We start from the raw sequence: 49870 nt of genomic DNA, 5'->3' as shown, positions 1-49870 counted from the left end.
TGGCGCGCGCCCTGCGGGCCCTGAATGGGACGGATGGACCCGCGCTTTACTGCAGCCGGGTCGAGATCCGGGACGAGGCGCTGCGCCCCCTGGGCCTGTCGCGCCTGCCGGTCAGCCCGCCCTCGTTCCGGCATGCGCTGGTCCAGAACCTCGTGCCCGGCAACACGGCGGTGCTGAACCCCGCCGCAGCTGGGCTAGTCCGCAGGGCGGCGGCCGGCGCTGACGGGGTGGTGATGCATGACTGGTGGCTTTACCAGCTGGTGACCGGCGTCGGCGGCCGGGTCATTCACGATCCCGCGCCCTCGCTGATGTATCGCCAGCATGGCAGGAACGTCGTGGGCGCCAATGACGGCGCGGTCGCACGGCTGGCCAGCCTGGCGCGGATGCTGCGGGGCCTGCACCGGGACTGGAGCCATGAGAACCTGCGCGAGATGCAGCGGCTGCGGGACTGGCTGACGCCCGAGAACCGCTGTGTGCTGGACCGCTTCGCGGCGCTGAACGGCCCTGGACCCTTGCGCCGCCTGCGGGCGATGCGGCAGGGGGGCTTCTACCGGCAGGGACGGCTTTCGCAGGCCACGCTCTGGGCGGCGGCGGCGCTGGGGCGGGTCTGATCCCTTGCAACCGCCGCCCGCCTGCCGCAGCCTCGCCGCCGTCCAACCGGAGTCCCCATGCGCCTGATCCTGAACGCCGGCCTGATCGCGCTGACGCTCGGCTATACGCTCAGCCAGTTCTACCGCGCCTTCCTTGCGGTGCTCAGCTCGACCCTGCAGGCGGAACTGGGGGCCAGCCCCGGCGATCTGGCGCTGTCCTCGGGGATGTGGTTCCTGGGCTTCGCGCTGATGCAGGTGCCGGTCGGCTGGGCGCTGGACCACCTGGGCCCGCGCCGCACCTCGGCCGCCTTCCTGGCGCTGGGAGGCGGCGGGGGCGCCGCGGTCTTCGCGCTTGCCGGCGAGGTCTGGCACCTGCATCTGGCGATGGGACTGATCGGGATGGGCTGCGCCCCGGCGCTGATGGCGGCTTACTACATCATCGCCCATGAATATCCCCGCGCGGCCTTTGCGGGCCTGACGGGGATGATCGTGGGCCTCGGCTCGGCGGGCAACATCCTGGGCGCCGCGCCACTGGTGTCGCTGATCCATGCCATCGGCTGGCGCGAGTCGCTGTGGCTGCTGACCGCCGTGACGCTGGGGGTGGCGGTTCTGCAATGGCTGGTGGTGCGCGACCCGCATCACGCGGACGGCGCGCCGAAGGGCAGCGTCCTGCAGATCCTGGGGCTGCGGGTGCTGTGGCTGATGCTGCCGCTGTTTGCCGTCAGCTATGCCTCGTCGGCGGCGATCCGGGGCTTGTGGGCCGCGCCCTACCTGCGCGACGTCTTCGGCGCGGATGACATGATGATCGGGCGGGCCACGCTGGTCATGGGGATCGCCATGGTGGTGGGCAACCTCATGGCGGGGTCCTTCGTGCGGCTCTGCCGGTCGCTGCGCGGCGCGGTCATGGCGGGACACGCGCTGTCCATCGCGGCGCTGGCGGGGCTGGTGCTGCTGCCGGGGGAAAGCCTGCTTCTGTCGGTGGCGCTGCTGGGGCTGGTCGGGCTGACCGGGACCAACTACGCGCTGATCATGGCCCATGCGCGGGGGTTCCTGCCGGTGCATCTGCTGGGCCGGGGCGTCACCTTCCTCAACATGATCTCGATCGGGGGCGTGGGAATCATGCAATTCGCCTCGCGCCCGCTGCACCAGTCGGCCTCGGGGGCCTTTGCGGCGCCGGGGGCCTATGCGATGCTGTTCCTGTTCTTCCTGGCGCCGCTGGTCGTCGGAACCCTGCTTTACCGCTTGGCGCCCGAGGCCGCCGATGACTGAGCCGCGCGACATCGAGGTGGTGGCGCCGAACCTCAAGCGGCGCCTGTCCGGCGTCACGGCGACCGTGGTGCGGCTGATCCCGGTGCAGGCGCGCATGATCGGGATCGTGGCGACCGGGCCGGGGCTGCCGCCGAACCTGCCGCACATTCCCCTGGCGCGGGCGGCCAGCCTGCCGCGGGACCGCTGGCGGGTCTGGCACGCGCGGCGGAACACGGAAATGGCGCTGGGGCTGGTCCTGCGCCACCTGCTGCGCCGCCGCTACCGCCTGCTGTTCACCAGCGCGGCGCAGCGGCGGCACACCGGCTTCACCCGCTGGCTGATCCGGCAACAGGATGCGCTGATCGCCACATCGCCGCAGGCGGCGTCATATCTGGAACGCCCGGCAGAGGTGATCCTGCACGGGGTCGATACAGGGGTCTTCCATCCGGCAACCGACCGGGCGGCCCTGCGGCGCGAGATGGGGCTTGACCCCCATGCGCTGCTGATCGGCTGCTTCGGCCGGGTCAGGGCGCAGAAGGGCGTCGATCTGCTGGTTGAGGCCGCGCTGCGGGTCTTTCCCCGCCATCCGAGGGCGCAGCTTGTCTTCAGCGGCCGCATCACCTCCGACAACCGCGCTTTTGTCGATGAACTGATGGCCAGGGCGCAGGCGGCTGGCATCGCTGACCGCATCCGCTTTCTGGGCGAGATCCCCTGGGACGACGTGGTGCGGCTTTACCGGGCGCTCGACCTCTTTGCCGCCCCTGCGCGGTGGGAAGGCTTCGGCCTGACCCCGCTGGAGGCGATGGCCAGCGGCGTGCCGGTGATCGCGGCCCGCGTGGGCGCCTATGAGACGCTGATCCGGGATGGCGAGACCGGCACGCTGGTCCCGCGCGAGGACATGGAGGCACTGGCCGCCGCGCTGGACCGCTGGCTGTCCGACGATGCGGAACGCGAGGCCGCGGGCCGCGCCGCCCGCGCCCATGTCGAGGCCAACCACGCCATCGAGGGCGAGGCCCGCGCCATTGTCTCCGTGTATCGCCGCCTGCTGGAAGCGCCCCGATGAACCGGCTGCGATTCCATCCTGCCCGGATGCCGGGGGATATGGCGAGTGCCGCATTGCCGCTGCCGCAGGGCCGATCCGGGCGGGCGCGATGACCCCATTGCGCTTCTATCTTGCCCGGACGCTGCGGGACGAGGACACCATGGCCCGGCTGTCGGTGCCGCAGGCCGAACTGCTGGCGGCGGCCGGGGGCCGGCATGTCGCGCTGGTCGGCAATGCCCGCGCCCTTTCGGCGCAGAGCCATGGCGCCGCCATCGACGCGGCGGGGCTGGTGGTCAGGATCAACCGGGCGCCGATGACCGCGGCCGAAAGCCACGGAACCCGCACCGACTGGCTGGCGCTGGCCGTGCGCTTGACCGAGGCGGACCGCAAGCGGCTGGACCCTGCGCGCATCCTGTGGATGTCGCCCAAGCGCAAGCGGCTGGATTGGGCAAGCGCCAGCAGCCCCGGCTTCTATCTGCATCCGCTAGCGGATTTCCATGCGCTTGCCCGCCGGCTCGGGGCGCCGCCCAGCACCGGGATCATGGCGATCGACCTGCTGCTGCGGGCGCCGCTGAAAAGCCTTGGCCTTTACGGCTTCGACTTCTTTGCCTCGGAATCGCTGTCGGGGTCGCGCAGCGCGGCGCAGGTGCCCCATGACTTCGCGGCCGAGGCCGCATGGGTCCGCGCCCGCGCCGCGGTTGATCTGCGCCTGCGGCTCAACTGAGATCCCGCCCCTCGTCCCAGATCTCGGTCAGCGACCGGTTGCCGATCCGCATCAGCCGCGCCAGCGTGGCGGAAAGCCCGATTCCGTCCCGCCGTTCCGCGCAGGCCGCCACGTCGGCGCCAACCGCCGCCAGCGAGGTCAGCCCCACCTGCCAGGCCAGCCGCGACAGCATCCCGGACCGTTCCGCAAGCCCGGCCATGTCGCCGGACAACGCCGCATGGCGGGTATCCGACAGCCCTTGCGCCAACTGTTCCAGCGCCACGCAGATGACATTATGGGCCGCCGTCTCGCCCAGCTCGTCCACGATCTCGGCCAGCCGGCGCGCATCCACCTGCACCGCTTCCTGCATGCTGAGAACCATCAGATCCGCCATCGTCCCGCCTTGTCCCGTCCTGCCCCGTGTCCCGCACGTTTCGGGCAGATTGCGGATGGGCGGCTAAGAAATCCTTGAGGCAGATGGCAGAAAAGTCTCGAACTTTAGGCATTCGCGGACTATCCACGCGGCCGAGACCCGCATGAGGCCCCCATGACCGCCGTCCGTCCGCTGCCCAGTTACCTCGTCCACCGCTTTCATGGCTGGCACGCCACGTCCTATGCCGAGAACCGCACCTGGTATCGACGATTGGCCGACGATGGCCAGCGCCCCCGGGCGATGGTGATCTCGTGCTGCGATTCCCGCGTCCATGTCACCTCGATCTTCGGGGCCGACAGCGGCGAGTTCTTCATCCACCGCAACATCGCCAACCTGGTGCCGCCCTATGCGCCCGACGGCGAGCAGCACGGCACCTCGGCCGCCGTCGAATACGCCGTGCGCTCGCTTCGGGTCGCGCATCTGATCGTGATGGGCCACAGCCAGTGCGGGGGCGTCGCGGGCTGCCACGCCATGTGCTCGGGCCGCGCCCCCGAACTTGAGGAAGCGACCAGCTTCGTCGGCCGCTGGATGGACATCCTGCGCCCGGGCTATGAGCGCGTGACAGGGCTTCCCGCCGAGGAACAGGTCGATGCGCTGGAAAAGATGGCCGTGCAGGTGTCGCTGGACAACCTGATGACCTTCCCCTTCGTCGCCAATGCCGTCCAGTCGGGCGAGCTGTCGATGCACGGGCTGTGGCACGACATCCGCGATGGCGAGCTGATGATGCTGACCGACGACGACCGCTGGACCCGGGTCTGAAGAACAAAAAAGGCGGCGCCCGCTGGGACGCCGCCTGATCATTTCCTGGAAAAAAGGTCAGGCGGCGCCCAGCCCCTCGCTCGATGCGAAGAACATCGCCTGGCTGACGGCCGAGCGGACCTGCTCTTCCGAATAGGGCTTGGAGATCAGGAACGCGGGCTCGGGACGGTCGCCGGTCAGCAGCCGTTCCGGGAAGGCGGTGATGAAGATCACCGGCAGGTCGCCCAAGGATCCCAGCAGCTCGTTCACCGCATCGATGCCCGACGAGCCGTCGGCCAACTGGATGTCGGCAAGGATCAGGTCGGGGCGGCGGTTCGAGGCGAGTTCCACGGCGGCGGTATGGGTGCGGGCGACGCCCGTGACCTCGTGCCCCATCGCCTGAACGATGCCCTTGAGATCCATGGCGATGATGGTCTCGTCCTCGATGATCATCACGCGGCCGCGAATGGCGCGGCCCATCTCGTTCAGCGCGATCTGGACCAGTTCCTCGGCCTCTTCCTGGTCGATCTGCATGATCTTGGCGATCTGGTCGTAGCGCAGTTCCTCGATCGTGCGCAGCAGCAGCGCCTCGCGCGAGTTGGCAGTCAGGCCGCGCAGGTGCGACTGGGCCACGGCCTCGCGCGAGTTCTGGTCGTCGCTGGCCACCGGCTGGCCCGAGCTTTGCCAGATGGCGTGAAAGGTGCGGAACAGCCCGATGCGGGTTTCCTCGCCCGTCATCAGGCTGCGGTCGCTGAGAATGGCTTCCAGCGTGGCCGCGGCATAGTTGTCACCCGCCGTCTGACTGCCGGTCAGGGCGCGGGCATAGCGACGCAGATAGGGCAGCTCGCGGCCGATGGATTGGGCAAGATCAGCAGCGGACATGGCGTAACCTCAAAATTATCCCCGTGGGAACCTTGACGTCCTGTAGCCGTTGGGCAACGTGCACACAAGATTTCCGGGACTGACAAATATATGAATACGAGGCGGGAAGAACGAAAACGCGCCGCCCTTGAGAAGCAGATTGATGAAAATCTGCGGCGCGTCTATGAGCAGGAAACCCAGCAGGAGGTCCCCGACCGCTTTCTGATCCTTCTCGAGCGCCTGCGCGAGCAGGAGTGATGCGGATGTCCAGAGCGGCCGATAGCAGGGCCCAGTCCGGTCCCGACCCCCGCAGCGAGCTGGTGGATCATCTGCCCGCGTTAAGGGCCTTTGCCCTGTCGCTGACCCGCGAAAGCGCCTCCGCCGACGACCTCGTGCAGGATACCATCGTCAAGGCCTGGACCAACATCGAGAAGTTTCAGGCCGGCACCAACCTGCGCGCCTGGCTGTTCACGATCCTGCGCAACACCTTCTATTCCGCCCGCCGCAAGACCCGGCGCGAGGTCAGCGACACCGATGGCATCCATGCCGCCCGGCAGGCGACCCGCCCCGAACATGACGGACGGCTGGCGATGAACGACTTCAAGGTGGCCTTTGCCCAGCTTCCCGACGAGCAGCGCGAGGCGCTGATCCTTGTCGGCGGATCGGGCTTTTCCTATGAGGAAGCCGCCAACATGACCGGCGTGGCCGTGGGCACCGTCAAGTCGCGCGCCAATCGCGGCCGCCGGCGTCTGGCCGAACTGCTGCAGATGGCCGAGGGCGAGGAACTTGACATGACCGACCGCGCGACCCTGGCCGTGATGGCGGTGAACCACCCCGTTTCCCGCTGAAGGCGCGGGGCCATGCTGGGAAAGGGCGCGTCCTTCACCCGGACACTGGGGTTCCGGCTGGGGATGCTGCTGAGCATCGCGATCCTGCCCATCGGGATGATCTCGATCCTGCAGACGCTGCATCTGTCGCGCGAAGCCGAGCGGTCGTCCGAGATCGCCATCCAGGGACGCACCGCCGCCGCCGCCGCGGGTGAACGGGCGCTGCTGCAGGGCGCGATCGGGACGGCGGATGCGCTTGGCAGTTCGGTGCTGACGCTTCTGGGCGATCCGGCCGCCTGTTCCGAGATGATGCGCGATTTCGTCCAGCGCAGCGCGACCTTTGTTTATGCCGGCTTCACCGACACCACGGGCCGCAACGCCTGTTCCTCTGCGGACGGGGTCGTGGACCTTGGCAACTCGCCGCATTTCCTGCAGTTCATGCGCGAACCGGGAACGCTGATCACTGCCTCGGCGAATGGGCGGGCTTCGGGGCAGTCGGTGGTGATCGTGTCGCAGCCGCTTTACCGCGAACAGGACCTGCTGGGCTATGTCGCAGTGTCCCTGTCGCATGACCTGCTGCGTTCGACCCATGCGACGGCCTACTGGTCGGACGGCGCCCGCATCCTGACCTTCAACAGCGCGGGCCAGTCGCTTGTGGGCGATTTCGAAAGCGACAACGATCCCGCCGCGATCCTGCCGAAAGGCATGACGCTGGATGCGCTGATCCCGCTGACGGACACGACCTTCAGCGGCATCTCGAACTCGGGCGAGCAGCGGGTGTTCTCGGTCGTCGCGGTGGTGCCCGACCTGGTCTACGCACTGGGCAGCTGGAGCCCGCAGCTGACCGGCATTGCCGGGCTGACGGTATCGCGGCTGGCTGCCGTGCTGTTCCCCGTTGCCCTATGGGCGGTATCGCTCGCCGTAGCCTATTTCGCGGTCTATCGGCTGGTGCTGCGCCATGTGCGCGAATTGCGAAGCCAGATGCGCCGCTTTGCCCTGGGCAACCGCGACGCCCCGCCCCCGATCCTGGAAGGCGCGCCGGGCGAGATCCGCGACGTCAGCGAGACATTTCACAACATGGCCCGCATCCTGATCCGCGACGAGGCGGCGATGGAGGAAGTCGTCGCCGAAAAGACGGTGCTGCTGAAAGAGGTCCATCACCGGGTCAAGAACAACCTGCAACTGATCGCCTCGATCATCAACATGCAGGGGCGGATGATCGACGACACCGACGCCAAGCGGGTCCTGCGGTCGGTGCAGGACCGGGTGGCGTCGCTGGCGACGATCTACAAGAACCTCTACCAGGCCGAGCATCTGGATTCGGTCGAGGCCGACCGCCTGATCCGCGACATCATCGGGCAGATGTCCACGGCAACCGTCGTCAACGACCAGTCGATCCAGATCGACACCCAGCTTGACCCGCTGGTGCTGCTGCCCGACCAGGCGGTGCCGCTGACCTTGCTGACCACCGAGGCCTTCACCAACGCGCTCAAATACGCCGGAAAGGCTGAAGGACAGGAACGGGCCTGGGTCCGGGTGCAGTTGCGGGTGGATGACGAAGGCAACGCGGTGCTGACGATCGAGAATTCGCTGGGCCAGCCGCTGAACAGCCTGGAGGGCACCGGCCTTGGCAGCCAGTTGATCGAAGCCTTCGCGATGCAGCTTGACACCGAGACCGAGGTGACGGCAACCGACGACGTCTTCACGCTGCACATGCGCTTCACGCCCGATACGCATCATTCGCTGCGCGAGCCGGAGGAGCGCAGGGTAGTGCTGACATCGGCCGCGCGCGAAGGGGCGCAGCACTGACCGCCGTCAGCCCGCGTCCTGCTTGCGCTTTTCAGCCATCCGGCGCGCCAGCGTGCGGGCCTTGCGCGCCTGCACCAGCCGCTTGTGGCGGTCCATCTCGACATTGATGAGCGCGCCCATCATCACCGAGAAACCGGCCAGATAGAACCACATCAGCAGCGCCACAACCGCACCGATGGACCCGTAGATGCGGTTGTAGCTGTCGAACCGCGCCAGATAGAGCGAAAAGGCCACCGAGGCCGCGGCCCAGGCAAGGGCCGCGAACAGCGCCCCCCAGGTGAAGATGCGGGTGCGCGGTCTCTTCACGTTCGGGCCGTAGCGGTAAAGGATGCCGATGCCGATGATCACGATCAGGAACATGGCGACCCAAGGCGTCACGCCGATCAGCCAGCTTCGCAGCGGCCCATGTTCCATGAAATTGAAGGCCAGCGGCACGATCACGATGGTGGCAAGCCCGAGGATCACCACCCCCACGATGGCCAGCGTCAGCGCATAGGCCAGCACGAAGCCCACGATCGTGGAATGCGAGCGCACCCCGTAAGCCGCGTTCAGCCCGCGCACCAGCGCATCCACCCCAGCCCGCGCCGCGACGGTGGCGATCACGAAAGAGATCGCCGAGGCCCAGCCAAGCTGCGTGCGCCCGCCCGAGGTCAGGGCGTCGATCTGGGCGTGCAGGATCTCCGCGGCCTGGCCGGGCACGAATTCGTCCACGTAGCGGTCGTATTCCTGGATGATCGCCGGATCGAACCAGAGGCCCCAGAGGGCGATCAGGGCGGCAAGGCCGGGAAAGACGGCGAACATGGCGTAAAAGGCCACCCCGGCGGCGATCAGACCCATGTGGATCTTGTCCATACGCTCGAACAGGGCGGCGACGAAGGACCAGGATTCGCGCAGGTAGCCGATCATGGGAAAGGCCCGGGGCGGGGATCAGCCCGCCGGCGCATGGCGCGACCACAGGGCCTTGGCGCCGATCCGTTCGACAAAGGCGGCATGGGCCTGTCGCTCGGCGGCGGTGATGCGGGGGGGCAGCGCCGCCGGACGCGGGGCGCGCGGGCGGACAGGATCCGAGGCGGCGCCGTCGGCCGCGCGGGCCTCGGCCTGCGGCACCAGCACCAAGTCGGGCTGGCGGCCGCCGATCAGTTCCAGATAAACCTCGGCCAGAAGCTGGCTGTCCAGAAGCGCGCCGTGCAGGGTGCGGTTGGAATTGTCGATCCCCCAGCGCCGGCAAAGCGCGTCCAGCGACACCGGCGCGCCCGGAAACTTCCCCCGCGCCATCGCCACGGTGTCGAGTGCCCGGGACATCGGCATCGTGGGATGGCCGGCGCGGCGCAGTTCCGCGTTCAGGAACTTCATGTCGAAGGCCGCATTGTGGATGACCAGCGGGGCATCCTGGACGAAGGCGATGAAATCGCCGGCCACTTCCGCGAAGCGTGGCTTGTCGGACAGGAACTCGGTCGAAAGCCCGTGGACGGCAAAGGCATCGGCCGGCATGTCGCGTTCGGGATTGATGTAGACGTGGAAATGCTGGCTGGTGGGCAGGTGGTTCATCAGCTCGACAGCGCCGATCTCGACGATGCGGTCGCCAGTGTCGGGATCGAAGCCGGTGGTTTCGGTGTCGAGGACGATCTCACGCATGGGTCCTGGTCTTTCGGGCGGCGATTTCGGCAAGGATGGCGTCCACGGCGGCTTCCGCCTCGGCCAATGTCGCGGTGGGGATGATCCAGGTCGCGCGGGCACGGCGGTCGGCGTCCACCATCTGGCGCGACAGGATCAGGTCAAGCGTCGCTTCATCCATGCCGGAACGGGACAGGACACGGGCGCGCTGAACCTCGGTCGGGGCAGAGACGACGGCGACGCCGTCCATCTGCGCCTCTGCCCCCGTTTCGAACAGCAGCGGGATATCGAGCAGCACGACCGGCTCATCGGCATTTGCCGCGATGAAGGCCTGCCGATCGGCCGCGACAAGGGGGTGGACGATGGCTTCGAGTTGCGCGAGGCGCGACGGGTCCTCGGCGAGCAGGCGTTTCAGCACGGTGCGGTCGATGCCATCGGGGCCGAGCGCCGAGGGGAAGGCTGCCCCGACAGGTTCGACCGCGGCACCGCCTGCCGCGTAAAGCCGGTGAACGGCGGCGTCGGCATCCCAGATCGGGACGCCGCGGCTTGCGAACATCGCGGCGGTGGTGGTCTTGCCCATGCCGATGCCGCCGGTGAGGCCGAGCCGGAAGCTCATCCCGACACCGCCGCGCGCAGGGCGTCATCGACCTGGGGTCTGACGCCGAACCAGCGCTCGAACCCCGGTGCCGCCTGGTGCAGCAGCATCCCGAGGCCGTCCACCGTGACGCAGCCGCGCGCGCGGGCGGCGCGGAGGAAATCCGTGTCCAAGGGCGTATAGACAAGGTCCGTCACCAATGCATCGGGCGACAGCCGGTCCAAGGGAACCTGCAGGGGGGGCTGGCCCTCCATGCCCATGGAGGTGGTGTTCACGACGGTTCCGGCACCCTCCAGCATCCCGCCCGCGTCCGACCAGTCATGGACGGTGACGCGCGCGCCGAAATCCTCGCGGATACGCTCGGCACGCTCGCGGGAACGGTTGGCGATCCGCAGTTCGGGCACACCCTGGTCCAGAAGCGCCGCAACCACGGCCCGCGCGGCGCCCCCCGCGCCGATGATGGCGGCCGAACCGGAGGAGGGCTGCCAGTGCGGCGCCTGCTGCATCAGGTTGGCGATGAAGCCCTCGCCGTCGGTGTTGTCGGCGTGGATGCGGCCGTCGGTACGAAAGATCAGCGTGTTGGCCGCCCCGATCAGGGCCGCGCGGTCGGTGACGACATCAGCCAGCGCCAGCACGGCCTCCTTGTGCGGGATGGTGACGTTTGCGCCGACGAAGCCCATGCACGGCAGGGACCGCAGGACTTGCGCAAGATGTTCGGGTTTAACGGCAAGCGGCACGTAATGGCCGCGCAGCCCGTGCCGCTGCAGCCAGTGCCCATGCAGTACGGGCGAGCGCGAATGGGCCACGGGCCAGCCGATCACCCCGGCCAGCGGCACCTGCGCTGCCCCGTGATCCTGCCGATCCGCCATCATCGACGCTGTGCCGTGGTTCATTCCGCATCCTCGCCGCCCTGCCACATCTGTCTAGCCCGCGTACAATTCAAGGGGAAGGACCACGGCTGTGGATAACCGCGGTGCAAAACCGGGGCGGGAGGAAGGCGATGACAGGGGACAATTGCTGACCGCTTGAGGGTTGTGGATCAGGACATGAGACAGAAGGCGAACATGAGGGATTCATCCACAGGAAGACAAGTTGTCCCGAAGTCATCCCGGCCTTGTGGATTAACAGGGTTATCCACAGGGTGGATTTGTATTTCAAAATATTGAATATATTAAGTTATATTGAGGTAAAGGGAGATGCTCCCACAGGATTTTCCCACAGGCGGATTCGGTGGATTGAATCGCGTGAAAAGCGTGTCTTCCGAAGTCCACAGCCCCTACCACCACATCTACCTTTCTTATCTTTCCTTTCTTAAGGATAAGATGGCAAAGGAGATGGCGCATGATCACCGATTGGCTTGGCACTGCTTACCCATGGATCAAGGCGTTCCATGTCATGGCGGTGATTTCCTGGATGGCAGGCCTGTTCTATCTGCCGAGGCTGTTCGTTTATCATGCCGAGCGCGGGACCACGGCCGGAGAGCCGCGCGACAGCCTTCAGATCATGGAATACAAGCTGCTGCGGTTCATCATGGGCCCCGCATCCATCGCGACATGGCTTGCGGGGCTTGCGCTGGTGTTCACGCCGGGCATCGTGGACTGGTCGATGGCCTGGCCATGGACCAAGGCTCTTGCCGTGATCGGCATGACCGTCTTCCATCACTGGCTGATGGTCGAGCGGAAGAAGCTGTCGCGCAGCGAAGGATCGCCAGGCCGGCACTATCGGCTGATGAACGAAGTGCCCACCTTGCTGATGGTGGTCATCGTGTTGTCGGTGATCGTGAAGTTCTGAAGATTTGACTCAAGCGCAGTTAAGGCCTATGTGCCGTGGCGTGCCCCGTCCGGGGCGAATCCATCCGACATGAGCATGCCGCAGCGCCCGGCCCGGGCCGATCCGGCGCATGGTGACATGATGACCGAAGAACGCCTCAACCTCGCCGACCTGAAGGCCAAGAGCCCCGCCGACCTGCTGTCTATCGCCGAGGAATGGGAGATCGAGAACGCTTCCACCATGCGGAAGGGCGAGATGATGTTCTCGCTGCTGAAGGAGCATGCCGAGGAAGGCTTCGAGATTGGCGGCGATGGCGTGCTGGAGGTCGTGCAGGACGGCTTCGGCTTCCTGCGCTCGCCCGAGGCGAATTATCTACCCGGCCCTGATGACATCTATGTCAGCCCTGACATGATCCGTCAGCACAGCCTGCGCACCGGTGACACGGTCGAGGGCGTGATTCGGGCACCGGGCGAGAACGAGCGTTACTTTGCGCTGACAAAGGCCGAGAAGATCAACTTCGAGAGTCCAGAGAAGGCCCGCCACAAGGTGGCCTTCGACAACCTGACTCCGCTTTATCCCAACGAGCGGTTGCGGATGGAACTGGAGGATCCGACGGTCAAGGATCGCTCGGCCCGCATCATCGATCTGGTGGCGCCGATCGGGAAAGGGCAGCGGTCATTGATCGTGGCGCCGCCGCGGACCGGGAAAACGGTGCTGTTGCAGAATATAGCGCATTCGATTGAGAAAAATCATCCGGAATGCTATCTCATCGTGCTGCTGATCGACGAGCGGCCCGAGGAAGTCACGGACATGCAGCGCTCGGTCAAGGGCGAGGTGATTTCCTCGACTTTCGACGAACCGGCCACCCGGCATGTTGCTGTCAGCGAGATGGTGATCGAGAAGGCAAAACGGCTGGTGGAACACAAGCGGGATGTGGTGATCCTGCTGGATTCGATCACGCGCTTGGGACGGGCGTTCAACACGGTCGTGCCCTCCTCGGGCAAGGTGCTGACCGGCGGTGTCGATGCAAATGCGTTGCAGCGGCCCAAGCGGTTCTTTGGCGCTGCGCGGAATATCGAGGAAGGCGGCTCGCTGACGATCATTGCGACGGCCCTGATCGACACCGGCAGCCGCATGGACGAAGTGATCTTCGAGGAGTTCAAGGGCACCGGCAACAGCGAGATCGTGCTGGATCGGAAGGTCGCCGACAAGCGGGTGTTCCCGGCCATGGACATTCTCAAGTCGGGTACCCGCAAGGAGGAGCTGCTCGTGGATCAGAAGGATCTGCAGAAGACCTATCTGCTGCGTCGCATCCTGAACCCGATGGGCACGACGGATGCGATCGAGTTCCTGATCTCGAAGCTGAAGCAGACCAAGACCAATGCCGACTTCTTCGAATCGATGAACGCCTGAGCATGGGATGTCCACGATCTACGCCGAAGCGACGCCTCCCGGCCGGGGCGGAATCTCTGTCGTTCGCCTGAGCGGACCCGAGGCGCGCCGGATTGGGGAGGCCCTTGCCGGACCACTGCCCGAGGCTCGGCGGGCCGAACTGAGATCATTGCGGGACGGCGAGTTGATCGACCGGGGCTTGGTGATCCGCTTCGACCAAGGATCGAGCTTCACCGGCGAGGATGTCATCGAGTTCCAGATTCACGGTGCCCGTGTGGTGGTGCGTCGGCTTGAAGCCGCATTGCGGCGGCATGGCGCGCGCTTGGCAGAACCAGGCGAGTTCACGCGCCGGGGGCTGATGAACGGTGCAATTGCCCTGAGCGAGGTCGAAGCACTGTCTGATCTTTTGGTCGCGGAAAGCGAAGCCCAACGGAAGCAGGCGATGCGGGTCGTGTCGGGCGAACTTCTTCGATGGACCGATAGCCTGCGCGAACGGCTCGTCCGGGCCGGAGCGTTGATCGAGGTTTCAGTGGATTTCGCGGACGAAGAGGTCCCTGATGAGGTCCCGGCGGAGGTATTCGAACTGCTGGAAGGCGTGCGACGGGACATTCAGGTTGCACTTGCCGGCTATCCGGCAGCTGAGCGGATACGGGCCGGTTTCCAAGTGGCGATCGTCGGACCCCCGAATGCGGGGAAGTCATCGCTGCTGAACCGGATCGCAAAGCGGGAATTGGCGTTGGTCAGTGATGTGGCGGGCACGACCCGCGATGTGATCGAGCTTCATACCGACCTTGGTGGTCTAGCGGTCACGTTTCTTGACACTGCGGGTCTTCGCAACACACAGGATCATGTCGAGTCATTGGGAGTTGAGCGTGCGCTGGATCGTGCGCGCAATGCAGACCTGAGAATACACCTGTCTGATGATAGCCAGCCTGTCCAGAGTCTTCTGATGAATGATGATCTGGTTCTTCGTACCAAGGCTGACTTGGGCGGAACCGGCATCTCGGCTGTGTCCGGGGTCGGTATAGCTGAGATGTTGGAAGAGGTAAGGGATCGGCTGAGTCAGCGGGTGGCCGGGGCCGGCGTCATCACGCGGCGCCGGCAAGCCGAGTGTCTGGAGAGTGCAGCAGAGGCGCTTGACATAGGAACCAACCAGCCGGCCGAAGTTCTGGCAGAGACGGTGCGGCATGCTTCACAGCGGTTGAGCGAGGTTGTTGGACGCATCGCTGTGGATGACTATCTTGACGAGATCTTCTCGCGCTTCTGCATAGGCAAGTAGGTGCTTCACGTGAAACATTTCGATGTCATTGTGATCGGAGCTGGTCATGCGGGGCTTGAAGCCGCGGCAGCTGCGGCCCGCTTGGGTGTGACGGTTGGTCTGGTAACGATGCGTGCTGACGACCTAGGAACCATGTCGTGCAATCCAGCGATCGGTGGTCTTGGGAAGGGGCATCTGGTCCGGGAAGTAGATGCACTTGACGGGCTCATGGGTCGCGCTGCAGATGCTGCAGGGATTCAGTTTCGTCTTTTGAACAGGCGTAAGGGGCCGGCGGTTCAAGGACCACGTGTGCAGGCTGATCGGGCATTATATCGGACGGCGACAAGAGAACTTGCCAAGGTCTCAGGGCTGCGACTTTTAATCGGTGAAGTGTCGTCTCTTGTTGTCGAGGACCAACGTGTTCAAGGTATAATCCTCAACACAGGTGATGAGATCAAATGCACCACCGTGATTGTGGCCGCAGGCACCTTCCTGAACGGCCTGATTCATGTAGGAGATGTAGCTCGCCCTTCGGGGAGGTGGGGCAATGATCGTTCTGCAGGATTGGCAGCGGCATTGCTTAAGATAGAACTTCCTCTTGGCCGGTTAAAAACCGGAACACCACCGAGGTTGTCGCGTGGCTCCATAGAGTGGGACAGTCTTCAGCAGCAGCCGGGAGATCCCGATCCGGTCATGATGTCTTTCATGAGCGTGAAACCGCAAGCACCTCAGGTTGCATGTGCGATCACTCATACGAACGAGCGAACCCATCAGATCATCCTTGATAATCTGAATCAGTCTGCGATGTATGGTGGAAGGATTGACAGCAAGGGTCCTCGCTACTGTCCATCAATAGAAGACAAAGTGGTCCGCTTCTCTGAAAAGACTAGCCACCAGATCTTCCTTGAGCCTGAAGGCCACGATAGCGATCTTGTCTATCCGAATGGGATTTCAACCTCTCTGCCAGAGAAGGTTCAGCTAGAATATGTCAGATCCATCCGCGGGCTTGAAGCGGCTGAGATTGTCCAACCAGGCTATGCGGTCGAATACGACTATATCGACCCTCGCGCATTGAAGCCGACCCTGGAATTAAAGTCGATCCAAGGTCTTTATCTCGCCGGTCAGATCAACGGGACGACCGGCTATGAAGAAGCGGCGGCCCAAGGCTTGGTAGCCGGCTTGAATGCGGCGCTTTTCGTTCAGGACAGAGCGCCTGCTGTGTTCAGCAGGACGGAAAGCTATATTGGCGTAATGATCGACGATCTGGTCACTCGTGGCGTAACTGAACCATACCGCATGTTCACCTCTCGGGCCGAGTTCCGTCTTTCGCTCCGCGTCGACAATGCAGACCGTCGCCTGACTCCGAAAGGGATTGAATGGGACCTTGTGGGAGAAGAGCGTAGAACACGATTCCAGGAAAAGCTGCAGCGGTTCGAGCATGTCCAGAGAACCTGTCAGAACATCAGCTTTACGCCACAGGAACTCGGTCGCCGGGGCATAATTGTCCGGCAGGATGGAAACCACCGGACAGCTTTCAGTCTTTTGGGTCAGAGCGATGTGGATACTTCCAGTATCCTGGCTTTGTTGCCGCCTGACATCGCCGATGACAAAGAGGGGCTGGATCTTGTCTGTAATGAGGCAATGTATGCCCAGTTCACAGAGCGCCAGCAGCGGGATGCTGCTGACATACGCCGGTATGAGAGCCTCATCATCCCGACCGAGCTCAACTACGATAACGTGGCAGGATTGTCCAAAGAGTTACAGCTAAAACTGGCGCGTCATCGACCTGCGAATATCGCCCAAGCTGCTGCCGTCGAAGGGATGACACCTGCAGCCCTGAGCCTTCTGATCGCACGCCTGCGTACGCGGTCCGGAACAGCAGCATGAATGCTTCACGTGAAGCGAAGCTGGTGCAATATGCAGAACTCGTCAGAAGATGGAACCCGAGGATCAATCTCGTAGCGCGGACTACAATCGAGGACATTGAAACGCGCCATATCCGAGACAGCTTGCAACTGAATGATCTTGTATCACCTAGCGCAGGCACCTGGATGGACATCGGCAGTGGTGGAGGTCTGCCAGGCCTGGTCTTGGCGATCTGTCGGCCTCAAACCTCTTTCCGGCTTGTGGACTCGGACAGTCGAAAGGTTGTTTTCCTGCAGACGGTCATCCGCGAACTGTCGCTTCCGAACTGCACAGCACAGGCAGCGCGCATCGAAAACCTTTCCCCGGCTAAGGCTCTTACCCTCAGCGCCCGTGCGCTTGCACCTCTTGAGCGCCTCATGCCATATCTCGCCAGGCATCTGGCGCCAGAAGGAACCGCTTGGCTGATGAAGGGTCGAAATTGGCAAACCGAACTCGCCCCCACGCAAGAGTCGTGGAACTTCGAGCTGAAGATCCATCCCAGCAAGACCGACGAGGACGCGGCCATCCTCCAGATCTGGAATGTTAAGCATGTATGACCGCACCATCATCGCCATCACCAATCAGAAGGGTGGCGTTGGCAAGACGACCACGGCTATCAACCTGGGTGCTGCTTTGGCGGAGAATGGTGTCGAGGTCACCATCATCGACCTTGATCCTCAAGGAAACGCTTCCACCGGCTTGGGTGTAGATCCTGAGGATCGGGAAACCACCAGCTACGATCTCCTGACCGGCGATGTCGACTGGACGAAGGCGCGCCATCGGACCGGCTTGGCGAACCTCACCATCGTTCCGGCAACGCCTGACTTGGCCTCAGCCGAACTCGACATCGCCTCGCGTACGCGGCGGACGCATCTTCTGTCCGATGCATTGCAGCAGGCAACGGGTACGGTTCTGATCGACTGCCCCCCCGCCCTTGGCCTGCTTACCCTCAACGCGATGGTTGCCGCCGACAGCGTAATCGTGCCTCTGCAAGCCGAATTCTATGCGCTGGAAGGACTTTCGCAACTCATGCTGACCATTCGAGAGGTCAGGAACTCGGCAAATCCACACCTCCGGATCGAGGGGGTTCTCCTGACAATGGCGGACTCCCGGAACAACCTGTCCCAGCATGTCGAAGCAGATGCCCGCAAAACTCTGGGTCCGCTTGTCTTCAGGACTGTCGTGCCCCGAAATGTCCGGGTGTCGGAATCGCCCTCTCACGCTTTGCCGGTGATCCACTACGACCCTTCTTCCAAGGGCAGCGCTGCTTACCGTGCCCTGGCAATCGAACTGATCGATCGTAACCGCGATCAGGGAAAGGCAGCACATGGCTGATCCGAAACCCCGCAAGGGAGGCCTTGGGCGTGGCCTCTCCGCGCTCATGGCCGATGTCGAACTGTCGCCGGGAACTCAGACGCGCAGCACCCTGAATGTTCCTGTCGAACAAATCATCCCGAACCCTGACCAGCCACGGCGCCAGTTTGATCCTGAGGCGCTGGCCGAACTTGCAGCCTCCCTGCGCAACCGGGGTGTGTTGCAACCGCTGATCGTCCGTCCTCACCCGAATGAGCCGGATCTCTACCAGATCGTTGCCGGGGAACGCCGATGGCGTGCGGCCCAGATCGCGCAATTGCACGAACTTCCGGTTCTGGTCCGAGAATTGGACGACACCGAAGTGCTCGAAGTGGCGCTGATCGAAAACATCCAGCGCGCCAATCTCAATCCGATCGAAGAGGCGGCTTCCTTCCGTCAGCTCATGGATCGTTTCGGCCATACCCAGGAAAGGCTCGCCGAGGCTCTGGACAAGAGCCGCAGCCACATCTCGAACCTCCTGCGGCTGCTGAATCTTCCCGATCAGGTTCAGGGTTTTGTGCGGGATGGAAAAATCAGCGCCGGCCATGCCCGGGCTCTCATCACCGCTCCTGATCCCATCGCCATGGCGCGCAAGGTCATCGACCGCAATCTTTCCGTCCGTGAGACAGAAGCTCTCGCCCGCCAGGTGGCGGAACGCCCCGCATCTGTGCCAAAACAGGTGAAAGACGACAAGGACGCAGATACCCGCGCGTTGGAGGCGGATCTTTCCGCGCATCTCAAGATGCGCGTCAAAATCGAACACGCAGGTCAGGATGGTGGACGCGTCACGGTCACATACCGCGACCTGGAACAGTTGGATCGTCTTTGCCAACTTCTGGGCGCTGGCGCCTGATATTCAGGCCAGTGCCCGCAGGATCGCATTCAACACTGGCCGTCCTTTTGCGGTGGCCTGCAGTCGACCGGAGGACACTCCGACCAACCCCATTTCGTCCAGTTCTGCGATGACATTGTCTGAGATCGGCTCTCCCGCGAGGCGGGTATAACGCCCTAGGTCCATGCCTTCGGCCAGCCGCATCGACATCAGCAGGTATTCGGTCGCCTGTTCATCCCGCGGCACTGGCACACGCGGAATTTCACCTGCACCTTTCCTGACAGCTTCAAGCCAAGCGCCGGGTGCGCGGGGGGCCTCGGTCGCCCAGCGGCAACCTTCCAGCGTCAGCCGTCCATGCGCCCCGGGACCGATGCCGGCCCAATCGCCCTGTCGCCAGTAAACGAGATTGTGCCGGCTCTCGGACCCTTCCCGCGCATGATTCGACACCTCATAAGCCGGAAGCCCGTAGGACAGGCAGATTTCCTGCGTATCCAGATACATATCGGCAGCAAGGTCGTCATCCGGCAGCCCCTTCAAGCCGCCCGCTGCGGCGCGGGCGCCAAAGGCTGTGCCGTCCTCGATGGTCAGTTGATAAAGCGACAGGTGATCGACCGCCATCTCCAGCGCTTCGCGCAACTCGGCTTTCCATGCAGCCCGGGTCTGGTCCTGCCGCGCATAGATCAAGTCGAAACTGACCCGAGGGAAGCAGCCCCGCGCAACCTCGAAGGCCGCGCGCGCCTCGGAAACACTGTGCAATCGCCCAAGCCGCCGCAGGTCGGCGTCGTTCAATGCCTGCACCCCCATGGACAGGCGATTGACCCCAGCCTCTGCATAGCCTTGGAAGCGACCGCGTTCGACGCTGCCCGGATTGGCTTCAAGGGTGATCTCGATGTCATTGGCGAGGCCCCAAGCCGACCGGGCCGCATCGATCACCGCCCCGACCACCTCCGGCTCCATCAGCGACGGCGTGCCCCCGCCAAAGAAGATGCTGCGAAGAATGCGCCCTCTTGTTTCCTCGGCGACCCTAGCGATTTCGGACCGGTAAGCTTCCAGCCACCTGCGCTGGTCGATCACCGCCGCAACATGACTGTTGAAATCGCAGTAAGGGCACTTGGACGCGCAGAAGGGCCAGTGAACATAAAGCCCAAAGCCGCCATCCAGCCAATCCTGATCTGCACCCTCGTTCACGCGCCCAGTATCGCCCTGAGCTTGCGGAACGCTTCGGCCCGATGGCTGATCGCGTTCTTTTCCTCTGCCGTCATCTCGGCATAGGTCCTGTCGTGACCTTGGGGCAGGAAGATCGGGTCATAGCCATGCCCCAACTGCCCCCGCGGCGGCCAGACCAGCCGCCCCGGTGCAACGCCCTCGAACACCTCCTCATGCCCGTCCGGCCACAGCATCAGCAATGTCGCCCGGAACTGGGCAGTCCGGGGCTCCGGCACGCGGCGAGCCTCTAGCTCGTCCCATGTCCGCTGCATGGCCTGCATGAAATCCCGTCCGTCCGCTGTCCCCGCCCAGTCGGCGGTGTGTACCCCCGGCGCGCCGTCAAGCCCGTCCACGGTGATCCCGCTGTCATCGGCCAGCGCCGGCAACCCGGTGGCAGCCATCGCTGCCCGCGCCTTGATCCGCGCGTTTCCGATAAAGCTTGTCTCGGTCTCGGCAGGTTCGTCCAAGCCCATTTCGGCTGCACCGAGAACCTCGATCCCGTGCGGAGCGAAAAGCGCCCGCATCTCCTCCAGCTTGCCGGCATTATGGGTTGCGACCAGCAGCTTCCCTTCCAGAAACCGCCTCATGACACGGCAGCTTTCTGCGCCACAACCAGTTCGGCCACGCCCTTCTCGGACAGGTCGAGCAGCGTGTTCATCTGATCGCGGGAAAAGGCCGAGCCTTCCGCCGACATCTGCACCTCGATCAGGCGCATGCCTCCGGTCAGCACGAAGTTCCCGTCTGTGCCCGCCTCGCTGTCTTCTGCATAATCCAAGTCCAGCACCGGCTGGCCTGCATAGATGCCGCAACTCACCGCCGCGACATGGTCCAGGATGGGGTCGCTGGCAATCAGCTTCGCATCCAGCAGCCGGTTCACCGCCAGACGCAGCGCCACCCAGCCACCGGTGATCGCCGCGCAGCGGGTTCCGCCGTCGGCCTGGATCACATCGCAGTCGATCACGATCTGCCGCTCTCCAAGTGCCAGCCGGTCCACACCCGCCCGCAGCGCCCGTCCGATCAGGCGCTGGATTTCCTGCGTGCGGCCGGATTGCTTTCCCGCCGCAGCCTCGCGGCGGTTGCGGCTGTGGGTCGCCCGCGGCAGCATGCCGTATTCCGCCGTCACCCAGCCCTGCCCGGTTCCGCGCAGGAATGCCGGCGGCTTCTCCTCGATCGAGGCCGAACACAGCACATGTGTATCCCCCATGCGGATCAGGCAGGACCCTTCGGCATGGCTCATCACCCCGGTTTCGATTGAAATCGGGCGCAGTTCCACTAACTTCCGGCCAGAGGGTCGCATGCGTGATCCTTTCCGGCCCTCGGGCCATCTTCTTGACTGCCGCAAACTAAAGGCTCCGTCCCGGTCCCTGCAACCCGAATGCCCCAGCCTCCCGATCTCTTCGCCGATCTGAACGACCGCTCGCGCGAGGTTTTCCGCAGGGTAGTCGAAGCCTATCTTCAAACCGGAGAGCCGGTAGGATCGCGCACGCTGACCCGCGGGATGCCGGTTTCCGCCGCCACGATCCGCAACGTCATGCAGGATCTGGAATACATGGGCCTGCTGGAAAGTCCCCATGTCTCGGCCGGCCGCTTTCCGACCCAGCTTGGCCTGCGCCTTTTCGTCGACGGCCTGATGGAGGTCGGCCCCATCGGCCCCGAGGACCGCTCGCGCATTGCCGAGATCATGGGCGACGTCCCTTCCGACACCGGGGCGATGCTCGACCGTGTCTCCACGGCGCTGTCCACCATCACCCGGGGGGCGTCGGTGGTGCTGATGCCGAAGCAGGAGGAAGCGGCCCTCAAGCATATCGAGTTCGTCAGCCTCGGGCCGGACCGTGCCCTGGTGATCCTCGTCTTCGCGGATGGACGGGTGGAAAACAGGCTGTTCACCCCCCCGCATGGCCAGACGCCCAGTTCGCTGCGCGAGGCGGGGAACTTCCTGTCGGCGCGCGGCGAAGGGCATACGCTGGCCGAGTTGCGCCGGGACATGGCCCTGCATCTGTCCCGCGCCCGCCAGGAACTCGACACCCTGGCCGCGCAGCTTGTCCAGACGGGGCTGGCCTCCTGGGATGCCGATGCGCCGGACCCGAGGCTGATCGTCCGAGGCCGTGCCAACCTGCTGGATCACGAAGCGGCCGACCTCGACCGCATCCGCAGTCTTTTCGACGACCTGGAACGCAAGCGCGACATCGCCCGTTTCCTTGAACTGGCGGAAGAGGGGCAGGGCGTGCGGATCTTCATCGGCTCGGAAAATGAGCTTTTCTCACTTTCGGGTTCCTCTCTCGTCGTTTCGTCCTATATGAACGCTGACCGCAAGATCGTGGGCGCGGTGGGGGTGATCGGGCCGACGCGCCTGAACTACGGCCGCATCGTCCCGATCGTCGATTACACGGCCCAGCTTGTCGGCAAGGTCCTGTCCGACCGCAAAGGATGAGAGATGAACGATACGCAGAATCCCAATGATCTGTCGGAATTGCCGCTGGAAGACCTGTCGCAGGACGGCGACCTGTCCCTTGATGAGTCCGTCATGGACGGCGAGGACCCGCGCATCGCAGCCCTGACGGCCGAGCGCGACGAGTTGCGCGACCGCTTCATGCGCGCCCTTGCCGATGCCGAGAATGCCCGCAAGCGCGCCGAAAAGGACCGCCGCGAGGCCGAGAACTACGGCGGCTCCAGGCTGGCCCGCGACCTGCTGCCGGTCTACGACGCCCTGACCCGCGCCATCGATGCGGCCGACCGCACGGTCGCGCCCGATCTTGTCGAAGGGGTCGAACTGACCCTGCGCGAATTGCAGAACGTCTTTTCCCGTCACGGTGTCCAGGTCATCGCGCCGGCCATCGGCGACCGCTTCGACCCGCTTCTGCACGAGGCGATGTTCGAGGCGCCTGTTTCCGGCACGAAGGCGGGAGACATCATCCAGGTCATGGTCAACGGTTTCATGCTGCATGACCGCCTGTTGCGGGCGGCCCAGGTCGGCGTCTCGTCGCAGCCTGCTGTCAATTGAGACCGTAAGCGGTTACAACCTTCGGCGGACTTGATCGCGGGGACCGACCCGGTCACCTTCTTCAAAGGTCAAGGAGGACGGCCATGGCAGACACCTCGGCAATCAGGATCCACCCCGCCGTCGATGACGGCGTAAAGGCGTCGCACCAGGACTTCGCGGGGGGCGAGCTTACCTGCAGATGCAGTTCGAACCCCGTCCGCGTCCGCGTGGGCGGGCAGACGGCGCATAACCATGTCTGCGGCTGCACCAAGTGCTGGAAGCCCGAGGGGGCGCTTTTCAGCATGGTCGCCGTGGTGGGACGCGACGCCATCGAAGTCGTCGAGAACGGCGACAAGCTGCAGGTCGTCAACAAGGAGGCGCCGATCCAGCGCTATGCCTGCCGCGACTGCGGCACCCACCTGTATGGCCGCATCGAGAACACCGAGCATCCCTTTTACGGGCTTGACTTCGTCCATACCGAACTGTCGGACAAGGAAGGCTGGGCCGCGCCGGAATTCGCGGCCTTCGTGTCCTCGATCATCGAAGCGGGCGTGAATCCCGAGCGGATGCCGGCGGTCCGTGCCCGGCTGCGGGAACTCGGCCTTGAACCCTATGACGCGCTGTCGCCGCCACTGATGGATGCGATCGCGACCCATGTCGCCAAGAAATCCGGCAAGTTCAACACGTTGAACGTGTGAGATCTGCCGCCTGATCCAAGCCCCCGAAGGGCCGGCCTTTGCCGGCCCTTTCGGCATGACACCCGGCCTGACGGCCGGAACCCAAGGAGAGATTGATGAGAACTCGTGCCGCCGTCGCGCTGGAAGCCGGCAAACCGCTGGAAATCATGGAAGTGAACCTTGAAGGCCCGAAAGCCGGCGAGGTTCTGGTCGAGATCAAGGCCACCGGCATCTGCCACACCGACGAATTCACCCGCTCGGGCGACGACCCGGAAGGCATCTTCCCCGCGATCCTCGGCCATGAGGGCGCGGGCGTGGTGGTCGAGGTTGGCGCCGGCGTCACCTCGGTCAAGCCGGGCGATCATGTGATCCCGCTTTACACCCCCGAATGCCGCCAGTGCGCTTCCTGCCTGTCGGGCAAGACCAACCTCTGCACGGCGATCCGGGCGACCCAGGGCCAGGGCCTGATGCCGGACGGCACCTCGCGCTTCTCGATGCTGGATGGCACCCCGATCCACCACTACATGGGCTGCTCGACCTTCTCGAACTACACCGTGCTGCCGGAAATCGCGGTGGCGAAGGTCCGCGAGGACGCGCCCTTCGACAAGATCTGCTACATCGGCTGCGGCGTGACGACCGGCATCGGCGCGGTCATCAACACCGCCAAGGTGGAGATCGGGGCGAAAGCAGTTGTTTTCGGCCTAGGCGGGATCGGGCTGAACGTGATCCAAGGCCTGCGGCTTGCCGGCGCCGACATGATCATCGGCGTGGACCTGAACAACGACAAGAAGCCGATGGCCGAAAAGTTCGGCATGACCCATTTCATCAACCCGAAAGAGGTCGAGAACGTCGTCCAGGAAATCGTCAACATGACGAAGACGCCCTTCGACCAGATCGGCGGCGCGGATTACACCTTCGACTGCACCGGCAACGTCAATGTCATGCGCCAGGCGCTGGAATCGGCCCACCGCGGTTGGGGCCAGTCCATCGTCATCGGCGTGGCGCCCGCGGGGGCCGAGATCGCGACCCGGCCCTTCCAGCTTGTCACCGGCCGCGTCTGGAAAGGCTCGGCTTTCGGCGGCGCCCGCGGGCGGACCGACGTGCCGAAGATCGTGGACTGGTACATGGACGGCAAGATCGAGATCGACCCCATGATCACCCACACCCTGAAGCTCGAGGACATCAACAAGGGCTTCGACCTGATGCACGCCGGTGAATCCATCCGGTCGGTCGTCATTTACTGATCCTTCAGGGATGCTTAGGTAAGACTGCGGCGGGGCCCGGACCGAGCGTCCCGCCGCAATGCCGAAAAAGGATGATCCCATGCTGCGCCCCTTCCCGCCCCACCGCCTTGATGATGACGACGACGAGGAAGAGGACGAGCCCCGCGAGGATCGCCAGAAGGGCGAGGATCTGGGCCTTCCGCAAAGCCCCTCGATCGACAAGCTGTATTTCCAGTCGCGCACGGTGATCGTCGCGGGCACCATCAACGACAAGCTGGCGCAACGCACCGTCTCGCACCTGCTGGCGCTGGCCGAGGACAGCGACAAGCCGATCAACGTCCTGATTTCGTCGCCCGGCGGCCATGTCGAATCGGGCGACATGATCCATGACGTGATCAAGTTCATCCGTCCGACCGTGCGCACCATCGGCTCGGGCTGGGTGGCCTCCGCGGGCGCGCTGATCTTCGTGGGCGCGGAACGGGAAAACCGCTTCTGCCTGCCCAACACCCGCTTCCTGATCCACCAGCCCTCGGGCGGGATCGGCGGCACCTCGACGGACATGATGATCCAGGCGGAACAGGTGCGCCTGATGCGCGACCGCCTGAACCAGATCTTCGCCGACGCCACCGGCCAGCCGGTCGAGCGGATCGAGAAGGACACCCAGCGCGACTTCTGGCTGAACACGCAGGAAGCCTTGGACTACGGTCTGCTGGGCAAGGTTATCCGCAGCATGGACGACCTGAAATGACCTCTGACCGGGCGGATGTCCGCATCCGCCCCGCCACCCCTGCAGACCACGACGCGATCTGGGCGATCCTCGAACCCGTCTATCGTGCGGGCGAGACCTACTGCATCCCGCGCGACATCCCGCGCGAGGAGGCACTGGCCGACTGGTTCGCCGCCCCCTTCACCGTTTTCGTGGCCGAGGCCGGGGGCCGTGTCCTCGGCACCAGCCATGTAGGCCGCAACCGCCCCGGTGGGGCGTCCCACGTTGCCAATGCCAGCTTCGCCACGGCACCCGCCGTGCGCGGCCTCGGCGTGGCAGCGGTGCTGGTTGCCGATGCCAAGGACTGGGCGCGGGCGCGGGGCTTTCGGGCGATGCAGTTCAACTTCGTCGTCGCCACCAACGCCGATGCCGTCCATTCGTGGCAGAAGGCCGGCTTTGCCATTGTCGGCCGCCTGCCCAAAGCCTTTCTTCACCCCGCGCAGGGCTATGTCGATGCCTTGGTGATGTATCACGACCTGACTGAAGGAGCCGAAACGTGACCCTAGAAACCCTGTCCGAGAACCGCAGCTTCGGCGGCACCCAGGGCGTCTATCGCCACAAGTCGCAGGCGACCGGCACCGACATGACCTTTGCCGTCTACCTGCCGCCCGCCGCCGACTATGGCCCGGTCCCGGTGCTGTGGTATCTCTCGGGCCTGACCTGCACCCATGAGAACGCCATGACCAAGGCGGGCGCCCAGCAGGCGGCGGCCGAGGCCGGGATCGGGCTGGTCTTCCCCGACACCTCGCCCCGCGGCGAGGGCGTCGCAAATGACGAGGCCTATGACCTCGGCCAAGGGGCGGGCTTCTATGTCAACGCAACGCAGGACCCGTGGAAGCCGCATTTCCGCATGTGGGACTATATCGTGGACGAACTGCCCGGCGTCGTCTTCGAGAACTTCGCGCTGGATCGCGATGCGCAGGGCATCACCGGGCACTCGATGGGCGGCCACGGGGCGCTGACCATCGCCATGACCCATCCCGACCGCTACCGCAGCCTTTCGGCCTTTGCCCCGATTGCCAATCCGACCGAATCGGATTGGGGCCGCAAGCAGTTCACCGCCTATCTGGGTGAGGACCGCGATAGCTGGCGCCCGCATGACTCCACTCTTCTGATGACCGAAAAGGGCTATCCCGGCGAGATCCTGATCGACCAGGGTGGCAGCGACCAGTTCCTTGACCTGCTCAAGCCCGAATCGCTGGCCCAAGCAATGGCGGCGCGTCGCCAGCCCGGCTGGCTGCGGATGCAGCCGGGCTACGACCACAGCTACTGGTTCGTGCAGACCTTCATGGCCGACCATGTCCTGTGGCACGCCGAGCGGCTGGGCTGATTTTCCTTCATCCCACCCGGCGGGATTGCCGAACTTTCCCGTCCGCCTGCCAAAATCACTAAGACTTTCCGGCTAGCCTCGTTCTAAGCCGTTGACGTATCGGATTTGGGCGGGAACTCTCTCTCAAGCCCGCGCCGCTTTCGAACGGCGCTGGCACAAAGGGGAGGGAGACGATGAAACTCACGCTGACCGGCGCCGGTGCGGCGCTTCTGCTGTCCAGTTCGGCCATCCTGGCCAATGACAGCGTCCAACAGGCCATTGCCGATCCCGGCCAATACGCGATCCAGACGCTCGACTACGCCAACACCCGCTATTCGCCGCTCGACCAGATCAACCGGGACAATGTCGGCGACCTGCGGGTGGCCTGGACCTTCTCGACCGGCGTCCTGCGCGGGCACGAGGGCGCGCCCCTCGTGATCGACGGCATCATGTATGTCCACACGCCCTTCCCGAACAACGTCTTCGCGCTGGACCTGGCCAACGACGGCCAGATCCTGTGGCGCTATGAACCGCAGCAGGACCCCGAGGTGATCGCGGTCATGTGCTGCGATACCGTCAACCGCGGCCTCGCCTATGCCGACGGGATGATCCTGCTGTCGCAGGCCGATACCACCGTGGTGGCGCTGGACGCCAAGACGGGCGAGCAGAAATGGGCCACCAAGATCGGCGACCCGGCTATCGGCGAGACGCTGACGGCGACCGTCATGCCGGTCAAGGACAAGGTCATGGTCGGCATCTCGGGCGGCGAATACGGCGTGCGGGGGCGCCTGACCGCGCTGAACCTCGCCGACGGCACCGAGGCCTGGAAGGCCTATTCCACGGGTCCCGACGAAGAGATGCTGGTCGATCCCCAGAACACCACCCACCTGGGCAAGCCGATCGGCGAGAACAGCTCGTTGGACAGCTGGGAAGGCGACCAGTGGAAGATCGGCGGCGGCCCGATCTGGGGCTGGTTCTCGTATGACCCCGATCTCGACCTGGTCTACTACGGCACCGGCAACCCCTCGACCTGGAATCCGTCGCAGCGGCCCGGCGACAACAAGTGGGCGATGACCATCATGGCCCGCGATCCCGACGACGGGATGGCCAAGTGGTTCTACCAGATGACGCCCCATGACGAATGGGACTATGACGGCGTCAACGAGATGATCCTGACCGACCAGGACTTCAACGGCACCCAGCGCAAGCTGCTGACCCATTTCGACCGCAACGGCTTCGGCTACACGATGGACCGCGAAACGGGCGAACTGCTGGTGGCCGAAAAGTTCGACCCCGCGGTCAACTGGGCCACCCATGTTGAGATGGACCCCAACAGCGACCAGTATGGGCGCCCGCAGGTCGTGGCCGAATACTCGACCGCCCAGAACGGCGAGGATGAGAACACCACCGGCATCTGCCCCGCCGCCCTCGGCACCAAGGACCAGCAGCCGGCCGCCTTCTCGCCCAAGACCAACCTGTTCTATGTCCCGACGAACCACGTCTGCATGGACTACGAACCCTTCCGCGTGGCCTATACCGCAGGTCAGCCTTATGTCGGCGCCACCCTGTCGATGTATCCCGCGCCGGACAGCCATGGCGGCATGGGCAACTTCATCGCCTGGGACAACGTCGCGGGCGAGATCAAGTGGTCGCTGCCGGAACGCTTCTCGGTATGGTCCGGCGCGCTGGCGACCGCTGGTGACGTGGTCTTCTACGGCACGCTGGAAGGCTATCTGAAGGCGATCGACGCGGAAACCGGGGAAGAGCTTTACCGCTTCAAGACGCCTTCCGGGATCATCGGCAACGTCATGACCTACACCCATGACGACAAGCAGTATATCGGGGTGCTGTCGGGCGTGGGCGGCTGGGCCGGGATCGGCCTTGCCGCTGGCCTGACCAACCCGAACGAGGGCCTGGGCGCGGTCGGCGGCTATGCCGCGCTGTCGGACTTCACCGAGCTTGGCGGCCAGTTGACCGTGTTCGAACTGCCGGGCGACACCCGCACCGCGCAGGCGGACATCCCGGCGGCGCCTGCCGGCGGCGATGCGCCCGATGCAGCCGGGGACACGCCCGACGCGGCGGCGGCACAGGCCGCAGGCGGCGAGGCCGCGACCGGCGCCGGTGCCGCCGACCCGGCGGCGGTGGTGCCCGCGCCCTCCGACCCCTCGGCCCCGGCCGAAGGCCTGGGCGCCGGCAAGTCCACCGCGACCGGCGGTGTGCCGATGGAACCTGCGGCAGATGCGGCCGGTGGCGAGGCGGCACCTGCACCGTCGAACTGACCTGACGTCCAGCCAATACGAAAGTGTGACTATGACAACTTCGCCCCGGGGATAACCTCGGGGCGCTTCCATCTTCATGGATGGGGCACCAAGGGGAGAGAGAAGACCTATGATCGCAACGACGACCGTGCGCGCGCTGGCGATAAGCCTTGCGTTCGCCACCACCGCCTTCGCGCAAACGGCCACCGAGACGCCCGCCACCGGGACCACCACCGAGACTGCACAGCCGAACCGCGGTTCCTCGACCCCGATTCCCGAAGGCGCCACCTCGGTCGAGATGCGCGCCAACGCCGCCGGTTCCGCCGTTGCCACGGGCGAGGGGCAGGTGGCGGGCGGCCAGACCGTCGGCGTCATCAAGCCGACCTTGCCGGGGCTGGACCTGACTGCCGATCACATGGAAAACGGCCGCTGGTACAATGCCGAGGGCATCCCTGTCCCGAATATCCAGGATGGCGTCGTGGATTACGCGACCTTCTCGGGCTACCGCCGCTATCACGCTGAATGCCACGTCTGCCACGGCCCGGATGGCGAGGGTTCGACCTATGCCCCGGCCCTGAAGGATTCGGTCATCCACCGGATCGACTACTACCAGTACCAGGAGGCCGTGGCCTCGGGCATCTATAACGTGAACAACGCGGCCAACCAGGTCATGCCGGCCTTCGGCACCAACCGGAACGTCTGGTGCTATGTGGATGACATCTACGTCTATCTGATCGCCCGTGGCACCGAGGCGATTCCCCGTGGCCGCCCCGCCAATCGCGCCGACAAGTCCGACGAGTTCGCCGCGCAGGAATCGTCCTGCATGGACGGCTGACGATGCGTCCGATCCGCATCCTGCGGCTGGCGGCGGCCCTGGCGGTTCTTGCCGGTGCCGCCGGGGCGCAGGTCGCCGACCTGCGCTCGACCACGGCGCTGCGGGTCTGCGCCGATCCGGCGGCGGTGCCGATGTCGTCCAAGGACGGCAGCGGGTTCGAGAACCGCATCGCTGAATTGCTGGCGGATCGGCTGGACCTGCCGCTGCAGTATTTCTGGTTCCCGCAGGGGATGGGCTTCATCCGCAAGACGCTGCTGGACGGCAACTGCGACGTGGTGATCGGCTTTGCCCAGGGCGATGAGCTGGTCCAGAACACGAACCACTACTACACCTCGGTCTATGGGATCGTGACCCGCAAGGGTGGCGAGCTGGCGGGCGTGGACCGCCTGACCGACCCGGCGCTGAAGGGGCGTGACCTCGGCGTGGTCGCGGGCACGCCGCCCGCGTCCCACATGGCGCGGGCAGGGCTGGCCAAGGACATGCGTGGCTGGGACCTGTTCGTGGACCGGCGGGTCGAGGATCCGGTCGGCGACATGCTCAAGGGCGTCCATGACGGCACGTTGGATGTCGCCGTGCTGTGGGGTCCGCTGGCCGGACCGCTGGTCAAGGCCGACCCCGATCTGCAGTTTACCCCGCTTCTGCACGAAGAAGGGGGACCGAAGCTTTTCTTCCGCATCACCATGGGCGTCCGTCCCAGCGACCAGGAATGGAAGCGGGAACTGAACAGCCTGATCCGCCGCAACCAGGATGAGATCAACGCCATCCTGCACGAGGCCGGCGTTCCGCTGGTGGACGACTACGGCCAGCAGTTGCTGCCATGAACCGGCTTGTGGCGGGGCTGGCGCTTGCGATGCTGGCCAGCCCCACCATGGCCGCCCCGCCCGAGCCGCAGGGCTTTCACGGCGAACCTTACCGAGCGCCGGTCCCGGCCACGCTGGCGGGGGCAAGCGTGCTGGACCTCGCCGGACTGCAGGACTGGCGCGCGCAAGGGGCGGTGCTGATCGACGTGATGCCGCAGGTCCGCAAGCCCGGGAACCTGTCCGAAGGCACGCTGTGGCGGCAGCCCTCGCATTACACTATCCCCGGCGCGGTCTGGCTGCCGGATACCGGCTATGACCGGCTTGCACCCGAGACCGAGGCGGCGTTCTTCGCGGCACTCGACCGCCTGACCCGAGGCGACAGGGCCACGCCGCTGGTCTTCTTCTGCAAGGCCGATTGCTGGATGAGCTGGAACGCCGCCAAGCGCGCCGTGCTGCGCGGCCACACCCGCGTGGGCTGGCTTCCCGAAGGCACCGACGCCTGGCTGGCAGACGGCGAGGACTTGGTCCCCGCCTCGGCGCCTTAACGGTCCGGTCCCACGAACAGCCCGAAGGAGCGGGGACCGGATGGCACGTCGATGACCCGCTCGATAGCCAGCGTCTCGCCGTCGATGATCGACAACTCGTCGCTGTCCCAGCTTGCGACCGCAAGGCGGCGGCCATCCGACAGGGCCGCGATGCCTTCCGGGTAATCCCCGATTCCAATGCTGCCGAGGGTTTCCAGCGAAGCCGGGTCGAACACCGTCACCGTCCCTGCGTATTGATCGGTGACGAAGCCCCTGCCTGCCGCGAAAGCCACGCCATAGGGGTGATCGCCTGTCGCCACGCTGCCGATCCGCGCCCCGGTCGCGGCATCCAGCACCGTCACGCTGCGCGATTGCACGTCGGTCGTCCAGAAGCGTCCGTCATGGAAGGCCACGGCATAGGGATGGCTGCCGGTCCCTGCCTTCCACACCGCCTGCCCCGTTGCCGCATCGAAGGCCGACACCCGGTCATCGTCGCGATCCGCCACCGCCACGATCCGGCCATCATCCGACAAGGCCACGCCGGCCGGGGCCTTGCCCGTGGATGCGGACCAGATCTCGCGCTTGCCCGTGGGGTCGAGCCGCCTCAGCCGCGCCCCGTACCAGTCCGCCACCAACAGATCGCCATCCGGCGCAAAGGCCACACCGAAGGCGCCTTCACCCAAGCCCACCTGCCCCAGAACCGCACCGCCCGTGTCCAGCAGCGTCAACTCGCCCGTTTCGGCCGCGATGATCGCAGCCCGTCCCCGCGCCGGGTCATAGGCGACCGGCGCGGGGGCGCCCGGCACGGAAACCACCGCCCGGACCCTGCCCCTGTCCAGTTCGACGATCGCGACTTCATTCGCGCTCTGCGCCGTGACGAAGGCGATGTCCCCTGCAGCGCCACCCGCCGCGGCAAACGCCAGCAGCCCGGCCGCAGCGGCCCGGATCACTGCGCCCGGCCGTGCTTTTCCACCAGCGCGTCAAGGCCGGCGCGATAGATGCCGGTGACGGCCGTCATCGCCGCCTCGTCGTTCAACTCGGGCGGCGGGTCGTTGTTGGGATAGCCGCGGTAGAAGCCGCCCTTCCAGACCACCTCGGCCTTGCCGCCCGCGTCCTTCACGCAGAGCGTCGAGGCATAGTTCGTCACCGGAAGAACCGTCACCTCCACTTGGGTGATCATGTAGGCGTAGCAGCGTTTTTCGGGCTGCCACTTGGTCAACTGCTCGGTGATCGTCGGGTTGCCCCCGGCGTTCAGGTGCAGGACGCGGGCCGAGGCGTCGGGCGTGGTGGCATCGGCCGAGGTCAGTTCGGTCCGCGCGACCGCCGGATGCCAGGACATGTCGTCGAAGCGGCCGATCTCGGCCCAGACCTCGTCGGGGGTGGCGTCCAGCGTTTCGGACAGTTCCAGCTTGAGGCGCACGGGACCATGCGCCTGCGCGGCGCCGCAGACGACCAGGGTCGCGGCGGCGGCCAGCGCGAGAACGGATTTCATGCAAGTTTCTCCTGATGGATCGTGCCGCGGTCGCCTGCCAAGGCGGAATGCGCGCGGCCTGTGGCGCGCAGCTTAAGCGCGTCGCGCCGCGCGTCCATTAGCCGAAGGTGGCAGGCAAGTTCGGCAAGCGGCGGGGGAAGGTTTGGCGGGTTGCATTGGCGGCTTCCCGCCCCAAGACTGCAGGCCGGAGGAGGAGTCCATGCGTTCACCCGTTTCCCTCGCGGCGCTGGCGCTGCTGGCATTTTCGGCAATGCCGGCGCTGGCGCAAGCGCCGGCCCAGTCCGAGCCGCAACTGATCCGCGCGGCCGTGCTGCGCGTCGATACGCCCGAGCTGCCGCCGATCTCGCGGCTGGAACTGCCGCCCGAGGATATCGGCTTCGCGGGCGCGCGCCTTGCGATCGAGGACAACGACACCACCGGCCGCTTCATGGGGCAGGATTTCGACGCGGTCGAGGTTGCGGCCACCCCAGAGACTGCGGGGGCGGAACTCGACCGGCTGCTGGGCGAGGGCATCCAGTTCGTCGTCCTGCTGACCGACGATGCGACGACCGTGGCGCTTGCCGATCAGGCCGGCGACCGCGCGCTGGTGTTCAACGCCGCCGCCCGCGGCGATGCGCTGCGGGGCGAGCAGTGCCGCGCCAATGTCATCCACACCGCCCCCAGCCACGCAATGCTGGCCGACGGACTGGCGCAGTTCCTGATGTGGAAGCGCTGGCCGCGCTGGTTCCTCGTCCACGGCAGCCACCCCGAGGATCTGGCCTTGGCCGAGGCATACCGCCGCGCCGCCACCAAGTTCGGCGCGCAGGTCGTCGAGGAACGCGAGTTCACCGACACCGGAGGCGCGCGGTCCACCGATTCGGGCCATGTGCAGGTGCAGGCGCAGCTTCCGGTCTTCACCCAACGCGCGCCCGACTACGACATCATGATCACCGCCGACGAGCATGGCGTCTTCGCAGGCTACATGCCCTATCACACTTGGGACGCACGGCTTGTCGCGGGTTCGGCGGGCCTTGTTCCCCGAAGCTGGCATCCGGCGCTTGAGGCCTGGGGCGCCACCCAGTTCCAGAACCGCTTCGAGCGGCTGGCGAACCGCCCCATGCGCGAGGAGGATTACCAGACCTGGCTCGCCCTGCGCATGGTGGGCGAGGCCGCGACCCAGACCCGCTCGGCCGATCCCGCCGAGTTGCGCGACTTCATGCTGTCGCCCGATTTCCAGATCGCGGGCTTCAAGGGCCAGAAGCTGACGGTCCGCGACTGGGACCACCAGTTGCGCCAGCCGATCCTGCTGACGACCGGGCTGCTGACCACCAGCGTCAGCCCGCAGGACGAATACCTGCACCAGACCAGCCCGCTGGACACCCTGGGCATCGACCGCCCCGAAACCGCCTGCACCTTCTGAGGGACCATGAGACACGCACTCGCCATCCTGCTGCTGACCGTCGCCACGCCCGCTCTGGCCAACAAGGTCTATGTATCGAACGAAAAGGGCAATGATGTCACCGTCATCGACGGCGACACGCTGGAGGTTCTGGGCCATTACCCGGTCGGCAACCGCCCGCGCGGCATCACCATCAGCCCGGACGGGACGGAGCTTTACGTCTGCGCCTCGGATGACAACCTCGTGCGCGTCTTCGACCCCGAGACGATGGAGGAGATGCACACGCTGCCCTCGGGACCCGACCCGGAACTGTTCGTGCTGCACCCCTCGGGCAACCCGCTTTACATCGCCAACGAGGACGACAACCTCGTGACCGTGGTCGATACCCAGACCCACAGAGTTCTGGCCGAGATCCCCGTGGGGGTGGAACCCGAAGGGATGGGCGTCTCGCCCGACGGAAAGGTGGTCATCAACACGTCGGAGACGACGAACATGGCCCATTTCATCGATACCGAAACCTACGAGATCACCGCCAACGTGCTGGTGGACAGCCGCCCGCGCTTTGCCCAGTTCTCGGACGACGGTTCGCGCCTGTTCGTCAGTTCGGAAATCGGCGGCACGGTCAGCGTGATCGACCCGGCCACGCAGGAAATCACCAGGAAGATCAGCTTCGAGATCCCCGGCGTCCTGCCCGAAGCCATCCAGCCCGTCGGCGTGCGCGTCACGGCGGACGGCAAGAAGATCTTCGTGGCTCTTGGCCCGGCCAACCGGGTCGCGGTGGTCGATGGCGACACGTTCGAGGTGACGGATTACATCCTCGTCGGCCAGCGGGTCTGGCAGCTGGGCTTCACGCCGGACCAGAAGCATCTCTACACGACCAACGGCAATTCCAACGACGTCACGGTGATCGACGTGGCGACGAATACGGCGGTCAAGTCGATCCCCGTGGGCCAGCAGCCCTGGGGCGTCGTCGTCGCGCCGAACTGATCAACCATCAAGGGAGAGAGACATGACCAGATTGCTGACCGTCGCCATGCTGGCGGCCCTGCTCGGCACGCCCGCGCTAAGCCAGACCGCGCCCGCCGAGCCTGCCGCCGACGCGCCGCAGTCCGCGCAGGCGGCACCCGAGGCGGAAGGCGAGGATGATGACGACGAGGCAGAGGAAGCCGCTGCGCCCCTGACCCAGATCCAGCACCATGATTATGGCCCCTCGGGGATCATGACGCGGTCGAACCGCGCCGATCTGGCGCCGCTGACGCTCGCCTCGGGGCAGCCGGTCGCCGCCGAGGAATATGCGCTGCAGTCGGGCGGCTTCTACCGCCTGCCCATCGTGGCCGACGGCAGCGCCGAGCTTGCGCTGTCCGGCGGCGACTTCTTCCGTGCCATCTGGATCAACGAGGTCGTCATCAACGACATCGAGATCCGTCCCATGGGCGTCCACTCGATCGAGTTCGACGCGGCGGGCGAGGCGCTGATCAGCTTCATCGCGATCCAGCCCGGCCGCTACACCCTGTCGATCCCCGGCTCGTCGGGCGAAAGCCAGCAGGCGGTGTTCAACATCCGCTGAGAGCCTTGACGGCAGGGCGGCCGTCGTCACGATGGCCGCCCGAGTTCTTCCGTCCCGGCCCATGACCACGCCTGCGCTTCTCGTCCGGAATGTCAGCCACAGCTTCGGCCCTGTCCGGGCGCTGGATGACGTGTCGCTGACGGTCCCGCGCGGGGGCTTCACCGCGCTTCTGGGCGTGAACGGGGCGGGGAAGTCCACGCTGTTCAACCTGGTGACGCGGCTTTACGCCAATCGCTCGGGCACGATCGAGGTCGCGGGCCACGACCTGCGCCGCCAACCGACCGAGGCGCTGCGGCGGCTGGGCGTCGTCTTCCAGTCCCGCGCGCTGGATGCCGACCTGACGGTGCAGCAGAACCTGATGTATCACGCGGCCCTGCACGGCATCAGCCGCGCCCAGGCACGGCCCCGCATCGCCGAGGTGCTGGCCCAGGTCGATCTGGCCGACCGCGAGCGTGTCCGGGTCTCGGCCCTCTCTGGCGGGCAGGTGCGCCGGGCCGAGATCGCCCGCGCCCTGATCCATGCGCCTCAGCTTCTGCTGCTGGACGAGGCGACGGTGGGGCTCGACGTGAAATCCCGCGCCGAGGTGCTGGCCCTGACCCGCCGCCTGATCGCCGATCAGCAGGTCTCGGCGCTCTGGGCCACCCATATCCTCGACGAGATCAACCCCTCGGACGGTCTGGTGATCCTGCACCGCGGTCGCGTCCTGTTCACCGGCACCGCAGGCGAAGCCGCTGCCGCAGCGGCGGGCGATCTCACCCGCGCCTTCCTCGACCTGACCGGGGTGCAGGCATGAGCGGCTGGACCACTGCCTTTGCCGGCATCAGTCGGCGCGAGACTCTGCGCTTCATCAACCAGCGCGGCCGCTTCCTCGCGGCGCTGGTGCGGCCTCTGGTGTGGCTGTTCATCTTCGCGGCGGGCTTCCGGGCGGTCCTGGGCCTGTCGATCACGCCGCCCTATCAGACCTACGTCCTCTATGAGGTCTATGTCACGCCCGGCCTCTGCGCGATGATCCAGCTGTTCAACGGGATGCAATCCTCGCTGACCATGGTCTACGACCGGGAAACCGGGGCAATGCGGACGCTGCTGGTCAGTCCTTTCCCGCGCTGGTTCCTGCTGGGGTCCAAGCTGGTGGCAGGGGTGATCGTCTCGATCATCCAGGTCTATGCCTTTCTGCTGATCGCCTGGGTCTGGGGCATCCACCCGCCGCTCTGGGGCCTCGTCGCGGTCCTGCCCGCGCTGGTGCTGTCGGGACTGATGCTGGGGGCGATGGGGCTGTTCCTGTCCTCCGCCATCAAGCAGCTGGAAAACTTCGCCGGGGTCATGAACTTCGTCATCTTCCCGATGTTCTTCGCCTCCTCGGCGCTTTACCCGCTGTGGCGGATGCGGGAATCCTCGGTCCTTCTCTACGACATCTGCCGCTTCAACCCCTTCACCCATGCGGTGGAACTGATCCGCTTTGCCCTTTACCTTCAGGTCAACTGGCTGTCCCTTGGGGTGGTGCTGGGCTGTCTTGCGCTGTTCTTCGGCGGCGCGGTCATGATGTATGATCCGGGCCGCGGGATCGGGGTCCGGCGAAAGGGGGGATGATGCGCTTTCTCATGCTGCTCGCGGCGCTGGCGGCCGCGCCGGCCCATGCCTTCACGCCCACGCCAGACTGGCCCTGCATCCAGGGCCGCCAGCCGAACCTGTCTCTGGGACAGGTCTGGACCGGCCCCCTCCCACCCGAGAACGCGGCCGAGACGCCCGAGATCGCCGCGCTGGCTGAAAGGCTGGCGCAGCGCCGGATGCCGGTCGAGGAAGCAACGGCCGCCATCGACGCCTTTGCGCAGGGAAAGGACGCCGGAACGCTCGCCACGCTGATGCAGGCGGTGTTCCAGCGCATCGACGCGCAGCGGTCGGCGATCATGGGCGGTATCTCGCGCTATGGCCACAAGCAGGTGGCGCTGGCCGATCGGGTCGAAGCCCGCCGCGCCCGCATGGCGGAACTGCAAGCCGCCGACCCGCCCGACTTCGACACCATCGATGCCGAGGAGGAGGCGCTCGACTGGGACATGCGCGTCTTCACCGACCGCCAGCAGAGCCTGACCTATGTCTGCGAGACGCCGGTCATCATGGAACAGCGGCTGTTTGCGCTGGGGCGGGCCATCGCGGCGCATCTTCCGCAATGAGCCGGTGACGGCTGGAACCCCCGGTGATAGTCTGGGTTGAACCGGATCAGCCTGAAAGAGCCAGCAGATGACCAAGCGCATCCCCGTCCTTTTCCTTGCAGCCCTGCTGACGGCCGGCCCCGCGCTGGCCCAGACGGCGCCCACCGGAACCCCTGTGCCGACAGAGGCCCCGGCGACCGCGGCACCCGCCGCCACGACCGCGGCGCCTGCAGCGACCGCGCCTGCCCGGGATTCCGCCGCGGCAACGACGCCCGCAGCGACTCCTGCGGCAACTGCTGCTGCAGAACCGGCGGCGCCGCAGTTCACGCCCGTTCCCGTGAACGATCCCCATATCCCTGCGCCGATCGCCGCCCGCGCGGTGGCCTCGGACTACACCCCGCCCCCCGCGCCGGTGGTCGAGGCCGCGCAGACCGTCAACACCGCCACCACCTCGACCCAGCCGACCCCCACGGTCGCCGGCGTGCCGGTCGAGCCGGCGCAGACGGCAATGCCGCAGACCACTGTGCAGGCGATGACCACCCCGGCGCCGGGCGATATGACCGCGGCCGAGGCGCTCGCCACCAGCAACACGCCACCGATCGAGACGGCGCAGGGCACGGTGCCCGCAGGAACCGAGGCGGCGGCAGCCATCGACCCGCCCTCGGACCAGTCCACCGCCGGCTCGGCCGAGGCGGACGAAGGTGTGGCGACTGCCGCCACCACGCCCGACCGCGCCACTGGCGACGGCACTGCGCCGGGCAACGCAGGCTCGACGGGCTGGACAGGGGGCTTGGGCGGCTCGCAGATCGGGACCAACACGGCGGGTGCTGTGCCCGAATCCAAGACCTGGCAGCCGCCGACCGCGCGCGGCCTTGACCTGCGGGGCTGAGGCGCGCGAATGACAAGGCCCCGCCGGATCGGCGGGGCCTTTCGCATCTGGCGGAGGAGAATGGGAGTCGAACCCACCCGGGACAGGCGCGCTGCCCCAACCGGATTTGAAGTCCGGCCGCCCCACCGGGGACGATTCTCCTCCTCAGCCGAAAAGATCGGCGCGATGGGGATTGATGCGACGCAGATCGCCGCGGCGCAAGGTGACTCCCTGCCTATCATAGAAGTCGAGGATTTCGATGGCGACCTTGCGGCCATTCTGCAACCGGTCGCGGAAGGCCGCCGCCGTGACCCAGCCATCCGCGGCCTGTGCCTGAATGTCGGCGATGATGCGGACCATCTCGGCGGTGGTCGGGCGCAGGAAGAAATGGTCGTTGCGGATCTGGTCCACCCGCCCCTGCCGCGCCGCCATCCGCAGCACGCGGCGCACATCGGCCTCGGGCACGTCCCATTCGGTCGCCATGTCACGGACGCGCGGAGGACGGAAGCGCGCCTCGCCCGACAGTTCGGGCAGGATGCGGGCGTAAAGCGCCTCGTCCTCCTCGGACAGCCGCACGACATGGCCGGGCAGGCGCAGGAAGGCCCCTTCTGCCACGATGTCGCCCGCCGCGATCCGCTCGGTCACGAAGGCAGCGAAGGCCTCTTTCGGCAGGCGCGGGGTCAGCGCCAGCCGCAGCCTTTCGCGCCCCAGGCCCTGCATCTCGGGCGCATCCTCGTGAAAGCGGGCAAGGGCGTCCAGCATCCCCGCCACCAGCCCCTTGTGGGTCAGCGGCGACAGGGCGACCCTTGCGGCGCCCGAGTCCAGCACGGTGACGCCTTCGGTCACGCGCTTTGCCTCGTCGGGGCCAAGGGCGCGGTCGCGCAGGAAGGCCGTCAGATCGACCACGTAAGGGGGCGCTGCCAGCATGGCCTGCAGCGCCTCGGCCGGATCGGGACGGGCGGCTGCCTCAAGCTGCGCCAGCCGCTCGGGCGTGCGGCGGCGGCGGGCAGGGGCGCGCAGGTCGAGGAAGGCGCCGCCGCCGATGGTGCGCCGGGCGGACACGTCACGCAGGATGAAGCGGTCGCCCACCGCCGCTGCGATGGGTTGGTCCAGCACAAGCTGCACCAGGCCCTCGGACTCCGGCGGCAGCGGACCTTCCAGCGGCACGACGCGGGCGCCGACCTCGGCCGCGCCACTGTGCAGGCGGGCGGGAAACCAGGTTCCGATCGCGCGCGGCTCGGACCCCAGCACCCGCAGGCTGGCGTCGATCCGCTCGGTCGGCGCGTGCAGCGCGGGGTCCAGCACCATGTCGCCGCGATGGATCGCCTCGCGCCCGATGCCCTCACCCGCAAGGTTCAGGGCGCAGCGTTGGCCCGCCACGCCGACCTGAACCGGCTGGTTCTGCGCATGGATCACCCGCACTCGCGCTGTCAGCCCCTGCGGCGAGATCGCCACGGTGTCGCCAATCGCGATCCGGCCCGACAGCACCGTGCCGGTGACCACCGTGCCTGCGCCCTTCAGGATGAAGCTGCGGTCCACGCCAAGGCGGAAGCGCGCATCCTCGGCCCGCGCCGTGGTCTCGGCCTCGGCTTCGGCCAGCGCCGCGCGCAGGGTCTCGATCCCTTCGCCGGTGAGGGTCGAGACGGGGATGACCGGCGCGCCTTCCAGCCCCGTGCCGTCCAGCAAAGCCTCGATCTCGGCGGTGACGGCGATGCGGCGGGCCGGGTCGGCAAGGTCCGCCTTGCTCAAGCCCACAATGCCGCGGTGGACGCCCAGCAGGTCGAGGATCGCCAGATGTTCGCGCGTCTGCGGCATTACCCCGTCGTCGGCGGCTACCACCAGCAGGGCAAGGTCGATGCCGCCTGCGCCGGCCAGCATGGTGTGGACGAAGCGTTCATGCCCCGGCACGTCCACGAAGCCGGTGATCCCGCCCGTGCCGAGGTCGGCATAGGCAAAGCCCAGTTCGATGGTGATGCCGCGGGCCTTTTCCTCGGCCAGCCGGTCGGCATCAACTCCGGTCAGCGCCCGGACCAGCGCCGTCTTGCCATGGTCGATATGCCCCGCCGTCCCGACGATCATCGCGTCGCCAAGGCCCCCAGCAGCGCGCCGTCATCGGGCAGGCAGCGCAGGTCGAGAAGCAGCGCCCCATCGCGGATGCGGCCAATCACCGGCAGGGGCAGGGCGCGCAGCCGCGCGGCCAGCCGTTCCGGCGCATCGCCCGTGTCACCCGTGAAAGCCAGCGCCGCCGAAGGCAGGGTTTCCACCGGCAGCGCACCCGAGCCGATCTGGCTGGAGCAGTCCACCACCGCCACGTGATACTCCGGCAGCATCGCTGCAACCGGCGCCAGCAGCCGCTGCGCCTGCGCCGTGATCTCGTCGCGCTGGCGGGTCAGCATCCGCAGGGTCGGCAGCCGCTCGGCCAGCCGGTCGGGGTCGCGGTAAAGCCGCAGCGTGGATTCAATGGCGGCAAGGCGGATCTTGTCCAGACGCAGGGCCCGTTTCAGCGGGTTGCGGTTGATCCGGGCGATCAGGTCGGCACGGCCGACGATAAAGCCCGCCTGCGGCCCGCCCAGCAGCTTGTCGCCCGAGAAGGTGACGATGTCCGCCCCCTCGGCCACCGCCTGCCGCACGGTCGGTTCGGCGGGCAGCCCCCAGCGCGTCATGTCGACCAGCGTGCCGGACCCCAGGTCGTTCAGCATCGGCACACCCGCCTCGCGGGCCATCCGCGCGACCTCAGGGGCCGGGACCGAGGCCGTAAAACCCTCGATCCGGTAGTTCGAGGGATGGACCTTCATCATCAGCGCCGTGTCCGGCGTGACCGCATTCTGGTAGTCGCGTGGATGAGTGCGGTTGGTGGTGCCGATCTCGACCAGCCGGACGCCCGCGCGGGCCATGATGTCGGGGATGCGGAAGGCGCCGCCGATTTCCACCAGTTCGCCGCGCGAGACGATGGCCTCGCGCCCCTCGGCCAGCGCGTTCAGGACCAGCAGCACGGCGGCGGCATTGTTGTTGACGACCGTGGCGGCTTCGGCGCCCGTGAGTTCGCAGATGAGCGGCGCGACCAGCGCGTCCCGTTCGCCGCGCCGGCCGGTGGCAAGGTCGAACTCCAGCGCGGCGGGCGCGCGCATCGCGGCGCTCGCGGCCTCGATAGCGGCCTCGGCCAGCACGGCGCGGCCGAGGTTCGTGTGCAGGACCGTGCCGGTCAGGTTCAGCACCGGGCGCAGGGCGCTTTGCGCGCCGGCCTCCAGCACCTCGGCTGCGCGGGACGCAATCGCGGCCCCGTCAGGTGCCGCGCCCCCTTGGCGGAGGGCTTCCCGCGCCGTTTCCAGCGCGGCCCGCAGCGCATCGGTTGCGAGCACGCGCCCATGGCGTGCGACCAGCGCCTGCCCCTCGGGCGAGGACAGCAGGCGATCGACCGAGGGCAGGGACCGCAGCCCCTGCATCAGTAGCCGATGAGGAAAGGGTTGAACCCGGCCCGGCGCCACTTGCCGCCCTGCATCAGCGCGTCAAGCCCAAGGCTGGCCACATCGTCGGCGATAGGTTCCAGCGCAGGGTTTCTGTTCTGGGCCATCTGCTTGACCCAGGATTCGCATTCGTCGCAGGTCTCGGCCTTGACCTGCGCCTCGCCCGTGCCGTCGTCCACCGCCTGGAAGGCAATGCCCTTTGTGGAACCGCAGGACAGGCACTTGACCCGCACCTCGTTCCACAGGGTCTGGCAGCAGGCGCAGGCGGCATAGCGGGTACCTTCGGCCCCCATGACCCCGGTGATGATCGAGCTTGCGGGCTTGCCGCCGCAGGCGGGGCAGACGCCGGTGCGGATGGCGACAAGCTGATCGGCATCCAGCCCGGCGGCAAGCCGCGCCATGTGGACCTGCACGGCAGCGGCCACGAACAGATGCGGGGCGGTGCTGTCTTCGGGCACCACGTCGTCCATGATGTTGGATACCAGCCAGCGCCGGTCCTCGGGCGTGGCGGCGGCCAGCGCGTCCAGAGCCAGCTTCGCCTGCGCCGGCATCTCGATCTCGCGCGCGGCCCCGACCAGCGCGTCCAGCGTCTTGGACAGGGCCGGATCGTCGATCAAGGCGTGACGGTCGAGCGGCGGCATCCGGGCGGCGCGGGCCATGGCGATGCGGTCCTCGGGCAGCGCCTGCGGCGGAGGCAGGCCATCGGCCAGCCGTGCCTGCACGCGGCACAGCGCCGCGAGGAACAGAAGATAGGGGGAAAGGTTCGAGCCTTCGGCCAGCCGATCGAAGCGTTCGGCACGCTGGGTGAACAACCGTGCAGGCTTTGGCAGAATGGCGAGCGGCGGCGTTGGGACGCCGCCGATCATGTCGGGTTGAGCTTGGATACTGTCGGACATGGCGCCTCCTCGGGCCGGACCGGCCACCAAAGGCTTACTCTGCCGGTTTCGCGCCCTGACGTCTAGCCAGTTCCCGCAGCCATTTCCGGTGGTGGCGCCAGGACCAGCCGCCCGTGACGGTGCCGCGCGTCATCGCCCGCAGGGTGCCGCGCGTCCACAGTGCCGCGAAGATGTGCAGGATGAAGACCAGCACGATCAGCACCGCCGAGACCGAATGGACGAAGATCGCCAAGCGCCGCGTTTCCACCGACACGATGTCGGGGAAATACTGGTACCACATCATTACCCCGGTGATCAGCAGCACGAGGATCAGCCAGAACATCCCCCAGAACACGCTTTTCTGCCCGAAATTGTACTTGCCAAGCTCGGGCAGCCGCTCGTCATGGCCCGTGATCACATCCTTGATGTTGCGGGTCCAGACCAGATCCTCGCGCCGGATGATGTTCAGATGCACAAGCTGGACGAACATCCCCAAGAAGCTGATCGACAGGGCGATGCCGACAAAGGGATGCAGCCAGCGGGTGTTCTGCCCGCCGCCGAACAGGGCCGTCAGCCCGAACAGCGACGGGTGGAACAGCGCAAAGCCCGACAGCATCAGCGTGATGAAGCAGAGAGCGGTGAACCAGTGGTTGATGCGGGTGAAGGTGACGTAGCGCCTCACCTCCACCGGCTCCATCGCGACGATGGCGTCCGTCGGTTCCGAGAACTTCGGTTCCACCATCAGGCGTTCCCCCGGTCATCGGGCCGTGCCACCGGGGCGGCGGCCAGTTCTTCCTGAACCAGTTCGCGCGCCTCGACCTCGTCCTCATGGCTGACCTTGTTGCCACGGTGGAACAGCGCCATCGCGGCCGCGCCCACCGCCGCAAGACCAACGGCGGCGATGCCGACGGGCTTGGTCGGGCCCTTCCAGTTCTGCACCACGTCCGAGATCTTCGGGTCTTCCGGCAGGTCGTTGTAGATCGCCGGCTTGTCGGCGTGATGCAGCACATACATCACATGCGTCCCGCCCACGCCCGCCGGGTCATAGAGACCGGCGTTGTCGTAGCCGCGCGACTTCAGGTCCTCGATCCGTTCGGCGGCCAGGGACTTCATGTCCTCCTTGGTGCCGAAGGTGATCGCCTGGGTCGGGCAGGCCTTGGCGCAGGCCGGACCTTGGCCCACCGCCACGCGGTCAGAGCAGAGCGTGCATTTCTTGACGACATGCTTCGTCGGGCTGAGCCGCGGGATGTCGAAGGGACAGCCCGAGATGCAGTAGCCGCAGCCGATGCAGTTCTCGCTGATGAAATCCACGATGCCGTTGGAATACTGCACGATGGCGCCGGGGGCCGGGCAGGCCGTGAGGCAGCCCGGTTCCGTGCAATGCATGCAGCCGTCCTTGCGGATCAGCCATTCGAAGTCCCCGGTTTCCGGGTTGTCGTATTCGGCGAACCGCATCAGCGTGTACATCTCGGGCGTCAGGTCAAGCGGGTTCTCGTAGATCCCCAAGTTCGACCCGATCTCCGGGTTGGTGTCGTTCCATTCCACGCAGGCGGACTGGCACGCCTTGCAACCGATGCACTTGCTGACGTCGATCAGCTTGGCGACCTCGGTCAGCGGCCGCGGGCTTTCCGCGACCGGGCCCCCGGCCGAGGAACGGATCACGTCCCCCTGGCCGAGGTTGGCGGGCATGGGCTGGGTCGGCGGGTTCGCCACCGCCGTGCGGGGACTGTCCATGTTGGGTGATGTGGTCACGACACGGCCTCCCCGACGGCAGGTTCGATGTTGACGAGGAACGCCTTGAACTCCGGCGTCTCGATATTGGCGTCACCGACGAAGGGCGTCAGGCTGTTCGGCCCCCATCCCTTCTTCGCCGCCCCGACAAAGCCCCAGTGCAGCGGGATGCCGACCACATGGACGGGCTTGCCGTCGCAGATCATCGGCTTGATCCGCTTGGTGACCAGCGCCTTGGCCCAGACCTCGCCCCGCTTGGACCAGACACGCACCCGGCCACCGCGCTCGATGCCCTTCTCGGCGGCCAGCTGTTCGCTGATCTCGACGAAGAACTCGGGCTGCAACGAGGCGTTCACCTTGTTGTGCTTGGTCCAGTAGTGGAAGTGCTCGGTCAGGCGGTAGCTGGTCGCGACGAAGGGGAACTCGTCCGAGTTGCCCAGTTCGGCCACGTCCCTTTCAAACATCCGCGCCACCGGGTTGCCCCGCATCCTGGCGTTGAAGACGTTCTGCACAGGGCTTTCAAAGGGCTCCATGTGGGTCGGGAACGGCCCGTCGCGCATCATGCCCCGGCTGAACAGGCGCGAAACGCCTTCCTGGTTCATGATGAACGGCATCACCTCACCCGGCTTGGCGGTCGGCGAGATGTCGGGAATGTCGTTCCCTTCCCACCGCTCGCCGTTCCAGGCGATGATCGGACGCGAGGGGTCCCAGGGCTTGCCTTCGAGGTCGGCCGAGGCCCGGTTGTACAGCGTCCGCCGGTTCAGCGGCCAAGCCCATGCCCAGTTCTGATGGACACCCATGCCGCTGGGGTCGGAATTGTCCCGCCGCGCCATGTTGTTGCCATCCTCGTTGTAGCAGCCGGAATAGATCCAGCAGCCCGAGGCCGTGGTGCCGTCATCGCGCAGTTCCGCGAAGGACTTGACCTGCTGGCCCGCCGCGGTCAGCAGCCGCGTCGGGTCGGCCGGGTCGAACACATCCGCCAGCGCGCTTCCGTTCATCTCGCGGGCAAGCTCGTGCGGATTGGGCTCGTGCTCGTCGGCATAAGGCCAGGTCAGGTTGAGGATCGGGTCCGGGAAGGCCCCGCCCTCGGTGCGGTAAAGTTCGCGCATCCGCAGGAAGATCTGCGACATGATCCAGACGTCGTTCATCGCCTCGCCGGGGCTGTCGGCAGCCTTCCAGTGCCACTGCAGCCAGCGGCCCGAGTTGACCAGCGCGCCCTCGTCCTCGGCAAAGCACGAGGTCGGAAGCTGGATCACCTCGGTCTGGATCTGGGACGGGTCCACGTCGTTGTAGGCGCCGTGGTTTTCCCAGAACCGGGCCGTTTCCGTCTCCAGCGGGTCCATGACGACCAGCAGCTTCAGCTTGGACAGCGCCGAGGTGTTCTTGTTGCGGTTGGACAGGGCCAGCAACGGGTTGAACCCTTGGCAGAAGTAGAGGTTGACCCTCCCCTGGTCCATCAGTTCGAACATTCGCAGCATGTCATAGGCCGGCACGTCCAGCTTGGGCAGGTAGTGATAGGCCCAGTCGTTGTCCGCCTGCGCCGCATCCCCCCACATGGTCTTCATCCACGAGACCATGAACTTGGGATAGTTCTGCCAGTAGCTGGTCTGACCCGGAAGCAGCGGCTTGAAGGCCCGCGACTTCATGTAGGTATCCCAGTCGGGTTCCTTTTCTGTCGGGATGTTCAGGTATCCGGGGATCAGGTTCGACATCAGCCCGAGGTCGGTCAGGCCCTGGATGTTGGAATGCCCGCGCAGCGCGTTCATCCCCCCGCCCGGCACCCCGATGTTGCCCAGGATCAACTGCAGCATCGCCATGCCGCGGATGTTCTGGGCGCCCTTGGAATGCTGGGTCCAGCCCAACGCATACATCGAGGTCATGGTCTTCGTGGGCGAAGAGCATTCCCCGATCATCTCGGCGATCTTCAGGAAGCGGTCCTGAGGGGTGCCGGTGATGCGTTCCACCATCTCGGGCGTATAGACGTCCACATGGGCTTTCAGCAGGTTCCAGACGCAGCGCGGATGCTGGAAGGTCGGGTCCGTCAGCACATAGCCGTCGGGGCCGATCTGGTAATCCCAGCTCGACTTGTCGTAGTCGCGCTTTTCCTCGTCATAGCCGGTGAAAAGCCCGTCGGACCAGCCGAACTCCTCCTTCACGAGGAAGGACGCGTTGGTGAAGGCCTTGACGTATTCCCACTGAACCTTGTCGTTCTCGATCATCCAGCGGATGAGGCCCATGAGGAACGCGATGTCCGAGCCGGGACGGATCGGGGCATAGTAGTCGGACACCGATGCCGTGCGCGTGAACCGGGGGTCCACGACGATAAGCTTCGCGCCGCGATGGTGCTTGGCCTCTGTCACCCATTTGAAGCCGCACGGATGCGCTTCGGCGGCGTTGCCGCCCATGACGACCACGAGGTCGGTATTCTTGATGTCGGTCCAGGAGTTCGTCATCGCTCCACGGCCAAAGGTCGGGCCCAAACTGGACACCGTGGGGCCGTGTCAGACGCGCGCCTGGTTGTCGAAACCTACAATTCCCATGGACCGGACGACCTTGTAGGTCAGCCAGGCCGTCTCGTTGGTTGTGGCCGACGCAGCCAGGAAGCCCGCGGTCGTCCAGCGGTTCACAGGCACGCCAAGCTCGTTGGTGGCCAGGAAGTTCGCGTCGCGGTCGTCCTTCATCGCGCGGGCGATGCGGTCAAGGGCATCGTCCCACGAGATCGGCTCGAACCGGTCGGAACCGGGACGGCGGACCATCGGCTCGGTCAGGCGGGTTTCCGCGTTGACGAAGCCCTGCAGCGCGGCGCCTTTCGGGCACAGGGTGCCGCGGTTGACCGGGTGGTCGGCGTCGCCCTCGATATGGACGACCCGGCGGCGCCCGGTGTCATCGGGACGGGCGTAGATGATGATGCCGCAGGCAACCGAGCAATAGGGGCAGGTGTTGCGGGTTTCGGTGGTCTGGGCCAGCTTGAAGTCGCGCACATGCGCGAGTTCCGCCGCCTCTGCCCCGCCGAAGCCCATGGCCCCCAGCGATGTTGCCGCGACTCCCGCACCCGCCAGCTTCAGGAAGCCGCGACGTGAGAGGTCGATGTTCATTCGATCCCTCCTATTGCCTGTCGATCAGATAGGTCCACCGATATTGTATGCGATGGTCCGCCGAGTCAACCTGAATGGGGATGCAGCGCCATGTGATCACAGCGATGTTGATCGCCATGGTCCGGGTTTGTCCGACGCTGTGGGCCGGGGGGCGTGAACTCGGCCGGGCAATCTGGTAGGACGATCCCCGACAGGTTGCAAGGAGCCTTGAGATGAACGTCCCCACGATCCGCCTTTCCCAGTTGTCCCACGGCGGCGGCTGCGGCTGCAAGCTTGCGCCCGCGGTGCTGCGCGAGTTGCTGGCCGACCAGCCGGTGGCGCAGGCCTTCCCGCAGCTTCTGGTCGGGACCGAAACCGCGGACGATGCCGCCGTCTGGCAGATCGATGAAAAGACGGCGGTGATGGCGACCACGGATTTCTTCATGCCGATGGTGGACGACCCGCGCGCCTTCGGGCGGATCGCGGCTACGAACGCGATCTCGGACATCTACGCCATGGGGGGACGCCCGATCATGGCGCTGGCGATCCTGGGGATGCCCATCGACAAGCTGCCGGTGGAAACGATCCGCGAGATCCTGGACGGTGGCCGTTCGATCTGCGCCGAGGCCGGCATCCCCGTCGCTGGCGGCCATTCCATCGACTCGCCCGAGCCGATCTACGGGCTGGCGGTGATCGGGCTGGTGGACCCCGCAAAGCTGCGGCGCAACGCCAGCGCGCGGCCGGGCGACAGCCTGATCCTGACCAAGGGGCTGGGCGTCGGCATCTATTCCGCCGCGATCAAGAAGGGCGCGCTGGACCAAGAGGGGATCGACGAGATGATCGCCTCGGCCACGATCCTGAACCGGATCGGGCCGGAACTGGCCGAGGACGAGGCGGTTCATGCCATCACCGACGTGACCGGCTTCGGCATCCTCGGCCACGGGCTCGAGGTCGCGCGGGCGTCCGGCGCCAGGGTGGTGATCGACCATGCCGCGCTGCCGCTGCTGGCGCGGGCCGAGGAACTGGCGCAGGCGGGCCACATCACCGGCGCCTCGACCCGCAACTGGGCGGCCTACGGGGCCGAGGTGACGCTGCCCCAGAACACGCCCGACTGGCGGCGCGCCCTGCTGACCGACCCGCAGACCTCGGGCGGGCTGCTGGTGGCCGTGGCCCCCGAAGCGGCGGATGCCTGGGTCCGGCGGCTGCGGGACGCGGGCTATCCGCTTTCCGCCGTCGTGGGCCGGGTGGAAGACGGCAGCGGCATCGCCGTCGTCTGACGGCTCAGGGCTGGGCCATGCCGGTCAGGATTTCCTCCGGCCGGTCGGCCCAGCGGTACCTGACCTTGTAGCCGAGCTTGCCCAAGCCCTTGCCGGGGCGGATCAGCACGTCGAAAGAGACCGTGCCCGGCGCGCTGCCGCTGGCGGCCGGCACCCGGTATTCGGCGATGTCCGAGCAATGGTGCTTTCCACCGCGCGGGGAAGGCGGCCAGACCTCGGTCTGTGTCTTCTCATCGTATGTTGCGACCTCGAGCATCGAGACGATGCGCCCGCCCAGCCGCAGGTTGCGGCAGATCTGGCGCAGGTCGGCCGCGACCGGGCCGTAGTTCAGCGGCGTGACCCGCATCCGTCCCCAGCCGGTCCAGCCTTCCGGCGCCGGCAGCACCACCGCCGCGAATTGCAGCGCCGGACGCTCCTCGATCCGCATCTGGCGTGCGGCGTTGAACATT

At 66.1% G+C, this 49870-nt stretch carries 50 protein-coding genes, 1 tRNA gene and 2 pseudogenes; 34 read left to right on the top strand and 19 right to left on the bottom strand.

Going from position 1 to position 49870, the window contains the following annotated elements:
* The 4 genes and pseudogenes from Q4F04_RS00465 to Q4F04_RS00450 form a co-directional block, all read left to right on the top strand.
* Nucleotides 1–611 (top strand): annotated as a pseudogene (locus Q4F04_RS00465) (glycosyltransferase family 2 protein); the annotation flags it as partial.
* Between the two features lie 57 nt (nt 612–668).
* Nucleotides 669–1859 (top strand): MFS transporter, encoded by a 1191-nt coding sequence (locus Q4F04_RS00460; RefSeq protein ID WP_303367865.1) that lies wholly within the window; start codon nt 669–671, stop codon nt 1857–1859.
* A complete protein-coding gene (locus tag Q4F04_RS00455) occupies nt 1852–2901 on the top strand; it encodes a glycosyltransferase family 4 protein (RefSeq protein WP_303367864.1) in 1050 nt (349 codons plus the stop codon). The genes Q4F04_RS00460 and Q4F04_RS00455 overlap by 8 nt, the downstream gene beginning before the upstream one ends.
* A gap of 88 nt (nt 2902–2989) precedes the next feature.
* Nucleotides 2990–3604: a glycosyltransferase family 29 protein gene (locus tag Q4F04_RS00450; protein WP_303367863.1), complete on the top strand. Its 615-nt coding sequence runs from the start codon at nt 2990–2992 to the stop codon at nt 3602–3604.
* On the opposite strand, the gene Q4F04_RS00445 is transcribed toward Q4F04_RS00450, so the two are convergent.
* Nucleotides 3597–3977: a hypothetical protein gene (locus tag Q4F04_RS00445; protein ID WP_303367862.1), complete on the bottom strand. Its 381-nt coding sequence runs from the start codon at nt 3975–3977 to the stop codon at nt 3597–3599. The genes Q4F04_RS00450 and Q4F04_RS00445 overlap by 8 nt on opposite strands.
* Before the next feature lie 153 nt (nt 3978–4130).
* On the opposite strand from Q4F04_RS00445, the gene Q4F04_RS00440 reads away from it, so the two are divergent.
* The gene (locus Q4F04_RS00440) at nt 4131–4775 is read left to right on the top strand and encodes a carbonic anhydrase (RefSeq protein WP_303367861.1); all 645 of its coding nucleotides are present in this window, start codon (nt 4131–4133) and stop codon (nt 4773–4775) included.
* A 57-nt stretch (nt 4776–4832) separates the two neighbouring features.
* Here Q4F04_RS00440 and Q4F04_RS00435 read toward each other — a convergent pair whose 3' ends face one another.
* The gene (locus Q4F04_RS00435; RefSeq protein ID WP_303367860.1) at nt 4833–5636 is read right to left on the bottom strand and encodes a response regulator; all 804 of its coding nucleotides are present in this window, start codon (nt 5634–5636) and stop codon (nt 4833–4835) included.
* 90 nt (nt 5637–5726) lie between these two features.
* On the opposite strand from Q4F04_RS00435, the gene Q4F04_RS00430 reads away from it, so the two are divergent.
* Genes Q4F04_RS00430 through Q4F04_RS00420 form a run of 3 tightly spaced genes read left to right on the top strand, consistent with a single transcriptional unit; the run spans nt 5727 to nt 8251 of the window.
* A complete protein-coding gene (locus Q4F04_RS00430; RefSeq protein ID WP_095640339.1) occupies nt 5727–5873 on the top strand; it encodes a NepR family anti-sigma factor in 147 nt (48 codons plus the stop codon).
* 5 nt (nt 5874–5878) lie between these two features.
* Nucleotides 5879–6463 (top strand): RNA polymerase sigma factor, encoded by a 585-nt coding sequence (locus Q4F04_RS00425; RefSeq protein ID WP_303367859.1) that lies wholly within the window; start codon nt 5879–5881, stop codon nt 6461–6463.
* Between the two features lie 12 nt (nt 6464–6475).
* On the top strand, nt 6476–8251 hold the full coding sequence (locus tag Q4F04_RS00420) for a histidine kinase dimerization/phosphoacceptor domain -containing protein (RefSeq protein ID WP_303367858.1): 1776 nt from the start codon (nt 6476–6478) through the stop codon (nt 8249–8251).
* 6 nt (nt 8252–8257) lie between these two features.
* Here the strand turns inward: Q4F04_RS00420 and Q4F04_RS00415 are convergent, their stop codons facing one another.
* Genes Q4F04_RS00415 through Q4F04_RS00400 form a run of 4 tightly spaced genes read right to left on the bottom strand, consistent with a single transcriptional unit; the run spans nt 8258 to nt 11332 of the window.
* Complete coding sequence (locus Q4F04_RS00415; protein WP_303367857.1) at nt 8258–9157, bottom strand: YihY/virulence factor BrkB family protein; 900 nt, start codon at nt 9155–9157, stop codon at nt 8258–8260.
* A gap of 21 nt (nt 9158–9178) precedes the next feature.
* Nucleotides 9179–9886, bottom strand: a complete 708-nt coding sequence (gene dnaQ, locus Q4F04_RS00410; RefSeq protein WP_303367856.1) for a DNA polymerase III subunit epsilon — start codon at nt 9884–9886, stop codon at nt 9179–9181.
* Complete coding sequence (coaE, locus tag Q4F04_RS00405; protein ID WP_303367855.1) at nt 9879–10481, bottom strand: dephospho-CoA kinase; 603 nt, start codon at nt 10479–10481, stop codon at nt 9879–9881. The genes dnaQ and coaE overlap by 8 nt, the downstream gene beginning before the upstream one ends.
* Entirely contained in the window at nt 10478–11332 is an 855-nt protein-coding gene (locus tag Q4F04_RS00400; RefSeq protein WP_303367918.1) for a shikimate dehydrogenase, read from the bottom strand. The genes coaE and Q4F04_RS00400 overlap by 4 nt, the downstream gene beginning before the upstream one ends.
* A gap of 472 nt (nt 11333–11804) precedes the next feature.
* Here Q4F04_RS00400 and Q4F04_RS00395 point away from each other — a divergent pair, with 472 nt between their 5' ends.
* The 7 genes from Q4F04_RS00395 to Q4F04_RS00365 all read left to right on the top strand — a co-directional run bounded on the left by Q4F04_RS00395 (nt 11805) and on the right by Q4F04_RS00365 (nt 18991).
* Entirely contained in the window at nt 11805–12251 is a 447-nt protein-coding gene (locus Q4F04_RS00395; RefSeq protein WP_303367917.1) for a CopD family protein, read from the top strand.
* A gap of 120 nt (nt 12252–12371) precedes the next feature.
* On the top strand, nt 12372–13643 hold the full coding sequence (rho, locus tag Q4F04_RS00390) for a transcription termination factor Rho (protein WP_303367916.1): 1272 nt from the start codon (nt 12372–12374) through the stop codon (nt 13641–13643).
* 7 nt (nt 13644–13650) lie between these two features.
* The gene (gene mnmE, locus Q4F04_RS00385) at nt 13651–14901 is read left to right on the top strand and encodes a tRNA uridine-5-carboxymethylaminomethyl(34) synthesis GTPase MnmE (RefSeq protein WP_303367854.1); all 1251 of its coding nucleotides are present in this window, start codon (nt 13651–13653) and stop codon (nt 14899–14901) included.
* Nucleotides 14902–14910: 9 nt separating this feature from the next.
* Entirely contained in the window at nt 14911–16767 is a 1857-nt protein-coding gene (gene mnmG / locus Q4F04_RS00380) for a tRNA uridine-5-carboxymethylaminomethyl(34) synthesis enzyme MnmG (protein WP_303367853.1), read from the top strand.
* Entirely contained in the window at nt 16764–17342 is a 579-nt protein-coding gene (gene rsmG / locus Q4F04_RS00375) for a 16S rRNA (guanine(527)-N(7))-methyltransferase RsmG (RefSeq protein WP_303367852.1), read from the top strand. Before mnmG ends, rsmG begins: the two co-directional genes overlap by 4 nt.
* Nucleotides 17335–18120 carry a ParA family protein gene (locus Q4F04_RS00370; protein WP_303367851.1) on the top strand — a complete coding sequence of 262 codons (786 nt, stop codon included), beginning with the start codon at nt 17335–17337 and terminating at the stop codon, nt 18118–18120. Before rsmG ends, Q4F04_RS00370 begins: the two co-directional genes overlap by 8 nt.
* Complete coding sequence (locus tag Q4F04_RS00365; protein WP_303367850.1) at nt 18113–18991, top strand: ParB/RepB/Spo0J family partition protein; 879 nt, start codon at nt 18113–18115, stop codon at nt 18989–18991. The genes Q4F04_RS00370 and Q4F04_RS00365 overlap by 8 nt, the downstream gene beginning before the upstream one ends.
* A gap of 3 nt (nt 18992–18994) precedes the next feature.
* Here Q4F04_RS00365 and hemW read toward each other — a convergent pair whose 3' ends face one another.
* The 3 genes from hemW to rph are packed head-to-tail and all read right to left on the bottom strand — an operon-like array spanning nt 18995 to nt 21473.
* On the bottom strand, nt 18995–20158 hold the full coding sequence (gene hemW / locus Q4F04_RS00360; protein ID WP_303367849.1) for a radical SAM family heme chaperone HemW: 1164 nt from the start codon (nt 20156–20158) through the stop codon (nt 18995–18997).
* A complete protein-coding gene (gene rdgB, locus Q4F04_RS00355) occupies nt 20155–20763 on the bottom strand; it encodes an RdgB/HAM1 family non-canonical purine NTP pyrophosphatase (RefSeq protein ID WP_303367848.1) in 609 nt (202 codons plus the stop codon). Before rdgB ends, hemW begins: the two co-directional genes overlap by 4 nt.
* Nucleotides 20760–21473 carry a ribonuclease PH gene (gene rph / locus Q4F04_RS00350; RefSeq protein ID WP_303367847.1) on the bottom strand — a complete coding sequence of 238 codons (714 nt, stop codon included), beginning with the start codon at nt 21471–21473 and terminating at the stop codon, nt 20760–20762. Before rph ends, rdgB begins: the two co-directional genes overlap by 4 nt.
* Nucleotides 21474–21551: 78 nt before the next feature.
* On the opposite strand from rph, the gene hrcA reads away from it, so the two are divergent.
* The 11 genes and pseudogenes from hrcA (at nt 21552) to Q4F04_RS00295 (ending at nt 31569) form a co-directional block, all read left to right on the top strand.
* Nucleotides 21552–22607 (top strand): heat-inducible transcriptional repressor HrcA, encoded by a 1056-nt coding sequence (gene hrcA / locus Q4F04_RS00345; protein WP_303367846.1) that lies wholly within the window; start codon nt 21552–21554, stop codon nt 22605–22607.
* A 93-nt stretch (nt 22608–22700) separates the two neighbouring features.
* Nucleotides 22701–23177: a nucleotide exchange factor GrpE gene (locus Q4F04_RS00340; protein WP_303367915.1), complete on the top strand. Its 477-nt coding sequence runs from the start codon at nt 22701–22703 to the stop codon at nt 23175–23177.
* A gap of 83 nt (nt 23178–23260) precedes the next feature.
* Nucleotides 23261–23854 (top strand): S-(hydroxymethyl)glutathione synthase, encoded by a 594-nt coding sequence (gfa, locus tag Q4F04_RS00335; RefSeq protein ID WP_303367845.1) that lies wholly within the window; start codon nt 23261–23263, stop codon nt 23852–23854.
* Between the two features lie 95 nt (nt 23855–23949).
* Nucleotides 23950–25077 (top strand): S-(hydroxymethyl)glutathione dehydrogenase/class III alcohol dehydrogenase, encoded by a 1128-nt coding sequence (locus tag Q4F04_RS00330; protein ID WP_303367844.1) that lies wholly within the window; start codon nt 23950–23952, stop codon nt 25075–25077.
* 79 nt (nt 25078–25156) lie between these two features.
* Nucleotides 25157–25804, top strand: a complete 648-nt coding sequence (locus Q4F04_RS00325) for an ATP-dependent Clp protease proteolytic subunit (RefSeq protein ID WP_303367843.1) — start codon at nt 25157–25159, stop codon at nt 25802–25804.
* A complete protein-coding gene (locus tag Q4F04_RS00320; RefSeq protein ID WP_303367842.1) occupies nt 25801–26322 on the top strand; it encodes a GNAT family N-acetyltransferase in 522 nt (173 codons plus the stop codon). Before Q4F04_RS00325 ends, Q4F04_RS00320 begins: the two co-directional genes overlap by 4 nt.
* A complete protein-coding gene (gene fghA, locus Q4F04_RS00315) occupies nt 26319–27152 on the top strand; it encodes an S-formylglutathione hydrolase (protein ID WP_303367841.1) in 834 nt (277 codons plus the stop codon). Before Q4F04_RS00320 ends, fghA begins: the two co-directional genes overlap by 4 nt.
* A gap of 173 nt (nt 27153–27325) precedes the next feature.
* A pseudogene (locus tag Q4F04_RS00310) lies at nt 27326–29122 on the top strand (methanol/ethanol family PQQ-dependent dehydrogenase); the annotation flags it as partial.
* A 397-nt stretch (nt 29123–29519) separates the two neighbouring features.
* Nucleotides 29520–30224, top strand: coding sequence for a c-type cytochrome, methanol metabolism-related (locus Q4F04_RS15975; protein ID WP_368660691.1), 705 nt, complete (start codon nt 29520–29522; stop codon nt 30222–30224).
* Between the two features lie 2 nt (nt 30225–30226).
* The gene (locus tag Q4F04_RS00300; RefSeq protein ID WP_303367840.1) at nt 30227–31045 is read left to right on the top strand and encodes a substrate-binding domain-containing protein; all 819 of its coding nucleotides are present in this window, start codon (nt 30227–30229) and stop codon (nt 31043–31045) included.
* A complete protein-coding gene (locus tag Q4F04_RS00295) occupies nt 31042–31569 on the top strand; it encodes a rhodanese-like domain-containing protein (protein WP_303367839.1) in 528 nt (175 codons plus the stop codon). Before Q4F04_RS00300 ends, Q4F04_RS00295 begins: the two co-directional genes overlap by 4 nt.
* Here the strand turns inward: Q4F04_RS00295 and Q4F04_RS00290 are convergent.
* Nucleotides 31566–32498, bottom strand: coding sequence for a YncE family protein (locus Q4F04_RS00290; RefSeq protein ID WP_303367838.1), 933 nt, complete (start codon nt 32496–32498; stop codon nt 31566–31568). The genes Q4F04_RS00295 and Q4F04_RS00290 overlap by 4 nt on opposite strands.
* Nucleotides 32495–33040: an SRPBCC family protein gene (locus Q4F04_RS00285; protein WP_303367837.1), complete on the bottom strand. Its 546-nt coding sequence runs from the start codon at nt 33038–33040 to the stop codon at nt 32495–32497. The genes Q4F04_RS00290 and Q4F04_RS00285 overlap by 4 nt, the downstream gene beginning before the upstream one ends.
* A gap of 250 nt (nt 33041–33290) precedes the next feature.
* On the opposite strand from Q4F04_RS00285, the gene Q4F04_RS00280 reads away from it, so the two are divergent.
* From Q4F04_RS00280 to Q4F04_RS00250, 7 genes are all read left to right on the top strand, one after another.
* On the top strand, nt 33291–34439 hold the full coding sequence (locus Q4F04_RS00280) for an ABC transporter substrate-binding protein (RefSeq protein ID WP_303367913.1): 1149 nt from the start codon (nt 33291–33293) through the stop codon (nt 34437–34439).
* Nucleotides 34440–34445: 6 nt separating this feature from the next.
* Nucleotides 34446–35405: a YVTN family beta-propeller repeat protein gene (locus Q4F04_RS00275; RefSeq protein ID WP_303367836.1), complete on the top strand. Its 960-nt coding sequence runs from the start codon at nt 34446–34448 to the stop codon at nt 35403–35405.
* A 22-nt stretch (nt 35406–35427) separates the two neighbouring features.
* Entirely contained in the window at nt 35428–35985 is a 558-nt protein-coding gene (locus Q4F04_RS00270) for a hypothetical protein (RefSeq protein ID WP_303367835.1), read from the top strand.
* A gap of 61 nt (nt 35986–36046) precedes the next feature.
* The gene (locus tag Q4F04_RS00265; RefSeq protein WP_303367834.1) at nt 36047–36778 is read left to right on the top strand and encodes an ABC transporter ATP-binding protein; all 732 of its coding nucleotides are present in this window, start codon (nt 36047–36049) and stop codon (nt 36776–36778) included.
* Nucleotides 36775–37572 (top strand): ABC transporter permease, encoded by a 798-nt coding sequence (locus tag Q4F04_RS00260; protein WP_303367833.1) that lies wholly within the window; start codon nt 36775–36777, stop codon nt 37570–37572. Before Q4F04_RS00265 ends, Q4F04_RS00260 begins: the two co-directional genes overlap by 4 nt.
* The gene (locus Q4F04_RS00255; protein WP_303367832.1) at nt 37569–38153 is read left to right on the top strand and encodes a hypothetical protein; all 585 of its coding nucleotides are present in this window, start codon (nt 37569–37571) and stop codon (nt 38151–38153) included. The genes Q4F04_RS00260 and Q4F04_RS00255 overlap by 4 nt, the downstream gene beginning before the upstream one ends.
* Nucleotides 38154–38220: 67 nt before the next feature.
* Nucleotides 38221–39021 (top strand): hypothetical protein, encoded by an 801-nt coding sequence (locus tag Q4F04_RS00250; RefSeq protein ID WP_303367831.1) that lies wholly within the window; start codon nt 38221–38223, stop codon nt 39019–39021.
* A gap of 48 nt (nt 39022–39069) precedes the next feature.
* Here Q4F04_RS00250 and Q4F04_RS00245 read toward each other — a convergent pair.
* The 7 genes from Q4F04_RS00245 to fdnG all read right to left on the bottom strand — a co-directional run bounded on the left by Q4F04_RS00245 (nt 39070) and on the right by fdnG (nt 48165).
* Nucleotides 39070–39165: transfer RNA gene (locus Q4F04_RS00245), tRNA-Sec, on the bottom strand.
* On the bottom strand, nt 39166–41079 hold the full coding sequence (gene selB / locus Q4F04_RS00240) for a selenocysteine-specific translation elongation factor (RefSeq protein ID WP_303367830.1): 1914 nt from the start codon (nt 41077–41079) through the stop codon (nt 39166–39168). It abuts the tRNA gene before it with no gap.
* Nucleotides 41076–42443 carry an L-seryl-tRNA(Sec) selenium transferase gene (gene selA, locus Q4F04_RS00235; protein ID WP_303367829.1) on the bottom strand — a complete coding sequence of 456 codons (1368 nt, stop codon included), beginning with the start codon at nt 42441–42443 and terminating at the stop codon, nt 41076–41078. The genes selB and selA overlap by 4 nt, the downstream gene beginning before the upstream one ends.
* Nucleotides 42443–43360 (bottom strand): formate dehydrogenase accessory protein FdhE, encoded by a 918-nt coding sequence (gene fdhE, locus Q4F04_RS00230; RefSeq protein ID WP_303367828.1) that lies wholly within the window; start codon nt 43358–43360, stop codon nt 42443–42445. Before fdhE ends, selA begins: the two co-directional genes overlap by 1 nt.
* Before the next feature lie 34 nt (nt 43361–43394).
* The gene (locus Q4F04_RS00225) at nt 43395–44081 is read right to left on the bottom strand and encodes a formate dehydrogenase subunit gamma (protein WP_303367827.1); all 687 of its coding nucleotides are present in this window, start codon (nt 44079–44081) and stop codon (nt 43395–43397) included.
* Nucleotides 44081–45091: a formate dehydrogenase subunit beta gene (gene fdxH / locus Q4F04_RS00220; RefSeq protein WP_303367826.1), complete on the bottom strand. Its 1011-nt coding sequence runs from the start codon at nt 45089–45091 to the stop codon at nt 44081–44083. The genes Q4F04_RS00225 and fdxH overlap by 1 nt, the downstream gene beginning before the upstream one ends.
* On the bottom strand, nt 45088–48165 hold the full coding sequence (gene fdnG / locus Q4F04_RS00215; protein ID WP_303367825.1) for a formate dehydrogenase-N subunit alpha: 3078 nt from the start codon (nt 48163–48165) through the stop codon (nt 45088–45090). Before fdnG ends, fdxH begins: the two co-directional genes overlap by 4 nt.
* A 212-nt stretch (nt 48166–48377) precedes the next feature.
* Between fdnG and selD the strand changes: the two genes are divergently transcribed.
* On the top strand, nt 48378–49421 hold the full coding sequence (gene selD, locus Q4F04_RS00210; protein ID WP_303367824.1) for a selenide, water dikinase SelD: 1044 nt from the start codon (nt 48378–48380) through the stop codon (nt 49419–49421).
* A gap of 4 nt (nt 49422–49425) precedes the next feature.
* On the opposite strand, the gene Q4F04_RS00205 is transcribed toward selD, so the two are convergent.
* Nucleotides 49426–49870 (bottom strand): hypothetical protein (locus tag Q4F04_RS00205; protein WP_303367823.1); only part of this gene is annotated, 445 nt, incomplete at its 5' end.

It is taken from the genome of Paracoccus sp. (in: a-proteobacteria), from assembly GCF_030536915.1.
Lineage (GTDB): Bacteria > Pseudomonadota > Alphaproteobacteria > Rhodobacterales > Rhodobacteraceae > Paracoccus.
Note: the sequence above shows the minus strand (reverse complement) of the source record. Positions and strands in the feature narration are given on the sequence as shown.

What these genes read in the sequence shown, in the direction of transcription:
- Q4F04_RS00460 (WP_303367865.1), top strand. Translation starts at nt 669, where the DNA reads ATGCGCCTGATCCTGAACGCCGGCCTGATCGCGCTGACGCTCGGCTAT.
- Q4F04_RS00455 (WP_303367864.1), top strand. Translation starts at nt 1,852, where the DNA reads ATGACTGAGCCGCGCGACATCGAGGTGGTGGCGCCGAACCTCAAGCGG.
- Q4F04_RS00450 (WP_303367863.1), top strand. Translation starts at nt 2,990, where the DNA reads ATGACCCCATTGCGCTTCTATCTTGCCCGGACGCTGCGGGACGAGGAC.
- Q4F04_RS00445 (WP_303367862.1), bottom strand. Translation starts at nt 3,977, where the DNA reads ATGGCGGATCTGATGGTTCTCAGCATGCAGGAAGCGGTGCAGGTGGAT.
- Q4F04_RS00440 (WP_303367861.1), top strand. Translation starts at nt 4,131, where the DNA reads ATGACCGCCGTCCGTCCGCTGCCCAGTTACCTCGTCCACCGCTTTCAT.
- Q4F04_RS00435 (WP_303367860.1), bottom strand. Translation starts at nt 5,636, where the DNA reads ATGTCCGCTGCTGATCTTGCCCAATCCATCGGCCGCGAGCTGCCCTAT.
- Q4F04_RS00430 (WP_095640339.1), top strand. Translation starts at nt 5,727, where the DNA reads ATGAATACGAGGCGGGAAGAACGAAAACGCGCCGCCCTTGAGAAGCAG.
- Q4F04_RS00425 (WP_303367859.1), top strand. Translation starts at nt 5,879, where the DNA reads ATGTCCAGAGCGGCCGATAGCAGGGCCCAGTCCGGTCCCGACCCCCGC.
- Q4F04_RS00420 (WP_303367858.1), top strand. Translation starts at nt 6,476, where the DNA reads ATGCTGGGAAAGGGCGCGTCCTTCACCCGGACACTGGGGTTCCGGCTG.
- Q4F04_RS00415 (WP_303367857.1), bottom strand. Translation starts at nt 9,157, where the DNA reads ATGATCGGCTACCTGCGCGAATCCTGGTCCTTCGTCGCCGCCCTGTTC.
- dnaQ (WP_303367856.1), bottom strand. Translation starts at nt 9,886, where the DNA reads ATGCGTGAGATCGTCCTCGACACCGAAACCACCGGCTTCGATCCCGAC.
- coaE (WP_303367855.1), bottom strand. Translation starts at nt 10,481, where the DNA reads ATGAGCTTCCGGCTCGGCCTCACCGGCGGCATCGGCATGGGCAAGACC.
- Q4F04_RS00400 (WP_303367918.1), bottom strand. Translation starts at nt 11,332, where the DNA reads ATGATGGCGGATCGGCAGGATCACGGGGCAGCGCAGGTGCCGCTGGCC.
- rho (WP_303367916.1), top strand. Translation starts at nt 12,372, where the DNA reads ATGACCGAAGAACGCCTCAACCTCGCCGACCTGAAGGCCAAGAGCCCC.
- mnmE (WP_303367854.1), top strand. Translation starts at nt 13,651, where the DNA reads ATGTCCACGATCTACGCCGAAGCGACGCCTCCCGGCCGGGGCGGAATC.
- rsmG (WP_303367852.1), top strand. Translation starts at nt 16,764, where the DNA reads ATGAATGCTTCACGTGAAGCGAAGCTGGTGCAATATGCAGAACTCGTC.
- Q4F04_RS00370 (WP_303367851.1), top strand. Translation starts at nt 17,335, where the DNA reads ATGTATGACCGCACCATCATCGCCATCACCAATCAGAAGGGTGGCGTT.
- Q4F04_RS00365 (WP_303367850.1), top strand. Translation starts at nt 18,113, where the DNA reads ATGGCTGATCCGAAACCCCGCAAGGGAGGCCTTGGGCGTGGCCTCTCC.
- rdgB (WP_303367848.1), bottom strand. Translation starts at nt 20,763, where the DNA reads ATGAGGCGGTTTCTGGAAGGGAAGCTGCTGGTCGCAACCCATAATGCC.
- rph (WP_303367847.1), bottom strand. Translation starts at nt 21,473, where the DNA reads ATGCGACCCTCTGGCCGGAAGTTAGTGGAACTGCGCCCGATTTCAATC.
- hrcA (WP_303367846.1), top strand. Translation starts at nt 21,552, where the DNA reads ATGCCCCAGCCTCCCGATCTCTTCGCCGATCTGAACGACCGCTCGCGC.
- Q4F04_RS00340 (WP_303367915.1), top strand. Translation starts at nt 22,701, where the DNA reads ATGGACGGCGAGGACCCGCGCATCGCAGCCCTGACGGCCGAGCGCGAC.
- gfa (WP_303367845.1), top strand. Translation starts at nt 23,261, where the DNA reads ATGGCAGACACCTCGGCAATCAGGATCCACCCCGCCGTCGATGACGGC.
- Q4F04_RS00330 (WP_303367844.1), top strand. Translation starts at nt 23,950, where the DNA reads ATGAGAACTCGTGCCGCCGTCGCGCTGGAAGCCGGCAAACCGCTGGAA.
- Q4F04_RS00325 (WP_303367843.1), top strand. Translation starts at nt 25,157, where the DNA reads ATGCTGCGCCCCTTCCCGCCCCACCGCCTTGATGATGACGACGACGAG.
- Q4F04_RS00320 (WP_303367842.1), top strand. Translation starts at nt 25,801, where the DNA reads ATGACCTCTGACCGGGCGGATGTCCGCATCCGCCCCGCCACCCCTGCA.
- Q4F04_RS15975 (WP_368660691.1), top strand. Translation starts at nt 29,520, where the DNA reads ATGATCGCAACGACGACCGTGCGCGCGCTGGCGATAAGCCTTGCGTTC.
- Q4F04_RS00300 (WP_303367840.1), top strand. Translation starts at nt 30,227, where the DNA reads ATGCGTCCGATCCGCATCCTGCGGCTGGCGGCGGCCCTGGCGGTTCTT.
- Q4F04_RS00295 (WP_303367839.1), top strand. Translation starts at nt 31,042, where the DNA reads ATGAACCGGCTTGTGGCGGGGCTGGCGCTTGCGATGCTGGCCAGCCCC.
- Q4F04_RS00285 (WP_303367837.1), bottom strand. Translation starts at nt 33,040, where the DNA reads ATGAAATCCGTTCTCGCGCTGGCCGCCGCCGCGACCCTGGTCGTCTGC.
- Q4F04_RS00280 (WP_303367913.1), top strand. Translation starts at nt 33,291, where the DNA reads ATGCCGGCGCTGGCGCAAGCGCCGGCCCAGTCCGAGCCGCAACTGATC.
- Q4F04_RS00275 (WP_303367836.1), top strand. Translation starts at nt 34,446, where the DNA reads ATGAGACACGCACTCGCCATCCTGCTGCTGACCGTCGCCACGCCCGCT.
- Q4F04_RS00270 (WP_303367835.1), top strand. Translation starts at nt 35,428, where the DNA reads ATGACCAGATTGCTGACCGTCGCCATGCTGGCGGCCCTGCTCGGCACG.
- Q4F04_RS00265 (WP_303367834.1), top strand. Translation starts at nt 36,047, where the DNA reads ATGACCACGCCTGCGCTTCTCGTCCGGAATGTCAGCCACAGCTTCGGC.
- Q4F04_RS00260 (WP_303367833.1), top strand. Translation starts at nt 36,775, where the DNA reads ATGAGCGGCTGGACCACTGCCTTTGCCGGCATCAGTCGGCGCGAGACT.
- Q4F04_RS00255 (WP_303367832.1), top strand. Translation starts at nt 37,569, where the DNA reads ATGATGCGCTTTCTCATGCTGCTCGCGGCGCTGGCGGCCGCGCCGGCC.
- Q4F04_RS00250 (WP_303367831.1), top strand. Translation starts at nt 38,221, where the DNA reads ATGACCAAGCGCATCCCCGTCCTTTTCCTTGCAGCCCTGCTGACGGCC.
- selB (WP_303367830.1), bottom strand. Translation starts at nt 41,079, where the DNA reads ATGATCGTCGGGACGGCGGGGCATATCGACCATGGCAAGACGGCGCTG.
- selA (WP_303367829.1), bottom strand. Translation starts at nt 42,443, where the DNA reads ATGCAGGGGCTGCGGTCCCTGCCCTCGGTCGATCGCCTGCTGTCCTCG.
- fdhE (WP_303367828.1), bottom strand. Translation starts at nt 43,360, where the DNA reads ATGTCCGACAGTATCCAAGCTCAACCCGACATGATCGGCGGCGTCCCA.
- Q4F04_RS00225 (WP_303367827.1), bottom strand. Translation starts at nt 44,081, where the DNA reads ATGGTGGAACCGAAGTTCTCGGAACCGACGGACGCCATCGTCGCGATG.
- selD (WP_303367824.1), top strand. Translation starts at nt 48,378, where the DNA reads ATGAACGTCCCCACGATCCGCCTTTCCCAGTTGTCCCACGGCGGCGGC.